Origin of the sequence: Enterobacter sp. TCD1-1, from assembly GCF_020567405.1 — a bacterium.
Taxonomy (GTDB): Bacteria; Pseudomonadota; Gammaproteobacteria; order Enterobacterales; family Enterobacteriaceae; genus Enterobacter; species Enterobacter quasiroggenkampii.
In genome coordinates this window covers 1-57,671 of sequence record NZ_JAJCXF010000009.1, presented here as the reverse complement: position 1 = coordinate 57,671, position 57,671 = coordinate 1, and the positions used below count along the sequence as shown (strand labels likewise).

General features: G+C 55.5%; 51 protein-coding genes and 1 riboswitch (1 of these 52 running past the window's edge). Of the genes, 26 read left to right on the top strand and 25 right to left on the bottom strand.

Features of this window, described 5'->3' with window-relative positions; translation table 11 throughout:
- Both rhaS and rhaR read left to right on the top strand, forming a co-directional pair.
- Positions 1-390: the 3' end of an HTH-type transcriptional activator RhaS gene (gene rhaS, locus LJA86_RS21365; RefSeq protein ID WP_048226845.1), read on the top strand. It extends 447 nt beyond the left edge of the window; the window shows 390 of its 837 coding nt (coding positions 448-837); its start codon lies beyond the left edge, outside the window; the stop codon is at positions 388-390.
- Positions 391-463: 73 nt separating this feature from the next.
- The gene (gene rhaR / locus LJA86_RS21360; protein WP_045909109.1) at positions 464-1,312 is read left to right on the top strand and encodes an HTH-type transcriptional activator RhaR; all 849 of its coding nucleotides are present in this window, start codon (positions 464-466) and stop codon (positions 1,310-1,312) included.
- Here rhaR and rhaT read toward each other — a convergent pair whose 3' ends face one another.
- The gene (gene rhaT, locus LJA86_RS21355; RefSeq protein WP_229226698.1) at positions 1,313-2,347 is read right to left on the bottom strand and encodes an L-rhamnose/proton symporter RhaT; all 1,035 of its coding nucleotides are present in this window, start codon (positions 2,345-2,347) and stop codon (positions 1,313-1,315) included.
- A 288-nt stretch (positions 2,348-2,635) separates the two neighbouring features.
- Here rhaT and sodA point away from each other — a divergent pair, with 288 nt between their 5' ends.
- Together sodA and yiiM are read left to right on the top strand one after the other, a co-directional pair.
- Positions 2,636-3,256, top strand: coding sequence for a superoxide dismutase [Mn] (sodA, locus tag LJA86_RS21350; protein ID WP_003861999.1), 621 nt, complete (start codon positions 2,636-2,638; stop codon positions 3,254-3,256).
- 71 nt (positions 3,257-3,327) lie between these two features.
- Positions 3,328-4,002, top strand: coding sequence for a 6-hydroxyaminopurine reductase (gene yiiM / locus LJA86_RS21345; protein WP_229226711.1), 675 nt, complete (start codon positions 3,328-3,330; stop codon positions 4,000-4,002).
- Positions 4,003-4,055: 53 nt separating this feature from the next.
- Here yiiM and cpxA read toward each other — a convergent pair whose 3' ends face one another.
- Together cpxA and cpxR are read right to left on the bottom strand one after the other, a co-directional pair.
- On the bottom strand, positions 4,056-5,429 hold the full coding sequence (cpxA, locus tag LJA86_RS21340; RefSeq protein WP_014885717.1) for an envelope stress sensor histidine kinase CpxA: 1,374 nt from the start codon (positions 5,427-5,429) through the stop codon (positions 4,056-4,058).
- Positions 5,426-6,124 (bottom strand): envelope stress response regulator transcription factor CpxR, encoded by a 699-nt coding sequence (cpxR, locus tag LJA86_RS21335; protein WP_006179159.1) that lies wholly within the window; start codon positions 6,122-6,124, stop codon positions 5,426-5,428. The genes cpxA and cpxR overlap by 4 nt, the downstream gene beginning before the upstream one ends.
- Before the next feature lie 150 nt (positions 6,125-6,274).
- Here cpxR and cpxP point away from each other — a divergent pair, with 150 nt between their 5' ends.
- Positions 6,275-6,781, top strand: a complete 507-nt coding sequence (gene cpxP / locus LJA86_RS21330; RefSeq protein WP_045909112.1) for a cell-envelope stress modulator CpxP — start codon at positions 6,275-6,277, stop codon at positions 6,779-6,781.
- 145 nt (positions 6,782-6,926) lie between these two features.
- Here the strand turns inward: cpxP and LJA86_RS21325 are convergent, their stop codons facing one another.
- Positions 6,927-8,435 (bottom strand): polysaccharide pyruvyl transferase family protein, encoded by a 1,509-nt coding sequence (locus tag LJA86_RS21325; protein ID WP_229226697.1) that lies wholly within the window; start codon positions 8,433-8,435, stop codon positions 6,927-6,929.
- A gap of 480 nt (positions 8,436-8,915) precedes the next feature.
- On the opposite strand from LJA86_RS21325, the gene fieF reads away from it, so the two are divergent.
- The 5 genes from fieF (at position 8,916) to LJA86_RS21300 (ending at position 14,373) form a co-directional block, all read left to right on the top strand.
- On the top strand, positions 8,916-9,809 hold the full coding sequence (fieF, locus tag LJA86_RS21320) for a CDF family cation-efflux transporter FieF (protein ID WP_196365671.1): 894 nt from the start codon (positions 8,916-8,918) through the stop codon (positions 9,807-9,809).
- 174 nt (positions 9,810-9,983) lie between these two features.
- A complete protein-coding gene (pfkA, locus tag LJA86_RS21315) occupies positions 9,984-10,946 on the top strand; it encodes a 6-phosphofructokinase (RefSeq protein WP_008501816.1) in 963 nt (320 codons plus the stop codon).
- A 208-nt stretch (positions 10,947-11,154) separates the two neighbouring features.
- On the top strand, positions 11,155-12,144 hold the full coding sequence (locus tag LJA86_RS21310; protein WP_024909198.1) for a sulfate ABC transporter substrate-binding protein: 990 nt from the start codon (positions 11,155-11,157) through the stop codon (positions 12,142-12,144).
- A 107-nt stretch (positions 12,145-12,251) separates the two neighbouring features.
- Positions 12,252-12,995, top strand: a complete 744-nt coding sequence (locus LJA86_RS21305; RefSeq protein WP_223539701.1) for a CDP-diacylglycerol diphosphatase — start codon at positions 12,252-12,254, stop codon at positions 12,993-12,995.
- Between the two features lie 73 nt (positions 12,996-13,068).
- Positions 13,069-14,373 carry an SLC13 family permease gene (locus tag LJA86_RS21300; RefSeq protein WP_126535055.1) on the top strand — a complete coding sequence of 435 codons (1,305 nt, stop codon included), beginning with the start codon at positions 13,069-13,071 and terminating at the stop codon, positions 14,371-14,373.
- Positions 14,374-14,455: 82 nt separating this feature from the next.
- Here the strand turns inward: LJA86_RS21300 and tpiA are convergent, their stop codons facing one another.
- Entirely contained in the window at positions 14,456-15,223 is a 768-nt protein-coding gene (gene tpiA / locus LJA86_RS21295) for a triose-phosphate isomerase (RefSeq protein WP_003862019.1), read from the bottom strand.
- Between the two features lie 111 nt (positions 15,224-15,334).
- Positions 15,335-15,931: a DUF1454 family protein gene (locus tag LJA86_RS21290; protein ID WP_045909117.1), complete on the bottom strand. Its 597-nt coding sequence runs from the start codon at positions 15,929-15,931 to the stop codon at positions 15,335-15,337.
- Positions 15,932-16,043: 112 nt separating this feature from the next.
- Here LJA86_RS21290 and LJA86_RS21285 point away from each other — a divergent pair, with 112 nt between their 5' ends.
- A complete protein-coding gene (locus LJA86_RS21285; RefSeq protein WP_229226696.1) occupies positions 16,044-16,463 on the top strand; it encodes a DUF805 domain-containing protein in 420 nt (139 codons plus the stop codon).
- Here LJA86_RS21285 and fpr read toward each other — a convergent pair whose 3' ends face one another.
- From fpr to LJA86_RS21265, 4 genes are all read right to left on the bottom strand, one after another.
- Positions 16,464-17,210, bottom strand: coding sequence for a ferredoxin--NADP(+) reductase (gene fpr / locus LJA86_RS21280; protein WP_045909118.1), 747 nt, complete (start codon positions 17,208-17,210; stop codon positions 16,464-16,466).
- 96 nt (positions 17,211-17,306) lie between these two features.
- The gene (glpX, locus tag LJA86_RS21275) at positions 17,307-18,317 is read right to left on the bottom strand and encodes a class II fructose-bisphosphatase (RefSeq protein WP_167215576.1); all 1,011 of its coding nucleotides are present in this window, start codon (positions 18,315-18,317) and stop codon (positions 17,307-17,309) included.
- 102 nt (positions 18,318-18,419) lie between these two features.
- Positions 18,420-19,928 carry a glycerol kinase GlpK gene (glpK, locus tag LJA86_RS21270; protein ID WP_014885706.1) on the bottom strand — a complete coding sequence of 503 codons (1,509 nt, stop codon included), beginning with the start codon at positions 19,926-19,928 and terminating at the stop codon, positions 18,420-18,422.
- A 21-nt stretch (positions 19,929-19,949) separates the two neighbouring features.
- Positions 19,950-20,795 (bottom strand): MIP/aquaporin family protein, encoded by an 846-nt coding sequence (locus tag LJA86_RS21265; RefSeq protein WP_014885705.1) that lies wholly within the window; start codon positions 20,793-20,795, stop codon positions 19,950-19,952.
- A 410-nt stretch (positions 20,796-21,205) separates the two neighbouring features.
- Here LJA86_RS21265 and zapB point away from each other — a divergent pair, with 410 nt between their 5' ends.
- Entirely contained in the window at positions 21,206-21,445 is a 240-nt protein-coding gene (gene zapB, locus LJA86_RS21260; RefSeq protein ID WP_010436935.1) for a septal ring assembly protein ZapB, read from the top strand.
- A 568-nt stretch (positions 21,446-22,013) separates the two neighbouring features.
- On the opposite strand, the gene rraA is transcribed toward zapB, so the two are convergent.
- The 7 genes from rraA to priA form a co-directional block, all read right to left on the bottom strand.
- Entirely contained in the window at positions 22,014-22,499 is a 486-nt protein-coding gene (gene rraA / locus LJA86_RS21255) for a ribonuclease E activity regulator RraA (protein ID WP_023309687.1), read from the bottom strand.
- 92 nt (positions 22,500-22,591) lie between these two features.
- Positions 22,592-23,512 (bottom strand): 1,4-dihydroxy-2-naphthoate polyprenyltransferase, encoded by a 921-nt coding sequence (menA, locus tag LJA86_RS21250; RefSeq protein WP_008501804.1) that lies wholly within the window; start codon positions 23,510-23,512, stop codon positions 22,592-22,594.
- 68 nt (positions 23,513-23,580) lie between these two features.
- Positions 23,581-24,915 (bottom strand): HslU--HslV peptidase ATPase subunit, encoded by a 1,335-nt coding sequence (gene hslU, locus LJA86_RS21245; RefSeq protein ID WP_023309685.1) that lies wholly within the window; start codon positions 24,913-24,915, stop codon positions 23,581-23,583.
- A gap of 9 nt (positions 24,916-24,924) precedes the next feature.
- Positions 24,925-25,455, bottom strand: coding sequence for an ATP-dependent protease subunit HslV (gene hslV / locus LJA86_RS21240; protein ID WP_008501802.1), 531 nt, complete (start codon positions 25,453-25,455; stop codon positions 24,925-24,927).
- 94 nt (positions 25,456-25,549) lie between these two features.
- The gene (ftsN, locus tag LJA86_RS21235; RefSeq protein WP_032635441.1) at positions 25,550-26,539 is read right to left on the bottom strand and encodes a cell division protein FtsN; all 990 of its coding nucleotides are present in this window, start codon (positions 26,537-26,539) and stop codon (positions 25,550-25,552) included.
- A gap of 93 nt (positions 26,540-26,632) precedes the next feature.
- The gene (gene cytR, locus LJA86_RS21230) at positions 26,633-27,658 is read right to left on the bottom strand and encodes a DNA-binding transcriptional regulator CytR (RefSeq protein ID WP_021242811.1); all 1,026 of its coding nucleotides are present in this window, start codon (positions 27,656-27,658) and stop codon (positions 26,633-26,635) included.
- Positions 27,659-27,777: 119 nt separating this feature from the next.
- Positions 27,778-29,973, bottom strand: a complete 2,196-nt coding sequence (priA, locus tag LJA86_RS21225) for a primosomal protein N' (RefSeq protein ID WP_167215582.1) — start codon at positions 29,971-29,973, stop codon at positions 27,778-27,780.
- A gap of 200 nt (positions 29,974-30,173) precedes the next feature.
- Here priA and rpmE point away from each other — a divergent pair, with 200 nt between their 5' ends.
- Positions 30,174-30,386: a 50S ribosomal protein L31 gene (gene rpmE, locus LJA86_RS21220; RefSeq protein ID WP_003862040.1), complete on the top strand. Its 213-nt coding sequence runs from the start codon at positions 30,174-30,176 to the stop codon at positions 30,384-30,386.
- A 312-nt stretch (positions 30,387-30,698) separates the two neighbouring features.
- Positions 30,699-31,379: an oligogalacturonate-specific porin KdgM family protein gene (locus LJA86_RS21215; protein WP_028015662.1), complete on the top strand. Its 681-nt coding sequence runs from the start codon at positions 30,699-30,701 to the stop codon at positions 31,377-31,379.
- Between the two features lie 40 nt (positions 31,380-31,419).
- Here the strand turns inward: LJA86_RS21215 and metJ are convergent, their stop codons facing one another.
- Positions 31,420-31,737 carry a met regulon transcriptional regulator MetJ gene (gene metJ, locus LJA86_RS21210; protein WP_003862042.1) on the bottom strand — a complete coding sequence of 106 codons (318 nt, stop codon included), beginning with the start codon at positions 31,735-31,737 and terminating at the stop codon, positions 31,420-31,422.
- A 276-nt stretch (positions 31,738-32,013) separates the two neighbouring features.
- Here metJ and metB point away from each other — a divergent pair, with 276 nt between their 5' ends.
- From metB to katG, 4 genes are all read left to right on the top strand, one after another.
- Positions 32,014-33,174 carry a cystathionine gamma-synthase gene (gene metB, locus LJA86_RS21205; protein ID WP_045909121.1) on the top strand — a complete coding sequence of 387 codons (1,161 nt, stop codon included), beginning with the start codon at positions 32,014-32,016 and terminating at the stop codon, positions 33,172-33,174.
- A 2-nt stretch (positions 33,175-33,176) separates the two neighbouring features.
- Positions 33,177-35,609 (top strand): bifunctional aspartate kinase/homoserine dehydrogenase II, encoded by a 2,433-nt coding sequence (locus tag LJA86_RS21200; protein ID WP_229226695.1) that lies wholly within the window; start codon positions 33,177-33,179, stop codon positions 35,607-35,609.
- Positions 35,610-35,835: 226 nt separating this feature from the next.
- Positions 35,836-36,726 carry a methylenetetrahydrofolate reductase gene (metF, locus tag LJA86_RS21195; RefSeq protein WP_024909186.1) on the top strand — a complete coding sequence of 297 codons (891 nt, stop codon included), beginning with the start codon at positions 35,836-35,838 and terminating at the stop codon, positions 36,724-36,726.
- A 209-nt stretch (positions 36,727-36,935) separates the two neighbouring features.
- Positions 36,936-39,116, top strand: coding sequence for a catalase/peroxidase HPI (gene katG / locus LJA86_RS21190; protein ID WP_229226694.1), 2,181 nt, complete (start codon positions 36,936-36,938; stop codon positions 39,114-39,116).
- Between the two features lie 91 nt (positions 39,117-39,207).
- On the opposite strand, the gene gldA is transcribed toward katG, so the two are convergent.
- The 5 genes from gldA to argE all read right to left on the bottom strand — a co-directional run bounded on the left by gldA (position 39,208) and on the right by argE (position 46,084).
- The gene (gene gldA, locus LJA86_RS21185; protein ID WP_045909123.1) at positions 39,208-40,311 is read right to left on the bottom strand and encodes a bifunctional L-1,2-propanediol dehydrogenase/glycerol dehydrogenase; all 1,104 of its coding nucleotides are present in this window, start codon (positions 40,309-40,311) and stop codon (positions 39,208-39,210) included.
- Between the two features lie 12 nt (positions 40,312-40,323).
- Positions 40,324-40,986, bottom strand: a complete 663-nt coding sequence (gene fsa, locus LJA86_RS21180; protein WP_229226693.1) for a fructose-6-phosphate aldolase — start codon at positions 40,984-40,986, stop codon at positions 40,324-40,326.
- Positions 40,987-41,114: 128 nt separating this feature from the next.
- On the bottom strand, positions 41,115-41,879 hold the full coding sequence (locus LJA86_RS21175) for a helix-turn-helix transcriptional regulator (RefSeq protein WP_229226692.1): 765 nt from the start codon (positions 41,877-41,879) through the stop codon (positions 41,115-41,117).
- Between the two features lie 94 nt (positions 41,880-41,973).
- Positions 41,974-44,625 carry a phosphoenolpyruvate carboxylase gene (gene ppc / locus LJA86_RS21170; protein ID WP_008501791.1) on the bottom strand — a complete coding sequence of 884 codons (2,652 nt, stop codon included), beginning with the start codon at positions 44,623-44,625 and terminating at the stop codon, positions 41,974-41,976.
- Positions 44,626-44,932: 307 nt separating this feature from the next.
- The gene (argE, locus tag LJA86_RS21165) at positions 44,933-46,084 is read right to left on the bottom strand and encodes an acetylornithine deacetylase (protein WP_063622934.1); all 1,152 of its coding nucleotides are present in this window, start codon (positions 46,082-46,084) and stop codon (positions 44,933-44,935) included.
- 88 nt (positions 46,085-46,172) lie between these two features.
- Here argE and argC point away from each other — a divergent pair, with 88 nt between their 5' ends.
- The 4 genes from argC to oxyR all read left to right on the top strand — a co-directional run bounded on the left by argC (position 46,173) and on the right by oxyR (position 50,632).
- Positions 46,173-47,177, top strand: coding sequence for an N-acetyl-gamma-glutamyl-phosphate reductase (argC, locus tag LJA86_RS21160; RefSeq protein WP_048028410.1), 1,005 nt, complete (start codon positions 46,173-46,175; stop codon positions 47,175-47,177).
- 6 nt (positions 47,178-47,183) lie between these two features.
- On the top strand, positions 47,184-47,960 hold the full coding sequence (gene argB, locus LJA86_RS21155) for an acetylglutamate kinase (protein ID WP_086374972.1): 777 nt from the start codon (positions 47,184-47,186) through the stop codon (positions 47,958-47,960).
- A 77-nt stretch (positions 47,961-48,037) separates the two neighbouring features.
- On the top strand, positions 48,038-49,411 hold the full coding sequence (argH, locus tag LJA86_RS21150) for an argininosuccinate lyase (RefSeq protein WP_045909130.1): 1,374 nt from the start codon (positions 48,038-48,040) through the stop codon (positions 49,409-49,411).
- Positions 49,412-49,705: 294 nt separating this feature from the next.
- Complete coding sequence (oxyR, locus tag LJA86_RS21145; protein ID WP_044597477.1) at positions 49,706-50,632, top strand: DNA-binding transcriptional regulator OxyR; 927 nt, start codon at positions 49,706-49,708, stop codon at positions 50,630-50,632.
- On the opposite strand, the gene sthA is transcribed toward oxyR, so the two are convergent.
- A complete protein-coding gene (sthA, locus tag LJA86_RS21140) occupies positions 50,606-52,006 on the bottom strand; it encodes a Si-specific NAD(P)(+) transhydrogenase (RefSeq protein WP_008501785.1) in 1,401 nt (466 codons plus the stop codon). The genes oxyR and sthA overlap by 27 nt on opposite strands.
- 196 nt (positions 52,007-52,202) lie before the next feature.
- Here sthA and fabR point away from each other — a divergent pair, with 196 nt between their 5' ends.
- Positions 52,203-52,841, top strand: a complete 639-nt coding sequence (fabR, locus tag LJA86_RS21135) for an HTH-type transcriptional repressor FabR (protein ID WP_008501784.1) — start codon at positions 52,203-52,205, stop codon at positions 52,839-52,841.
- 9 nt (positions 52,842-52,850) lie between these two features.
- Positions 52,851-53,210 carry a YijD family membrane protein gene (locus LJA86_RS21130; protein ID WP_008501783.1) on the top strand — a complete coding sequence of 120 codons (360 nt, stop codon included), beginning with the start codon at positions 52,851-52,853 and terminating at the stop codon, positions 53,208-53,210.
- Positions 53,211-53,299: 89 nt separating this feature from the next.
- Here LJA86_RS21130 and trmA read toward each other — a convergent pair whose 3' ends face one another.
- Positions 53,300-54,400: a tRNA (uridine(54)-C5)-methyltransferase TrmA gene (trmA, locus tag LJA86_RS21125; protein ID WP_023333837.1), complete on the bottom strand. Its 1,101-nt coding sequence runs from the start codon at positions 54,398-54,400 to the stop codon at positions 53,300-53,302.
- A gap of 104 nt (positions 54,401-54,504) precedes the next feature.
- Positions 54,505-54,681: riboswitch (cobalamin riboswitch) on the top strand.
- A gap of 65 nt (positions 54,682-54,746) precedes the next feature.
- On the opposite strand from trmA, the gene btuB reads away from it, so the two are divergent.
- Complete coding sequence (gene btuB, locus LJA86_RS21120; RefSeq protein ID WP_229226691.1) at positions 54,747-56,594, top strand: TonB-dependent vitamin B12 receptor BtuB; 1,848 nt, start codon at positions 54,747-54,749, stop codon at positions 56,592-56,594.
- A complete protein-coding gene (murI, locus tag LJA86_RS21115; RefSeq protein ID WP_048028420.1) occupies positions 56,539-57,390 on the top strand; it encodes a glutamate racemase in 852 nt (283 codons plus the stop codon). The genes btuB and murI overlap by 56 nt, the downstream gene beginning before the upstream one ends.
- Positions 57,391-57,671: the final 281 nt, after the last annotated feature.

The following is a 57,671-nucleotide window of genomic DNA, read 5'->3' as shown; positions in this document are numbered from 1 at the left end:
TTTATGCAGCTTCTGGTGCTGCTGCGCCGCAGCAGCCTGGTGGAAGGGCTGGAAGATAACAACGCGCGCCTGAACCATCTGATGGCCTGGCTGGAAGATCATTTCGCTGAGGATGTCTGCTGGGAAACGCTTGCGGATGATTTTTCACTGTCGCTGCGCACCCTGCATCGCCAGCTTAAACAGCATACCGGTATGACGCCGCAGCGATATCTCAACCGTCTGCGCCTGATCAAAGCGCGTCATCTTTTACGTCATACCGACGAAAGCGTTACGGATATCGCCTATTGCTGCGGTTTTGGCGACAGCAATCACTTTTCAACGCTGTTTCGCCGGGAATTTAACTGGTCGCCGCGTGATATTCGTCAGGGGAAAGACGCGATGCTTCAGTAACGCGAGGGCAGTCACCGTTTTATTTCCGCAAAAAAGCTAATAGTGTCAGGTTATTCGGCGTAGAGGTCGTGGTGTGGCTGCTCAGTTAATCCTTCGCAAAGATGATTTTTATGCCTCCGCGAGCCAGGCCGTGACGGTGGCCGACCGCTACCCGCAAGATGTCTTTGCCGAACATACCCACGAGTTTTGCGAACTGGTGCTGGTATGGCGCGGTAACGGCCTGCACATCCTCAACGACCGTCCCTACCGCATCACGCGCGGAGATCTGTTCTACATTCGCGCGGAGGATAAACACTCCTACGCCTCGGTTAATGACCTGGTCCTGCAGAACGTTATTTACTGTCCGGACAGGCTCAGGCTTAACGTAGACTGGGCCGCAAGCATTCCGGGTTTTCTTGATGCTAAGGGTTCTCCGCACTGGCGCTTAAGCAGTAACGGCATGGCTCAGGTACGGCAGGTTATTTCTCAACTGGAGCAGGAGAGCCAGAAGAACGACCCCGTTTCTAACCAGCTAGCGGAGTTGCTTTTCGCTCAGCTGGTGGTGACGTTAAAGCGCCATCGTTACGCCACTGATAACCCCTCTGCCACGACGCAGGAAGCGCTGCTGGATAAGCTCATCACCACGCTTGCGGGCAGCCTGAATAAAAACTTTATACTGGAGAAATTCTGCGAGCAGGAGCAGTGCAGCGAGCGCGCGTTGCGCCAGCAGTTCCGCACCCTGACCGGGATGACGGTCAACCACTATCTGCGCCAGCTACGCATCTGCCATGCACAATATCTCCTGCAGCATACGGAGTGGATGGTCAGTGATGTGGCGATGTGCTGCGGCTTTGAAGACAGTAACTACTTTTCAGTGGTGTTTAATCGTGAGGTGGGGATGACGCCGGTACAGTGGCGTCATCGCAGTCGAAAGGGGTCGTGATCAGTTTGCCATGCCGAGCCCAACGATATTGGCAGCGATAATGATCACCACGCAGCCGAGGCTCAGTACGCCAACCGGACGATGTCCGGCGTTCTTCCACTCTTTCAGCACCAGACCGACCAGCCCGCCACACAGTACGTAGAAACTCATGTGCAGCATCCAGCTGACGTAGTCGTATTGCACCGGAATGCTGGCATGGCCCCAGGCGTAGAAGAAAAACTGTAAATACCACATCAGCCCGCCGAGCGCGGAGAGTAACACGTTGGTGATGATAAGCGATTTTGCCAGCGAGAAGTCGGTTTTTATCGACAGGTTTTTTACTTTTGCGAGACGAATGAAGCAGAAGCCCAGGTTAACCATCGCGCCGCCACCCATAATCACGACATAGCTTGGCAGCGCAACATACAGCGGATCGACGCCCAGCGCGGCGGCGGCTTCATGCATAGGCCTGGCAGCATTCATCGCGAACGACATACCGGCCGAGAAGATGCCGCACATCACCGCCAGCAGCAGACCTTTCTTCAGGTTAAAATCTTCGGCTTTAATGCCCATCTTGCGCTCTTTCAGCTGCCCCGCGCGAGTCACAATTCCTACGCCAACGACCGCCACCAGCACGCCCAGGAGCGTCATCCGCCCACCCTGAGTATTAATAAGCACCTCGACGTTGCCGTTGAGAACTGGCGTCATCAGGGTTCCGACGATCAGCGTAATGCCAATCGCGATACCAATGCCCATCGACATGCCGAGATAGCGCATGGTGAGGCCATAGTTGATGTTACCGACGCCCCACATCGCGCCGAACAGGAACACCGGCAGCAGGGTGGAGGCGCTGAAGGAGGAGAAGTAGCTCCAGAAATCGGGCAGCAGCATGGCGCTAATGGTCCAGGGCAAAATCAGCCAGGACACGACCCCGCCAACGGACCACATGGTTTCCCATGACCAGCCTCTCACCTTTTTAAACGGAGCATAGAAACAGGCTGCACTGGCAGCGCCTATCAAATGCCAGAAGATACCCATCGTAATCGCATGATTCATTTTTACACCCTCATCGTTTTTATCGTCAGTGGCTTCTCTTCGACTTGAGGAGTGTAAAAATTAGGCAGTCCGGGAACCTTCAGAAGGTTGCCGCACAGATGTTCTGGATGGCAATCAGCACGTTAACCGCGTGAGCAGACTCACATTTCCGCTATTAATCGAAAACTGAATAACCTTATAAAAACTACGGCATTGATAATCATTTTCAATATCATTTAATTAACTATAATGAACCAACTGCTTACGCGGCATTAACAGCTGTGCCGCCCGACAATAATGGAGAGGATTATGAGTTATACACTGCCATCCCTGCCGTATGCCTACGACGCACTGGAACCGCATTTCGACAAGCAGACGATGGAAATCCATCACACTAAACACCACCAGACCTACGTGAATAACGCGAACGCCGCGCTGGAAAGCCTGCCAGAGTTCGCTAACCTGCCTGTTGAAGAGCTGATCACCAAGCTGGACCAGCTGCCAGCGGACAAGAAAACCGTGCTGCGTAACAACGCGGGCGGCCACGCAAACCACAGCCTGTTCTGGAAAGGCCTGAAGACCGGTACCACCCTGCAGGGCGACCTGAAAGCGGCTATCGAGCGCGACTTCGGTTCTGTTGACAACTTCAAAGCGGAATTCGAAAAAGCCGCTGCAACCCGCTTCGGCTCCGGCTGGGCGTGGCTGGTTCTGAAAGGTGACAAACTGGCGGTGGTTTCTACCGCGAACCAGGACTCCCCGCTGATGGGTGAAGCGATCTCTGGCGCATCCGGCTTCCCAATCCTGGGTCTGGACGTGTGGGAACACGCTTACTACCTGAAATTCCAGAACCGTCGCCCGGACTACATCAAAGCGTTCTGGGACGTGGTGAACTGGGACGAAGCAGCAGCGCGTTTCGCCGCTAAAAAATAAGGTTGCATTGACGCCTGTGAGAAGCGAGTCTGATGGCTCGCTTTTTTTGTATCTGCGTAATGGAGGCAGCGATGCATTACCCGGTGAATGTATTTACAGGCAAGGTAAGGGAGTACGACGGCAGCCGCCCGAGCGCCATCGCCAAAATTCAGGTCGACGGTGAGCTGACGTTAACCGACCTTGGGCTTGCGGGCGACGAGCAGGCCGAAAAGAAGATCCACGGTGGGCCCGAGCGCGCACTGTGCCACTACCCGCGCGAGCACTATCAGCACTGGAAAACCGAGTTCCCCGAGCAGGCGGACCTCTTCGTCGCCCCCGCGTTTGGCGAGAATCTCTCCACCGAAGGGCTCACCGAAAAGAACGTGTTTATAGGTGATATCTACCGCTGGGGCGATGCCCTGATTCAGGTGACGCAGCCGCGCTCGCCGTGCTTCAAGCTCAACTTCCATTTCGGTATTCATGACATGTCGGCTCAGATGCAAAGCGCGGGTAAAACCGGCTGGCTGTACCGTGTAGTGCTGGCTGGGCAGGTGTCAGCGGATGCGCCGCTTGAGCTGGCATCACGCCTGAGTGAAGTGTCTGTTTACGACGCCTGCGCCATTGCCTGGCATATGCCGTTTGATGACGAGCAGTATCATCACCTGCTGTCGGCAGCGGGGCTATCGACCAGCTGGACAAGAACGATGCAGAAGCGGCGTTTAAGCAGCAAGATCGAGGATAATTCGCGGAGGTTGTGGGGTAAATAGAACTCCGTAAAGCGTAGGCCGGGTAAGGCGAAGCCGCCACCCGGCACTAACAGCTACGAACGCTTATACAACGGTAGCCACAGCGTTAACCGCAGCCCACCCAGCGGGCTGTCATCGGCTTTCACCCAGCCGCGGTGCTGCTGCATGGCGGTTTCCACAATCGCAAGCCCCAGCCCCGTACCGCCCGATTCCCGGTCGCGCGCTTCGTCGGTGCGGTAGAACGGACGGAAAATCTGCTCGCGGTCTTCCGGGCTGACGCCTGGACCGTCGTCGTCGACAATGACGGTGATCCCGTCTTTATCCACCGAGAACGCCACCTCAATCTTCGTGTGCGAGTAGCGCAGGGCGTTACGCACGATATTCTCCAGCGCGCTTTCCAGCGTGTTGGGGTTACCGTACAGCGGCCACGGACCCGGCGGGAAGTTGACGGTGAAGGATTTGCCCATCTGCTCCGCTTCGAACGCCGCGTTATCCAGCACTTCATGCCACAGATGATTGGCTTTCACCGTTTCGCTCACCAGCGCGTTTTTCTGCTGATTGCGCGACATGACCAGCAGATCGTTGATCATGCTGTCCAGACGATGCGCTTCGGTTTCGATACGCTCCAGCTCTTTGCTCTCCCCGCTGCGGCGGCGCAGCAGCGCGGTGCCAAGCTGTAAGCGCGTAAGCGGGGTGCGCAGTTCGTGCGAGATATCCGACAGCAGACGCTGTTGTGCCGTCATCATGCGATCGAGAGCGCTCACCATCTGGTTAAAACTGGTCCCGGCGGCAAGGAACTCCTGCGGTCCGGCTTCCAGTTCAGGGTGTTGTCGCAGGTTACCCTGTGCCACTTCATCAGCCGCATTTTTCAGCTTACGGGCCGGTTTTGCCAGGCTCCACGCCAGCCATAACAGCAGCGGCGAGCTGACCAGCATAGTAACAATCAGCAGCAGGAGAGGGCGGTCAAACAGCAGGTTGATGAAGTCGGACTGGGAGCTGCTCGCGGGGCGAATCAGGTAGAGCTGATAGTTATCCTCGCCATCTCTGACGGAGAACGGCCCCACCATTTCTACGCGGCCATATTTTTTCTTCTGGGGGTGATCGGCGTTATCTGCCTGGCCAATGAAGTTGCGGATAATCTGCATTTCATTGCGATCGGCGCCAATCACGCGGCCTTCGCTGGTCACCAGCAGCAGGCGTTGTCCGGGCGGCGCCCACTTGTCGATAGCGCGAAATAGCCTGCGCCACCACATTAAATCGTTTGGCGGATCGTTTGCCAGCTCGGCTTCCACGTGCTGCTCGATCATCACGCCCTGACGTTGCTCGCTGTCGAGAAGCTCCGTCATCTGGCGTGAGTCGAGTTTTGGCAACATCAGTACGAGCATTAAAACCAGTGCCAGCGTCAGCCAGAAGATGGCGAAGATGCGGGCGGTTAAGCTTCCTATCATGAAGCGGAAACCATCAGATAACCGCGACCACGCAGGGTTTTAAACCATGGGTGACCGTCTTTACGCTCCGGCAGCTTACGGCGCAGGTTAGAGATGTGCATGTCGATGGCGCGGTCAAACGGGGTCAGACGTTTGCCCAGCACTTCCTGGCTTAAATGTTCACGCGAAACCACCTGGCCGAGGTGCTGCGCCAGAAGATACAGCAGGGTGAACTCCGTGCCGGTCAGTTCCAGCGTCTGGCCATCAAAGCTCGCTTCCTGACGGCCCGGGTTCAGGCTCAGGGAGTCGACTTCAAGGGTAGGTGAGCTGTTGTCGGTATTCTGCTGCTGCTCGCTCCAGTGGGAACGACGCAGGATCGCGCGAATACGGGCGACCAGTTCGCGGTCGTTAAACGGCTTCGGTAAATAGTCATCCGCGCCCAGCTCAAGGCCGAGTACGCGATCGAGTTCGCTGCCGCGAGCGGTCAGCATGATTACGGGAGTCTGGTGTGTCTGGCGAAGTTCTTTCAACGTATCAATACCGTTTTTCTTCGGCATCATCACGTCGAGCAAAAGTAAATCGATGCTGTCGTCAAGGAGACTCAGCGCCTGCTCGCCATCATGGGCAACCAGGACGTTGAAACCTTCCATGTCGAGCAACTCCTTTAAAAGGGATGTGAGCTCTCGGTCATCATCAACTAACAGGATTTTATTCATTGTTTAAATACCTCCGAGGCAGAAATTACGACATCAAGGCTGTCTAATCCATGACTTTACGTTGTTTTACACCCCCTGACGCATGTTTGCAGCCTGAATCGTAGACTGTCTCTCGTTGAATCGCGACACGAAAGATTTTGGGAGCAAGTGATGCGCAAAGTTACCGCTGCCGTCATGGCCTCAACGCTGGCGTTCAGTGCGTTTAGCCAGGCTGCTGTAGCTATCATCAGCGATAACGGTTCCTCACAAGAGGACACAACGCAGCACAGTAGCCAAAGCCATATGTTTGACGGCATAAGTTTAACCGAACATCAGCGTCAACAGATGCGAGATCTGATGCAGAGGGCGAGACACGACCAGCCCCCTGTTAATGTTAGCGAAATGGAGACAATGCATCGCCTTGTCACCGCAGAAAATTTTGACGAAAGCGCTGTGCGCGCTCAGGCCGAAAAAATGGCACAGGAACAGGTTGCTCGCCAGGTTGAAATGGCGAAGGTCCGCAACCAGATGTTCCACCTGCTAACGCCCGAGCAGCAAGCGGTTTTGAACACCAGACATCAGCAGCGTATGGATCAGCTGCGTGAGGTTGCACGGATGCAGCGAAGCTCAGAAACGACGTTTTTCAGTAGCAATAGCAGTACCCGTAGTAACCAGTAAACCCTGTTTTCCTTGCCATAGACACCATCCCTGTCTTCCCCCACATGATGTGGGGGTTTTTTTTGCCTGTTGATTCTTCACATCATGAGAAAATGGTATTGAGCGTTCCTCGTTGCTATTACCAGGGAGTTTTCATGTCCCTGTATTATTTTATGAGTACATCTTTGATTTTTAATTTTATGTTATTAATGGTTTTAATAAAATTATAGGTCCTTGATTTTTTCATTTCATCAATCCATTTTTCAGCATCGGTTTTTTGTTTTAATAATTCTTTGTTTTGCAGTTGAAGGGCGTCGAATGTATCCTGCAATTCATTGTTGGCGCTACTAAAGGTATTGATATTATCCTTCAGTTCAATATTCAACTTACATAATTCGGCGTGTTTATCCTGTAGCTCTACATACTTTATGTGGGTGTCTCTACTGAGATTATCCAGTTGTCTGAACTCGGATTGTAATGTACTGAAAGATTTGTTTATATTGGATATGGTATTAGAAAAGTTAATAAGGAAATTATCACTTCCTTTTTCTCTCGTTTTAGTTGATACGAGTAATTCAATAATAGTGTCAAAGTGCTGATGCAGAGATGCTATTTTATCATCTAAAATAACTGGAGACATGTTTTTGTGACATTGTACTGTACGCTCGTATAGGGAATTAGAATCAGTTACGTAATAATCCTGAAGATCTAACATCTTGAAGAGATCTTTAGTTTTCCCGTTCAGCATATAATCAAAGGCCACAACTTTTTTCCCATGACAGGCTGCGGTAATTGCGCCATGGAAACTCACACCAATATAAGCGTGGCAACCTGCCAGCATGCTCATAATTTCGTACATATTGAGTTCTTTTTCATAAAGAGTATATCGGGAATCTGCATTTTGATTTATCTCTCTAAGAATGCTTTCATCATCATGAGTATACGCCAGTGGTAACAGTATGATTTCAAAACCTAAATTGTAAAAATAGTCTAATGACTTTACAACATCAGGGATTGCACTTTTAGGTAGGAATCTATTCGCGTGATAAACAATGTATTCTTTATCGCTGTTTCTTAAATTTTTTAACGATTTTTCAATAATTTCATGAGAAATACATTCTGTCATCATAAATGCAGAATCAGGAAATACGTTAATTAATGTATCCTCTATGCCACTATCTGTCAGGATTTTTTTAGTATAGTTGTCCCGGACTGATATATAGTCAATTGGGTCGCATAAGGCCTGAGTAAGTTTCTGATAAAATGGTGAGAAATCATGGTAGCCGCCAAGTAGATTCCAGATTAGTTTTATGTTGTGTTTGTATGCAACTATCGAAGGAATAACCCATGTTTCAAACACCGGGTAGTCTACGAACTCGTCCGAGTCTCTTTTTATTTTTTGTTGCCCGCTTGCATAGTGGAATATTCCACCACCACCAACAATAATTGCATCGAATTTATGTTTTAGATGCAATGATTCCATCTCATTTAATGGGTAGACAATCTCATTTAATGATAGGCTTTGTGTTCCCCCCACCGGTGAGAAAAGATAAAGCTTGATATTCAGACCTTTCATTTTCATGATTTTATCGAAAATAATCGGAAATAAATGATCTCCATAATTTGCGATATCATAAACGCCAGTAAACGCAATTTTTAGTGGTTCATTAGACATATATATTCTCTTAAGATAAATTTTTCCAGTACAACATGTATAGCATCAAGTGTACTATATCGCTGAAATTAAACAATATTAACTTATCCTATAAATCTAATAAAGAACAATGAGTTAGATGGTGTGGTGGTTTTTCAGAGTAGTGGTAGGTTTTTATTGTTTGACACAATGCAATAGCATCTGTTGAGCGATTGGATACGGAAGCAACTTATCCATTCAGTATTTTCTAAGTCGCAGTGACAGTGTCGTCGATGATGCATATCAACGTAACAATCAAACCGGATGTGTAGTCTGGATGTAACGGGTTGGTGAAATAAAATTCTTTTAATACAAGTGGTTATTGTTTTTCTTTCTTCTCTGTTCCTGTCTTTTCCCACATAAGGGGGGCTCTGCACCATATTCTGATTTGTTAACCGTTTATTCATCCTTCGACTCCACATGCTTCCGTTATACTAGCGGCATGACATGACAGGAGCGTTTATGAATCAATCCTATGGAAGACTGGTAAGCCGGGCCGCCATTGCGGCGACCGTCATGGCCTCCAGCCTGTTACTGATTAAAATCTTTGCTTGGTGGTATACCGGCTCGGTCAGTATTCTGGCGGCGCTGGTGGACTCGCTGATGGATATTGCCGCCTCGCTGACCAATCTGCTGGTGGTGCGTTACTCGCTGCAGCCAGCGGATGAAGAGCACACGTTTGGGCACGGCAAAGCGGAGTCGCTGGCCGCGCTGGCGCAGAGCATGTTTATATCCGGTTCTGCGCTGTTCCTGTTTCTCACCGGCATTCAGCATCTCGTCTCGCCGACACCGATGAACGATCCCGGCGTTGGCGTCGTTGTGACGATTGTCGCGCTTATATGCACACTTGTTCTGGTAACGTTCCAGCGCTGGGTCGTTCGCAAAACGCAAAGTCAGGCCGTACGGGCGGATATGCTTCATTATCAATCTGATGTTATGATGAATGGGGCTATTCTTATTGCGCTCGGTCTGGCCTGGTATGGCTGGCATCGGGCCGATGCGTTGTTTGCGTTAGGGATTGGTATCTATATTTTATATAGCGCCCTGCGGATGGGGTATGAAGCGGTGCAATCACTGCTTGACCGCGCCCTCCCGGACTCAGAACGCAATGAAATTTTTTCTATCGTGACCGCCTGGCCCGGCGTCAGCGGTGCGCACGATCTTCGAACGCGGCAGTCAGGGCCGACCCGCTTTATTCAGATTCATATTGAAATGGAAGACAACCTGCCACTGGTTCAGGCTCACGTGATTGCTGAGCAGGTTGAGCAGGCGATTTTGCAGCGTTTTCCTGGTTCAGACGTCATCATTCACCAGGATCCCTGCTCGGTTGTACCCGGACATGTTGGGCTTTCGTAATTCGTTGTAAAAAAGTGAGCCAGGCCAGCATTTTGTGTATAAATTACCGCCATTTGGTCTGACCTGAATCAATTCAGCTGGAAGGGATTGATATACTATTTGCAGTATTCGTTGGTCGATAAGTTTCTTCCGGCAACAGATTTCAATTTTGCATTCCTAAGTTCAGAGGTAGTCATGATTAAGAAAATCGGTGTGTTGACAAGCGGCGGTGATGCGCCGGGCATGAACGCGGCAATTCGTGGGGTTGTTCGCGCGGCGCTGACGGAAGGTCTGGAAGTTTTTGGTATCTATGATGGTTACCTGGGTCTGTATGAAGACCGTATGGTTCAGCTCGACCGTTACAGCGTGTCTGACATGATCAACCGTGGCGGTACCTTCCTTGGGTCTGCACGCTTCCCGGAATTCCGTGATGAACACGTTCGTGAAGTGGCTATCGAGAACATGAAAAAACGTGGCCTGGACGCCCTGGTGGTTATCGGTGGTGACGGCTCGTACATGGGTGCAAAACGTCTGACAGAAATGGGCTTCCCGTGCATCGGTCTGCCAGGCACTATCGACAACGATATCAAAGGCACCGACTACACCATCGGCTACTTCACCGCGCTGGGAACCGTTGTTGAAGCGATTGACCGCCTGCGTGACACCTCTTCTTCTCACCAGCGTATCTCTATCGTTGAAGTGATGGGGCGTTACTGCGGTGACTTGACCCTGGCTGCGGCGATTGCGGGTGGCTGTGAGTTTGTCGTGGTTCCGGAAGTGGAATTCAGCCGTGAAGATCTGGTAGCTGAAATCAAAGCGGGCATCGCGAAAGGCAAGAAACACGCGATCGTAGCTATCACCGAGCACATCTGTGACGTTGACGAGCTGGCCAAGTACATCGAAACCGAAACCAAGCGTGAAACCCGTGCCACCGTACTGGGGCACATCCAGCGTGGCGGTTCCCCTGGCCCGTATGACCGTATTCTGGCGTCCCGTATGGGCGCGTACGCAATCGAACTGCTGCTGCAGGGCCACGGCGGACGCTGCGTCGGTATTCAGAACGAAAAACTGGTTCACCATGACATCATCGACGCGATTGAAAACATGAAGCGTCCGTTCAAAGGTGACTGGCTGGACTGCGCGAAAAAACTGTACTGATTGGCTCTGTTGCCCGGTGGCGCTGCGCTTACCGGGCCTACAAAAGCACGACTCGTAGGCCGGGTAAGGCGTAGCCGCCACCCGGCTTTTTTATGCGTGCACGCTTTTTATTCCACTACGTTATAGCCAATCTTTTTTTATTCTTTAATCCTCGATTCGCTTTCTGGCACGCTGCATTCATCAAAACACTACACAAGAGAGCTGGGCGATGAATAAATGGGGCGTGGGTTTAACATTATTGCTGGCATCGACCAGCGTTCTGGCTAAGGACATCCAGTTACTGAACGTGTCATACGACCCGACGCGTGAACTGTACGAGCAATACAACAAAGCGTTTGCGGCACACTGGAAACAGGAAACCGGCGACAATGTCGTGGTTCGCCAGTCTCACGGCGGTTCTGGCAAGCAGGCGACCTCCGTCATCAACGGTATCGAAGCTGACGTGGTGACCCTGGCGCTCGCCTACGATGTTGACGCGATCGCCGAGCGTGGCCGTATCGACAAAAACTGGATCAAACGCCTGCCGGATAACTCCGCGCCATACACCTCGACCATCGTTTTCCTGGTCCGTAAAGGCAACCCGAAACAGATCCATGACTGGAATGACCTGATTAAGCCAGGCGTGTCCGTCATCACCCCTAACCCGAAAAGCTCTGGCGGTGCTCGCTGGAACTACCTGGGCGCGTGGGGCTACGCGCTGCACCACAACAACGGTGACCAGGCTAAAGCCCAGGAATTCGTGAAAGCGCTGTATAAAAACGTTGAGGTGCTGGACTCCGGCGCGCGTGGCGCCACCAACACCTTCGTCGAGCGCGGGATTGGCGACGTGCTGATCGCATGGGAAAACGAAGCCCTGCTGGCCACTAACGAGCTGGGTAAAGACAAGTTCGAAATCGTGACCCCAAGCGAATCGATTCTGGCTGAGCCGACCGTCTCTGTTGTCGATAAAGTGGTTGAGAAGAAAGATACCAAAGCGGTGGCAGAAGCCTACCTGAAGTATCTCTACTCGCCAGAAGGCCAGGAAATTGCGGCGAAAAACTTCTATCGCCCACGCGATCCGGCGGTGGCGAAGAAATACGAAAGCGTCTTCCCTAAACTGAAACTCTTCACCATTGATGACGAGTTCGGCGGCTGGACGAAAGCGCAGAAAGAGCACTTCTCTAACGGCGGCACGTTCGACCAGATCAGCCAGCGCTAACCATTAGCCAATGACACGGTAACCCGGCGTGAGAAATCCGCCGGGTTTTTTATTTGGTCATCATTTTGCGTTACTCTTTTGCCTCTATTGAAAACAGGGAACGCGTTGTGAAAAAAATTATCTTATTGATCCTCATTGTCATCGCCCTTGCCGCTGGCGGCGTGTACTGGATGAAAGCGGGTAATCCGAATGCGTTGCGACATATCGTTCTCGACCAGTGTGTGCCGAATCAGATCCAGAATCGTAACCCGGCACCGTGTGCGCAGGTGAAAACGGATGCAGGCTATGTGGTCTTTAAAGACCGCAACGGGCCGCTGCAATATCTGCTGATGCCGACATATCGCATCAACGGCACCGAGAGCCCGCTATTGACCGAAGCGCACACGCCGAACTTTTTCTGGCTGGCCTGGCAGTCGCGCAGCTTTATGACCCTGAAGCGCGGATCCGAGGTGCCCGACAGCGCCATTTCGCTGACGATTAACTCGCCGACAGGGCGCACGCAGAACCATTTACATATTCATATCTCCTGTCTGCGCCCGGACGTGCGCGAGAAACTCAACGCCGCGCAGGGAGAAATCAGCACCCAGTGGCTGCCGCTTCCCGGCGGGCTGGAAGGGCATGAGTATCTTGCTCGTCGTGTGACGGAGAATGAACTGGTGCAGCGCAGCCCGTTCATAATGCTGGCTGAAGAGCTGCCGGAAGCGCGCGACCATATGGGGCGCTTTGCCCTGGCGATGGCGCAGCAGTCCGATGGTTCGTTTGTGTTGCTGGCAACCGAACGTAACTTGCTGATGCTTAACCGCGCGTCAGCTGAGGAACTGCAGGATCATCAATGCGCTATTCTAAATTGACCCCACCATAAATAGCGTTTACTCGCCCTGCCTGTCGCCGTAGACTTGCTGAAAAATTCTACAGGAGACAGGTATGTCGCTCTGGTCAACGTATCCTCTGCTGGTACCCTCACTGATCGTTGGCGTCACTATCGTGCTATGGGCGACGTCGCTGTTGCCGGAATTTATCACCGCGCTGCTGTTCTTTACGGCGGCAATGACCGCGAAGATCGCCCCGCCGGAGGTGATTTTCGGCGGTTTTGCTTCCTCGGCCTTCTGGCTGGTCTTCAGCGGATTCGTGCTCGGCGTGGCGATCCGTAAAACCGGTCTGGCAGACCGGGCCGCCCGGGCGCTGTCGGCAAAGCTCACCGACTCCTGGGTATTAATGGTAGCGAGCGTGGTGCTGCTGAGCTATGCGCTGGCGTTTGTGATGCCGTCGAATATGGGACGTATTGCGCTGCTGATGCCGATTGTCGCCGCAATGGCGAAACGCGCCGGTATCGCCGACGGCTCCCGCGCCTGGTTTGGTCTGGCGCTGGCGGTAGGGTTTGGGACGTTCCAGCTTTCGGCAACGATTCTGCCCGCTAACGTGCCTAACCTGGTGATGAGCGGTGCGGCGGAAGGCTCGTACGGCATCCATCTGAACTATGTCCCGTATCTGCTGCTGCACACGCCGGTGCTGGGCGTTCTCAAAGGCCTGATTCTGATTGGCCTGATCTGCTGGCTTTTTCCCGGCAGCCCAAAACCGCCGAAGGAACAGGCGCCGTCTGAGCCTATGGGGCGGGACGAAAAGCGTCTTGCCTGGCTGCTGGCGGTGGTGCTGGGGATGTGGGTGACGGAGAGCTGGCACGGTGTTGGGCCCGCCTGGACCGGGCTGGCGGCGTCGGTCATCGTTATGCTGCCGCGTATCGGTTTTATCACCGGGGAGGAGTTTTCTGCGGGGGTGAATATGCGTACCTGCATTTACGTCGCGGGCATTCTTGGGCTGGCGATCGTCGTGACGCAAACCGGTATCGGAACGGCGGTGGGCGAGGCGTTGCTCCGCATTATGCCGCTCGATGCAGACCAACCGTTCACCAGTTTCCTGGCGTTGACCGGGATCACCACCGCACTCAACTTCATTATGACCGCCAACGGCGTTCCTGCGCTGTATACCACCCTGGCGCAAAGCTTCTCGGATGCGACCGGCTTCCCGCTGCTGTCGGTGATCATGATTCAGGTGCTCGGCTATTCCACGCCGCTGCTGCCGTATCAGGCGTCGCCGATCGTGGTGGCGATGGGGCTAGGAAAGGTGCCTGCCAGGGCGGGGATGGTGCTCTGTCTGGCGCTGGCGATAGCGACCTATCTGGTGCTGCTGCCGCTGGATTATCTGTGGTTTAGCCTGCTGGGACGGCTGTAAAAAAGCCCGGTGGCGCTGACGCTTACCGGGCCTACAGAACTGTAGGACGGGTTAGCGCAAGCGCCACCCGCCACAAAGGCAATTACGCCTGTTTAGCCGCTTCTGCCGCTTTAACGATCACCGCGAAAGCGTCCGCTTTCAGGGATGCACCGCCAACCAGCGCGCCATCGATGTCTGGCTGGGTGAACAGCTCAGCAGCGTTGGAGGCGTTAACGGAACCGCCGTACTGGATGATCACTTGCTCAGCCACTTTGGCGTCAGCTTTCGCAATGTGGTCACGGATGAATTTGTGAACCGCCTGAGCCTGCGCAGGGGTTGCTGATTTGCCGGTACCGATCGCCCAGACTGGCTCGTAAGCGATTACCGCGCCTTCGAACGCTGCCGCGCCCTGGGTTTTCAGCACTGCGTCGATCTGACGTGCGCACACTTCTTCGGTTTTGCCCGCTTCGTTTTCTGCTTCAGTTTCACCGATGCACAGAACCGGGATCAGACCCTGCTCTTTCAGCACGGCGAATTTCTTCGCGATGAACTCGTCGGATTCTTTGTGGTAGGTGCGACGCTCGGAGTGGCCGATGATGATGTATTTCGCGCCGATATCTTTCAGCATTTCAGCGGATGTTTCACCGGTGAACGCGCCAGACAGGTTAACGTCAACGTTCTGCGCGCCCAGAATGATGTGGCTGCCGTCTGCGGCACGTTTAGCCAGATCCAGGTACATATCCGGCGGAGCGATAGCAACCGCGCAGCCGGTCACGCCAGCCAGCTCTTTACGCAGGTTCGCAACCAGTTCGTTTACCATGTGGCGGCTGCCGTTCAGTTTCCAGTTACCCATCACTAAAGGATGTCGCATTTCAATTCTCCACGCTCAATAAGCGAATTAAGGAATATGGCCACCCTGTCGGGCAGCATGGTCTGTGAATCAGTATAGAGATTTTCCCTCGAAAGGCTTTGCTTTTTGTCATTAATTCGCCCCGCCAAGGGTGTCAGATAGTGCCAGCTTAATCGGTTCAACAGCGAAGGTCAGTCCTTTTTCGCCGTTGTCCGCCACAACATAGCGGATCGCACCTTCGGTATCGGCGTAGTAACGCTTGTTTTTACCGGCGGTGAGGAGTTTTTGCAGCTTTTGCTGGCTTTGCTTTTTCGTCAGCGCAGGGGTAAACGCCTGCAAGACCGCGCTCATGTACTCCAGGGCTTTTGCCTTCGCGGCTTTCTGCTCTGGCCCCTGTATTGGCAGCCAGGTGATTTGCATGCTTTTGATTTTTAACGTCCCGCGTTCCAGCGCCGTGGAAGCATACAAATTCTCGTTAATCTTGCTTGCCGCACGGGTCAGGGTAGGCGTGTCGCGGGGGCCATCAATGGCTCGAAACTCATCCAGCGGCAGCGTGGGGTTGGCCTGATTGAAGGCTTCACGAAACTGGCTGATGGACTGATCGAACGACGGTGCGCCCGCCAGCAGATACGGTGCGGTGGTCGGGGCTGTGGTTTCGGCGGCGTGCAGGGTAAAGCCCGCGCTGAGCAGCGCTAAACACAGGAAAAGAGAATGTGTCGAACTTTTCATCAATATTGCCCCTGGCCGTAAGTGCTCATGATTAAAACGATATCTGGTCGGCTTGTCAAAAGGTCACAACTCCAGGGTAAAATGCGCGCGATATGATAATAAGGAACCTTACATGACCATACAGCAGTGGCTGTTTTCATTCAAAGGGCGTATTGGACGCCGTGATTTCTGGATCTGGATGGTGACGTGGGTTGTCGCCATGCTGCTTCTGTTTTTCGTTGCCTATAACGCATGGCTAAGCACGCAAACGGCGGCCTTCGCGCTGGTCTGCCTGCTCTGGCCAACGGCGGCTGTCGTCGTGAAACGCCTGCACGATCGCGGACGTTCCGGCGCGTGGGCATTTCTGGTTATTCTGGCGTGGATGCTGGTGGCGGGAAACTGGGCGATGCTGCCGTCCATCCTGCCGTGGGTTGTGGGCAGGCTGCTGCCGTCGGTCATCTTCGTGATGATGATTGTCGATCTGGGCGCGTTTATTGGCACCCAGAGCGAAAACAAATACGGTAAAGACACCGTTGAGGTGAAATACCGCTGATCACCAGTAGTGTTCGGCGGTCATATGGCCTGGCCGGCGGCGAAGATGTTTCGTCATCTGCCGGGTATCCTTCAGAAGCTGCTGCGTGTCCCGTACCATCTGCGGGTTGCCACATAGCATGACGTGGCTGGTTTCAGCGTTCAGCGGCAAACCCACCGCCTCTTCCAGGGCACCACTCTCAATAAGCGCCGGCACGCGGCCGGTCAGCGTTCCTGCTACGGTTTCACGGCTGACCACCGTCTGAATCTTTAACTTTCCGCCGTACTGTTGTTCCAGCGCCTGCATCTGCGGCAGGTAGCTCAGATCTGCAGCGTAGCGCGCGGCGTGCACCAGCACGATGTTTTTAAAGCGCTCGAGGTCTTTGCCGTACTGCAAAATAGAGAGATAAGGACCGATGGCCGTGCCGGTTGCCAGCATCCAGAGCGTGTCACAATCCGGGATCTCTTCGAGCACAAAGAAGCCTGCTGCTTCACTCACGATCTGCACTTCGTCGCCGGGCTTAAGGGCGGCAAGGCGCGGGCTGAGTTTACCGTCAGGAACGGTGACCAGATAGAACTCGAGATCCGGGTTATCAGGCGCGTTAACGTAAGAGTAGGCGCGCTGCACGCGCTCGCCGTCGACATCCAGCCCCAGCTTCGCAAATTGCCCGGCTTTAAACGGGTGTACGGGAGCATGCACGGTGAGACTAAATAGCGCATCGGTCCAGAACTGTACCTTTGTGACTTTACCTGTTACCCAGTCCGCCATGATCTTCTCCTGTGCTGTTTCTCTGTTCTATCTTCCGTACTTAACGGGGAGATTTCCAGCCCATTTGGGCCGGAAAGCTCTATCGATCAAACGGTTTTACAGAATGTGCGTCTGTACGTCCGGGTCTTTGCGGTCGAGATAGTGGATAGACTGGATGCGGCGAATGGTGCGCGATTTGCCGCGGATCAGCAGCGTTTCGGTGGTCGCCATATTGCCCTTGCGGGTGATGCCGTCCAGTAGATCGCCTTTGGTGATACCGGTCGCCGAGAAGACCACGTTATCGCTTCGGGCCATATCATGTAGCGCCAGCACTTTGTTGGCCTCGATACCCATCGCTTCGCAGCGTGCCAGCTCGTTTTCCCCGATACGGCGGTTCTCTTCGCTGTCGCCTTTCACCTCGTGGCGGGGCAGCAGACGAGCCTGCATATCGCCGTCCAGCGCGCGGATCACTGCCGCAGAGACTACGCCTTCCGGTGCGCCGCCGATGCCGTACAGCACGTCCACTTCGCTGTCCGGCATGCAGGTCAGGATCGAGGCGGCAACGTCACCATCCGGAATGGCAAACACGCGCACGCCGAGCTTTTGCATCTGCGCGATGGCGGCGTCGTGGCGCGGTTTGGCCAGAATGGTGACGGTGAGTTCGCTCAGCGGTTTGTTCAGCGCGCTGGCGACGTTACGCAGGTTCTCTTCCAGCGGCAGGCTGAGGTCGATTGCGCCTTTTGCGCCAGGACCGACAATCAGCTTTTCCATGTACATATCCGGCGCGTTAAGGAAGCAGCCCTTATCGCCTACGGCCAGCACCGCCAGGGCGTTGGCCTGACCCATCGCCGTCATGCGCGTACCTTCGATCGGGTCGACGGCGATATCCACAGCATCACCTTTGCCGGTACCGACTTTTTCACCGATATAGAGCATTGGCGCTTCGTCGATCTCGCCTTCGCCGATCACGATAGTGCCGTCGATGTTGACCTGGTTAAGCACAATGCGCATGGCATGGACGGCTGCGCCGTCGGCGGTATTTTTGTCACCACGACCCAGCCATTTATAGCCTGCAAGGGCGGCCGCTTCGGTGACGCGGGAAAACTCGATAGCAAGTTCACGTTTCATGAGGTACTCGTGCAATCAAAAGGAATTGCACGAAGTTTATCACAGAGTGGGGAGGGGGGTTTTAAGTCCCCTCTCCCCAAAGGGGAGAGGGATACGTTTGTCTTACTCGTCGTGCTCTTCCCACGCAAGGGCGCGTTTGACCGCTTTCTTCCAGCCGCTGTAGCGGAAGTTACGCTCGGTGGTTTCGATGCCCGGACGGAATTCGCGTTCGATCACCGCTTTTTCCTGCAGCTCGTCCAGGTTCTGCCAGAAGCCTACCGCCAGACCGGCAAGGTACGCCGCGCCCAGCGCCGTCACTTCACGCACTTCAGGACGCTCAACGCGGGTGCCCAGAATGTCGGACTGGAACTGCATCAGGAAGTTATTCGCGACCGCACCGCCGTCCACGCGCAGGGCGTGCAGACGAATACCGGAGTCCGCCTGCATCGCTTCCAGCACGTCGCGCGTCTGGTAGGCGATGGATTCCAGGGTGGCGCGAATAATGTGGTTAGAATTCACGCCACGCGTCAGACCGAAAATCGCGCCGCGTGCATACGGGTCCCAGTACGGTGCGCCCAGACCGGTGAACGCAGGTACCACGTACACGCCGTTGGTGTCTTTCACTTTGGTCGCGAAGTACTCGGAGTCGAACGCATCGCTGATCAGCTTCATCTCGTCACGCAGCCACTGGATAGACGCGCCGGCCATGAACACCGCACCTTCCAGGGCATAGTTCACTTCGCCGCGCGGGCCGCAGGCGATGGTGGTCAGCAGGCCGTTTTCTGATTTCACCGCTTTCTCGCCGGTGTTCATCAGCATAAAGCAGCCGGTGCCGTAGGTGTTCTTCGCCATCCCTTCCTTGACGCACAGCTGGCCGAACAGCGCCGCCTGCTGGTCACCGGCGATACCGGCGATAGGAATACGGGTGCCGCCTTTACCGCCGATGTTGGTCTGGCCATATACCTCAGAAGACTTGCGCACTTCAGGCAGCATCGCGCGTGGGATATCCAGCGCGTCCAGCATCTTGTCATCCCACTCCAGGGTGTTGATGTTGAACAGCATGGTACGCGAGGCGTTGGTGTAGTCGGTGACGTGAACGCGTCCCTGGGTCATCTTCCAGATAAGCCAGGTGTCAACGGTACCGAACAGCAGCTCGCCGCGCTTTGCACGCTCACGTGAACCTTCCACATGGTCGAGGATCCATTTCACTTTGGTGCCGGAGAAATACGGGTCAACCACCAGGCCGGTGGCGCTGCGCACGTACTCTTCCATGCCGTCGCGCTTCAGCTGTTCGCAAATCTCAGAGGTACGGCGGCACTGCCAGACGATGGCGTTGTAAATAGGCTTACCGGTTTCACGTTCCCAGACAATCGTCGTTTCACGCTGGTTAGTGATACCAATCGCGGCAATCTCGTCGGAACTGATATCGGCTTTCGCCAGCACTTCGACCAGCGTGGAGCTTTGTGACGCCCAGATCTCCATTGGGTCGTGTTCGACCCAGCCTGGACGAGGGTAAATTTGCTCAAATTCGCGCTGTGACACGCTGACGATGTTCGCGTCATGATCCATTACGACAGCGCGGGAGCTGGTAGTGCCCTGGTCGAGCGCAACGATATATTTTTTTTCGGTCATGGTATGTGTCCCGTAGTCAGATTACAGCGAAGCTTTTTGTTGTGCGGTAGAAGTCGTTTCCTTCTCCTCTTCCACACAGGTGTCGCACGGTAAATGGCGACCAATTAATTTGCGGTAGCTGAACGCACCCAGCGCAGCCCCGACAACTGGCGCAAACAGCGGTACCAGGAAGTAAGGAATGTCTTTGCCGCCGGTGAAGGCGACGTCGCCCCAGCCTGCGATAAAGGCGAACGCTTTAGGTCCGATATCACGTGCCGGGTTCATCGCGAAGCCGGTCAGCGGGCCCATGGAAGCGCCAATCACCGCGATCAGCAGGCCAATCAGCAGAGGGGCCAGCGGGCCGCGCGGAATGCCGTTTCCGTCGTCGGTCAGCGCCAGGATAACGCCCATCAGAATAGCGGTAATCACCATTTCAACTGCGAACGCCTGCACAAAATTGATATGCGGGTTTGGATAGGTTGAGAAGATGCCTGCCAGATCCAGACTTTCGACACTGCCGCGCACCATATGATGCGTCTGTTCGAAGTCGATGAAAAGATTGTAATAAAGCCCGTAAACTAACGCCGCTGCGCAAAACGCGCCGGCAAACTGAGAAAGAATGAAAGGAACTACTTTGCGTCCGTCGAAGCACGCGAACAGCCACAGTGCGATAGTCACCGCCGGGTTAAGATGTGCACCAGAAACCCCTGCAGTCAGGTAGATGGCCATCGCCACGCCCAGACCCCAGATGATACTGATTTCCCACTGACCAAAACTGGCACCTGCCACTTTCAGTGCAGCGACACAGCCCACTCCGAAGAATATCAACAACCCGGTACCAAGGAACTCGGCAATGCACTGGCCTTTTAAGGTTGATGTCTGACTCATAATCGGAATCCTGAAGAAATTGATGTTTATTGTTAGCATGGCCGCCCGTGACAGCCACGATGCCCTGTAGACATAGTGTTAATTTATCGTTAACGAGCAAAAACGAGAAATATCGAAATCAAAATGTGTGGTCTGTGTCAATAAAATGAGCGTTTTCGCGCCATAAAGCACATTTTTACAGCAGTACAGGATCGGTACAGGAATGAGAGCTGAATCATTTCATTAACGAATGAGTTAACAATTTAGGGGGATATGACGCGAACGCACCAGGACCAGACCTAAAAGTGTTGCAAACCGCGATCTGCGCGGTGTGTCGCTGGACACAGAGCGCCGCGCTCCATACAATCGACGGTATATGTCATGCGCGTTTATGTTAAAGCGTCGCCTTGCAATTCAGGAGAGGTAGCATCATGTCTTTAGAAGTGTTTGAGAAACTGGAATCGAAAGTACAGCAGGCGATTGACACCATCACCCTGCTGCAGATGGAAATTGAAGAGCTGAAAGAGAAGAACAACAGCCTGGCGCAGGAAGTACAGAACGCGCAGCACGGCCGCGAAGAACTGGAGCGCGAAAACAACCAGCTGCGCGAACAGCAGAACGGCTGGCAGGATCGCCTGCAGGCGCTGCTGGGACGTATGGAAGAAGTCTGATTCCCATTGGGATGAACTGAACAGGCCGGGTAAGGCGATGCCGCTACCCGGCTTTTTTTATGCCAGTTATAAAAAAGGCCGCCAGAGGCGGCCTTAACGCTACTTGTCCTGCGCTGTCATAGCAAAAGCAACGAACATATTCGGTTCATCACTCTTTACAACGAGTACGCTGGCGACAATGAACGCGATACATAAATAGCGTTTCATTATGCGGTCCCTGCTGCTAACCGCTCCACCGTTCACCACCGGTGATAAGTCGGTGGACACAAGCCCGGTTAAAGGTTGCTTAACGGTTGTGAATACACCTTTCCCTGGACCGATGCCCATGTGCGAGATGGCGGAAAGGGACGATGCATCATAATGAGCAGCAGCAGCGTAGTTAAGGTTTTAATAGTTAATTAGGAATTTATAAAGGGTCGATGGGGTTACCTGAGATTTGAACCAGGGTAAGATAAAAATCCTGGTTAAAGGTTGCAAACCTTCCCAACGGACCGCGAATCCCGAGGGACAAAAAAACCGCCACATTGCTGTTGGCGGTTTTTTTTATGGTCCACGCTTACGGTTTTTATTACTCGATATCCAGCGGATCTTCGGAAAGGATAATGCCGGTATTATCGGCGTAGAGATGGTCGCCGGAGAAGAAGGTCACGCCGCCGAAGTTAACGCGCACGTCGCTTTCGCCGATACCGTCACCCGCCGCCCCTACCGGTATGGCCGCGATGGCCTGAATCCCGATATCGAGGTCTTCCAGATCGTCCACCTGACGCACGGAACCGTACACCACAAGGCCTTCCCACTCGTTCTGCACGGCAATACCGGCCAGCTCAGCATCAATCAATGCGCGCCGCACGGAACCGCCGCCATCGACCACCAGTACGCGGCCGCGGCCGTTCTGTTCGAGCAGATCGTACAACAACCCGTTATCCTCGAAACATTTCACCGTGACGATCTGTCCGCCAAACGACGACCGCCCACCAAAGTTGGAGAACAGCGGTTCAACGACGTTGACATCTTCCTGGTAGATGTCACAAAGCTCGGAGGTATCGTATTTCATAGGTTTAACGCTCAGTTGCTGCGAATGTGTTCAGTATATCGTGCGAAATGCGTTGTTGGCAAAATCATCAATTGTTAATTGATATTTGTCAGCTAACTGAGCGTCTGGCTTAAGACAATCCCGATGACGAACAACAGGTTAGTCAGCAGCGCGCCTTTTACGGTGCGCTCCAGCATCGGCGGCATGGCGGCCGGGCTACGTTCACGCATCACAAAACGGGCCTGCTTAATCAGCAGCGGCGCGGCAAGCACAAACAGCCAGCCCCACAGACTGTGCAGGGAAATCAGGTTAAACAACGCCAGGCAGACCAGGGCCCCCATCAGCAGGCAGGCATGGTAGCGACGCGCATTCACTGGCCCCAGACGGACCGCCAGGGTGTTTTTACCGTTCTCGCGATCGCTGTCGATGTCGCGCAGGTTGTTGATGTTGAGCACCGCTGTCGCCAGCAGGCCGCAGGCGGTCGCAGGCAGGAACAGGGCAGGGATCACCGTATGCGCCTGTAAGTACCAGCTTCCCATGACGCTCAGCCAGCCGAAGAAAACCAGGACGGAGATATCACCGAGCCCAATATAACCGTAAGGTCGCGTGCCGACGGTGTAGGTGATGGCCGCGATAATGGCCAATAAGCCCAGCACCAGAAAACCAATGAAATCGCTGGGAGTCTTAGACGCCACCGTCACCAGCGCCAGACCCGATAAACAGATCAGCACCACGGTGATGATTAACGCGCGCTTCATCTGCGCCTGGGTAATCACCCCTTTTTGCATTCCACGCAGCGGCCCGATACGGTCAGGTTTGTCGCTGCCTTTCACCGCGTCGCCGTAGTCGTTGGCGAGGTTGGAGAGGATTTGCAGCAGGCCGGCGGTAATCAATGCCAGCGCGGCGACCAGCGGATCGAAATAACCCTGCCACCAGGCAAGCGCCGTACCAACGATAATCGCGGCGAAGGCCAGAGGAAGTGTTTTAGGGCGCAGACTTTCGAGCCACGCCTGCGTACGGCTGATGTCAGTCATAAGTATTTAGCCAATAAAAATGGGGGCATTAGCCCCCATTAAACGTGATGAGAATCCAGTAACCGCGATTATAGGATAAAACGGCTCAGATCTTCATCTGCCACTAACGCATCCAGATGTTTACTCACATATTCTGCGTCAATGGTAACGGTTTGACCGTTCAGGTCGCTCGCGTCGTAAGAGATATCTTCCACCAGGCGTTCCAGTACGGTATGCAGACGACGCGCACCGATGTTTTCGGTGGTTTCGTTCACCTGCCATGCAGCCTGGGCAATACGTTTGATACCGTCTTCGGTGAACTCGAGGTTCACGCCTTCGGTCGCCATCAGCGCTTTGTACTGTACGGTGGCAGAGGCGTTTGGCTCGGTCAGGATACGTTCGAAATCTTCGGTGGTCAGCGCCTGCAGCTCAACGCGGATAGGCAGACGGCCCTGCAGTTCCGGGATCAGATCCGACGGGCTGGCAACCTGGAAGGCACCTGATGCGATAAACAGGATGTGGTCCGTTTTCACCATGCCGTGCTTGGTGGAGACGGTGCAGCCTTCAACCAGCGGCAGCAGGTCGCGCTGAACGCCTTCGCGGGACACGTCCGGGCCGGAGCTGTTGCCGCCGCGCTTACAAATTTTGTCGATTTCGTCGATAAACACGATACCGTGCTGCTCAACCGCGTCGATAGCGTCCTGCTTCAGCTCTTCCGGGTTCACCAGCTTCGCCGCTTCTTCTTCAATCAGCAGCTTCATCGCGTCTTTGATTTTCAGCTTACGCGCTTTTTGCTTCTGACCGCCCAGGTTCTGGAACATGGACTGCAGCTGGCTGGTCATCTCTTCCATGCCCGGAGGCGCCATGATTTCCACACCCATTGGCGCGGCAGCGAGATCGATCTCAATCTCTTTGTCATCCAGCTGGCCTTCACGCAGTTTTTTGCGGAACGCCTGACGTGCAGCAGACGGTTCCGCCTGCTGTTCAGCCTGACCCCAGTTGTTTTTTGCTGGCGGGATCAGCACGTCGAGAATGCGCTCTTCGGCCATCTCTTCCGCGCGATAGCGGTTTTTCTCAATCGCCTGGACGCGCACCATTTTGATCGCCGAGTCGGTCAGATCGCGGATGATGGAGTCCACTTCTTTACCCACATAGCCCACTTCGGTGAACTTGGTGGCTTCAACTTTGATGAACGGCGCGTTAGCCAGCTTCGCCAGACGACGGGCGATTTCGGTTTTACCGACGCCGGTCGGGCCGATCATCAGAATGTTTTTCGGCGTAACTTCGTGGCGCAGCTCTTCGTCAAGCTGCATACGACGCCAGCGGTTACGCAGGGCGATAGCCACGGAGCGCTTGGCGTTATCCTGGCCGATAATGTGTTTGTTCAGTTCGCTGACAATTTCGCGTGGGGTCATTTCAGACATGGGAGATCCTTACGCTTTGGAGGTCAATTCTTCGATGGTGTGGTTGTGGTTGGTATAGATGCAGATATCACCTGCAATATCCAACGCCTTCACCGCGATATCACGCGCGTTCATGTCGGTATTTTCCAACAGCGCGCGGGCAGCAGCCTGGGCATAAGGGCCGCCAGAGCCGATAGCAATCAGGTCATTTTCCGGCTGAATCACGTCACCGTTACCGGTGATGATAAGCGATGCGGTCTCATCGGCGACCGCCAGCAGCGCTTCGAGCTTGCGCAGCATGCGGTCGGTACGCCAGTCTTTCGCCAGCTCAACGGCGGCTTTCACCAGATGACCCTGGTGCATTTCCAGTTTACGTTCAAACAGTTCAAACAGCGTGAAGGCATCCGCCGTGCCGCCTGCAAAGCCGGCGATCACTTTGTCGTTGTAGAGACGACGCACTTTCTTCACGTTGCCTTTCATGACGGTATTACCCAGCGTGGCCTGGCCATCACCGGCGATTACCACATGGCCGTTACGGCGTACACTTACTATTGTTGTCACGAGCAGACCCCCTGGTTACAGAATCGGGAAACAGAAGCCCTGAGCCTGTGCTCAGGGCTGAATTAAATGATAGATGGGGGGGAATTTGGGGGTTTCAACCCCCGGAGGCGAGTCGAATGCAGTTTGTGTGACCGGCGATTTTCAAACGAGAAAGGGTGCCATCGGCATTTTCTTTGCCTTTGACCGGACCAATCACCACGCGATTCCAGCCGTTATTGGTGGTAATACGCGAATCAAACCCTTCAAAGGCCAGCTGCGCGCGCACCGTTTCCGCCTGCTCCGCACCTTTGAACGAACCGCACTGTACCATCCAGCGACGTTCGTCTTTTTTCTCCGCCGTCTGCTTCGGCGCTTCGGTCTCTTTCGTTACCGGCGCGGCCTGCTGCGTTTTCGGCTGCTGGGCGGTGGTATGCGCTGGCGTCTGGAGCAGATCCTGATACGGCTGAGCCGCCTGCTTCTGCGGCTGCGTTTTAGGCTGCTGCTGGACAGGTTGAGACTGCACCGTACGCGTCGGCTGCTGATACGGCTGTTCCGTGACCCGCGGCTGTGCCTTAGGCTGCTGTACCGGCTGAGTTTGCGCCCACTGCTGTTGCTGCTGAATCTGCTGTTGTGCCTGGCGACGCTGCAGCGTTTGCTGACGCTGTTCCGGCGTCTGCTCATTCCACGGCACTTCGTTCAGCTGCGTAGGCTGCTGGCGCATATCGGCCTGCATTTGTGCCAGCAGCTGACGCTGTTCATCCGTCAGCTGATTCGCATTCTGCACTTCACCACCCGCAGAAGGTTCGGTTGGCGCACGCACCCCAGGCTGACGGCTCTCCAGCTCTTTGATATAGCGCCAGCGCTCTTCAGGCTTCGGAGGGAGGCCATTTCCGGCGACTTTACTGGCCTGAAGCGCCTCGGACTCTTCTTTTTTATGGTGCGTGATAAAGTACAGGCCACCAATAAAGGCGACGACTACAGCCGCAGCAATAGCGACCATTGCTGGCGAGACAGCAGGCAGGTTACGTTGCTTTTTTCTTGAGCTACTCTTTTTGCGTCGCGAAGGTGCCGGCTGGCCGCGACGTACATAATCTCGTTGTGCCACTATCGTTTCGCTGTATTTATTCGTTCGTCAGTCCGCCATGTTACTTAAGCGGCGGGGCTTTGACCAGATAAGGGTATCCGAAAGACGTTTACTTTAAGTCAATGCCTGGGTCGTGCCGCGGACGATCAGTTCGCAGTCCAGCAACCGTGATCCGCTGCTAACTGTTTGACCGTGAAGCTGATCCAGCAGAAGCAGCATCGCTTCGCGGCCGATTTGGTAGCGCGGCTGAGCGACCGTTGAGAGCGGCGGATCGCAAAATTCCGAAAGCGAAATATTATCGAATCCGATGATGGATAAATCTTTCGGTATGCGCAGACCGCGGCGTTTGGCATACGATAATGCGCCCAGCGCCATCACGTCGCTGTGACAAAATACGGCGGTTGGCGGCTCAGGCAGGTCCAGAAGTTTCTCCAGCGCCTGTCCACCCGCAGCGAAGGTAAAATCACCTCGTGCAATGTAGTGCGGATCGACGGTGACGCCGGTCCGGCGCAGCGCCTGAACGTAGCCCTGCAAACGGTAGTGACACAGCGGCATCTCTTCCGGCCCGGCGATGCAGCCAATACGCTTATGCCCCAGCTCCTGGAGATAGTTTACGGCGTTGAACGCGGCGGTAAGGTTATCGATATGGACCGTCGGCAGCTCCAGCTCTGGCGCAAACTCGTTGGCCATGACCATCGGCGGTAAATTACGCTGCTCTTCGATGCTGGCATCAAACGGCAGGCGAGAGCCAAGCAGCAGCATGCCGTCGATCTGCTTGGTGATAATGAGGTCGATGAAGGTTTTTTCCTGCTGGTTCTGGTGGGCGCAGTCGCCAATCAGCACCAGGTACCCCTGTTCCGCCGCGGTGACTTCAATACCGCGGATAATCTCGCTAAAGAAAGGGTCACAGATGTCCGGCACAATCACCAGGATGGTGCGCGACTCGTTGCGTTTGACGTTACGCCCCATTGCCTGCGGAAAATAGCCCACTTCAAGCGCAGCCTGCTCCACCCGGTTACGGGTCGCCTGGGAGACTTTATCCGGGTTCATTAATGCGCGGGATACTGTTGCCGTAGAGACCTGTGCTTTCTGGGCAACGTCTTTCATGGTCGCAGTCGCAACCTCTTTCCTGGACTTCAACGTCTTCTCCTCGCCTGAACACCGAACTTCTGACATCACCATTTTTACAGATAGTTAATGGAATCGGTTACAGAATTTTCATAAAAAGTGTGAGGAGCGTTAAATTTTTCGATCCAGCTTCAGCCTTCGATGGGGTCGACGTCCAGGACCCACTTCACTTTTCGCGCTTCTGGCAGGGTGTTAATCAGCACCAGCGCGCCGCTGACGATATGCTGAAGACGAATACGCGAGGGGTGCTGGAGCAAGATCTGCCAGCGGAAACGACCGCCGCGTTTTGGCGCGAGGGCAGGCACCGGGCCCAAAATCCACAGCTGGTTATCCACCAGCGGGCTGGCCTGCAGGAGGTTTCTCAACTGCTGCAGGAAAAGTGGCGCCTGCTGGTTGTTATGATCTTCCGCGCGGATGATGACGTGGCTGGTCCACGGCGGCAGTTGCATGGTCTGGCGTTCGGCCAGCGCCTGCTCGGCAAAGGCGTCATAGCCTTTGTGCAGCAGGGTTTGCAGCAGCGGGTGCTCCGGGTGGTGTGTTTGCAGCACCACTTCGCCCTGTTTACCGGCGCGTCCTGCACGTCCGGCAACCTGGGTGTAAAGCTGGGCGAAGCGCTCGGCGGAGCGGAAATCTGCCGAGAACAGCGCGCCGTCCACGTCCAGCAGAGCGACCAGCGTCACGTCGGGGAAGTGGTGGCCCTTGGCCAGCATCTGGGTGCCAATCAGGATGCGCGCGCCACCGCGATGCACTTCCGCCAGCTGCTGTTCCAGCGCGCCTTTGCGGCTGGTGGTGTCCCGGTCGATACGCGAAATCGGCACGTCCGGGAAGAAGGGCCCAAGCGCCTGTTCCAGCTGTTCCGTCCCCAGACCGACCGGCACAATATGCGTTGAACCACATGACGGGCACTGGCGCGGCACCGGACGCTGGCTGTCGCAGTGGTGGCAGCGCAAATGCCGCTGGGCCTGATGGAAGGTGTAGTAGTGATCACAGCGCGGGCACTCGGCAATCCAGCCGCAGTCGTGGCACAGCAGGGCGGGGGCAAATCCACGACGGTTGAGGAACAGAATGACCTGATTCCCCGCCTGCAAATGCTGGCGCATGCGGGTAATCAGTGCAGGCGCTAGCCCCGCCTGAACCTGCTGACCTTTCAGATCCAGCACGTGCTGAATGGCCGGACGGGCATTCCCCGCCCGGCGCGTCAGGCGCAGCATGTGGTATTTACGCTGGCGCACGTTGTGCAGCGTTTCGAGCGCAGGCGTGGCGGATCCCAAAACAATAGGAATTTGCTCGCTGTGCGCGCGGTAGACGGCCAGATCGCGGGCGTGATAGCGCCAGCCTTCCTGCTGTTTATAGGAGCTGTCGTGCTCTTCGTCGATCACGATTACGCCAAGATTTTTAAACGGCGTGAACAGTGACGAACGGGTGCCAATCACAATCGCCGCTTCGCCGTTTTTCGCTTTCAACCAGGCACTGAGGCGCTCGCTGTCGTTCAGGCCGGAGTGCAGAACCTCAACCGGCGCGTTAAAGCGCTCGCGGAATCGGGCGATGGTTTGCGGCGTCAGGCCAATTTCCGGCACCATCACCAGCGCCTGTTTGCCCTGCGCGAGCACGTTTTCCAGCACGCTCAGGTAAACCTCGGTCTTGCCGGAACCGGTGACCCCCGCCAGCAGCCAGGCAGAGAAATGATCGGAGGCGCTATGAATCGCGCCTACCGCGGTGGCCTGCTCGGTATTCAAACGCAGGCGATCCCCTGAAACGGAGAAATTTTCCCGCCAGTCGTAAAGGGCAGGCGCTTCGCTTGCCAGGTCGCTCAGCCCTTTCTTTCTCAATGCCTGTAGCGCCGTTTCGCTGACCTCAAGCTCGTCGACCTGATGCCGCCAGATTTTCCCCTGACGCAGCGCCGCCAGCGCCTGCTGCTGTTTCTGCGAACGCTTCAGGCTGTTGATGTCGACGGCCTGGCCTTCCTCCGTGGCAAACCAGTACCACATCGGCGCGTGGCTGGCGCTTTTGCCCTGACGCAGCATCATTGGCAGGGCGTGGAACAGGACGTCGCCAATCGGGTGATGATAATAATCTGCCGCCCACAGCAGCAGTCGCCAGGTGCTGGTGGAGTAAACAGGCTCGCTGTCCAGCGCCTCAACGACCGATTTCAGTTCGTTAAGCGGCAGTTCGCTTTTATCGCTGACGGAGACAACGATCCCCACGCGCTGCTGTTTGCCAAACGGCACGGTCACGCGGCAGCCCGCTTTGGCGTTCATGCTGTCGGGCAGCAGATAGTCAAAGGTGCGGGGAAGCGGAACGGGCAGGGCAACGTGAGCGACGGGCATCGAATCTTCCTGACTTGAAAAGTGGCGCGTTAGTATACACATTAGTAAAAGCGGCGTGCGGATCAGTTTGCATACGTTGGTCAAATTCTGTATGATTCGCCGCCTTTGGTGTACTTTACGCCAAAGAACTTACAATCAACATCGCGTGGTGTCTGGCGTTAGGGCTGGAAGAGCGACGCGGCCTTAACTGAGGTTCTCCCATGAAAAAAGATATTCACCCGAAATACGAAATGATTACTGCAAACTGTTCTTGCGGTAACTCTATCCAGATCCGCTCTACCGTGGGTCACGATCTGAACCTGGACGTGTGCGGCAAATGCCACCCGTTCTACACTGGTAAGCAGCGTGATGTTGCAACCGGTGGCCGTGTTGACCGCTTCAACAAGCGTTTCAGCATCCCGGGCGCTAAATAAGCATCCAGAAAAAACCGCCTACGGGCGGTTTTTTTGTGCCTGTTATATCCCTTCTGAATAAATCACACCTGGATATTTCTATCTAAAATAATTAATTACGCATCATTGTATTAAAATATTTGTCTGATGTATTCTTTAACGGATAGTGAACTGCATCTCTCATTTCTTTAATTCTTTGCCACCTTTTAATGAGTGTGTCAAAAATTAAAAGGTTTCTCTCGTTTCGTAAAATTACACTTCGCCCGTCATACATTCTTATTCGCCATTACGACAAGGTGGCTTTCAGGGCGCATTTACTTCGAGGGAACTGTTATGAAATTGAAGCAAGTCTTATTTGTGCTTCCGTTAATATCGTGCGCGGCGCAGGCGGGATATGTGGATTACCGACACGAGTATTACGACGATGGGCGTAACTATGACCGTGTATACATGTCACACCGCTTTGGCACCGGCTTTGGCGTAGCGGTTGAGGCGGTATCGCGCTCCGATAACAAGCAGTCTAACGACGCGCTTAATAATATGGAAAGTAACAGCAACGAATATACCGCAAGCTATCAATTTACCTGGCAAGGTTTTATATGGCAGCCGGGCGTCGCCGTTGAAATGGGTGATGACATGGCCATCTATAAGCCTTATCTGCGCGTACAGTATAATATTAATGACAGCTGGTGGACGGCGTTTCGTTATCGTACGGAGTACACTCGCCGTAATGCTGACGGTAAAGATGACCGTATGGTTTATCGTCCGGAAGTGTGGCTGGGTTATAATATTGATAGCTGGATGTTCGAGTTAAACGGCATTTATAAATTCGCTGATAACGAAGACCTGTATAACAATAAAAAAGAAGATTACGAATATAACTTCCGCGTGGCGTATAACATCGACTCGTGGATCCCGTTTATCGAAGTGGGCAATGTCTCTTCCGGCTATAACACCGCCACCAGCGACGATCGCCAGACGCGTCTGCGCGTGGGTTTAGGCTACAACTTCTAAAACTATCCCGCTGAGTCACCTCAGCGGGATCACACCGCAGTTAGTATTCCCACGTCTCCGGGTCAATACCCAGTTCACGCATGATTACTTTCGCCTCTTCCGGGATTTCGTCACTACGCTCTTTGCGCAGATCGTCATCGTTCGGCAACGGTTGACCGGTAAACGCATGCAGAAACGCTTCGCACAGCAGTTCGCTGTTGGTTGCGTGGCGCAGGTTATTCACCTGACGACGCGTACGTTCATCGGTGAGGATCTTCAACACCTTCAGAGGAATGGAAACCGTAATTTTCTTTACTTGCTCACTCTTCTTACCGTGCTCAGCGTATGGGCTGATATATTCGCCGCTCCATTCAGCCATGAGATACCTTTAATCCTCTCAGTCATTTATTTAAAGGTGCAAAACCGGTAACCACCCGTTTTGAACCGCAATCTTGCCTAGTTTACCGTAGAGACGATACCGTGGCACGGATATTGCCGCTGCAGCGTGCACTAAAGCATATAATTTTAACGGCTATTTGCGCATTGCTCAATCTATACGCAAAGAAGTTTAGATGTCCAGATGTATTGACGTCCATACTTTCAGTGTTTACTCTGGTGCCTGACTTTTCACCTCATTCGCCAGGAAGCCCTCACCATGACGCGTAAACAGGCCACTATCGCAGTGCGTAGCGGATTAAATGATGACGAGCAGTACGGCTGCGTTGTCCCGCCCATTCATCTTTCCAGTACTTACAACTTCACCGGATTTAATGAACCCCGCGCGCATGATTACTCGCGTCGTGGCAACCCTACGCGTGACGTGACCCAGCGCGCGCTGGCCGAACTGGAAGGTGGCGCAGGTGCTGTGTTAACCAACACGGGGATGTCCGCCATTCACCTGGTGACCACCGTGTTCCTGAAACCAGGTGACCTGCTGGTTGCGCCGCACGATTGCTACGGCGGCAGCTATCGCCTGTTTGATAGCCTGGCGAAACGCGGCTGTTATCGCGTATTGTTTGTCGATCAAAACGACGAACAGGCGTTGAAACAGGCGCTGGCAGAGAAACCGAAGCTGGTTCTGGTAGAAAGTCCAAGCAATCCATTGTTGCGCGTTGTCGATATTGCGAAAATTTGTCAGCTCGCAAGGGATGCGGGAGCGATAAGTGTAGTGGATAATACGTTCCTCAGTCCGGCCCTTCAGAACCCACTCGCACTGGGTGCCGATCTGGTATTGCATTCATGCACTAAATATCTGAACGGCCATTCTGACGTGGTAGCAGGCGTGGTGATTGCCAAAGATCCGGATGTTGTCACCGAACTGGCATGGTGGGCCAATAATATTGGCGTCACCGCAGGCGCCTTCGACAGCTACCTGCTGTTGCGCGGCATCCGCACGCTGTCGCCGCGCATGGACGTGGCGCAGCGCAATGCTCAGGCGATTGTCGATTTCCTGAAAACCCAGCCGCTGGTGAAGAAGCTGTATCACCCGTCGCTGCCGGAAAATCAGGGGCACGAGATTGCCGCGCGCCAGCAGAAAGGGTTTGGCGCGATGTTAAGTTTTGAACTGGACGGTGACGAGCAAACGCTGCGTCGCTTCCTGAGCGGGCTGTCATTGTTTACGCTGGCGGAATCCTTAGGTGGGGTTGAAAGCTTGATCTCCCACGCCGCGACCATGACGCACGCAGGAATGGCACCCGAAGCACGTGCCGCCGCCGGTATTTCTGAGACGCTGCTGCGGATCTCAACCGGTATTGAAGATTCTGAAGATTTAATTGCCGATCTGGAAAATGGCTTCCGGATCGCAGCCAAGGGGTAATCATGAGTGTGATAGCGCAGGCAGGGGCGAAGGGTCGTCAACTGCACAAGTTTGGTGGTAGTAGTCTTGCTGATGTGAAATGTTACCTGCGTGTCGCAGGGATCATGACGGAATATTCACAGCCGGGTGACATGATGGTTGTCTCGGCGGCGGGCAGCACCACCAACCAGTTGATTAGCTGGCTGAAACTGAGCCAGACAGATCGCCTTTCTGCGCATCAGGTGCAACAGTCCTTACGTCGTTACCAGAGCGAGCTGATTGCTGGCTTGCTGCCTGCGGACGTAGCGGACGGGCTGATCAGCGCCTTCACGCATGACCTTGAGCATCTGGCCGCCCTGCTGGATAGCGGCATTACCGATGCGGTGTATGCCGAAATGGTGGGGCACGGTGAAGTGTGGTCCGCGCGCCTGATGGCTGCGGTTCTGCAACACCTGGGTGTGGACGCCGCCTGGCTCGACGCGCGTGATTTCCTGCGCGCCGAACGCGCCGCGCAGCCACAGGTGGATGAAGGCCTGTCCTACCCGCTGCTGCAACAGCTGCTGGTGCAGCATCCGGGCAAACGTATTGTGGTTACCGGCTTTATCAGCCGCAGCAACGCGGGTGAAACCGTGCTGCTGGGCCGTAACGGCTCCGACTACTCGGCAACGCAAATCGGTGCGCTGGCGGGCGTGTCCCGCGTCACCATCTGGAGCGACGTGGCCGGTGTTTACAGCGCGGATCCGCGCAAAGTAAAAGATGCCTGCCTGCTGCCGCTGCTGCGCCTGGATGAAGCCAGCGAACTGGCGCGTCTGGCCGCACCGGTGCTGCACGCGCGCACCCTGCAGCCGGTTTCCGGCAGCGATATCGACCTCCAGCTGCGCTGCAGCTACACCCCGGATCAAGGCTCCACGCGCATTGAGCGCGTGCTGGCGTCCGGTACCGGGGCGCGTATTGTTACCAGCCACGACGACATCTGCCTGATTGAATTCCAGGTTCCTGCGGGCCAGGACTTCAGGCTGGCGCATAAAGAGATCGACACGATCCTGAAACGCGCCCAGGTGCGTCCGCTGGCCGTGGGTGTTCACAATGACCGTCAGCTGCTGCAGTTCTGCTATACCGCAGAAGTGGCGGACAGCGCCCTGAAAATTCTGGATGAAGCCGGTCTGCCGGGCGAGCTTCGCCTGCGTCAGGGGCTGGCGCTGGTGGCGATGGTGGGCGCGGGCGTCACCCGTAACCCGCTGCACTGCCACCGCTTCTGGCAGCAGCTGAAAGGCCAGCCGGTGGAATTTACCTGGCAATCGGAAGAGGGCATTAGCCTGGTGGCCGTTCTGCGCAAAGGGCCAACCGAAAGCCTGATTCAAGGTCTGCATACCTCCCTGTTCCGCGCGGAAAAACGCATCGGCCTGGTGTTGTTTGGTAAAGGCAACATCGGTTCCCGCTGGCTGGAGCTGTTTGCCCGCGAACAGGTCACGCTTTCGGCGCGTACCGGGTTCGAATTCATTCTCGCAGGCGTGGTGGACAGCCGCCGCAGCCTGCTGAACTACGAAGGGCTGGATGCCAGCCGCGCGCTTGCCTTCTTTAATGATGAAGCCGTCGAGCAGGATGAAGAGTCGCTGTTCCTGTGGATGCGTGCGCACCCGTATGACGATCTGGTGGTGCTGGACGTTACCGCCAGCGAACAGCTTGCCGATCAGTATCTTGATTTCGCCAGCCACGGTTTCCACGTCATCAGCGCCAACAAGCTGGCGGGGGCAAGCAGCACCGACAAATACCGCCAGATCCACGACGCGTTTGAAAAAACCGGTCGTCACTGGCTGTATAACGCCACCGTGGGTGCGGGCCTGCCGGTAAACCACACCGTGCGCGACCTGATTGAAAGCGGCGACAGCATTCTGGCGCTGAGCGGTATCTTCTCCGGCACGCTCTCCTGGCTGTTCTTGCAGTTTGACGGCACCGTACCGTTCACCGACCTGGTGGATCAGGCGTGGCAGCAGGGCTTAACGGAACCCGATCCGCGCGTTGACCTCTCCGGTAAAGACGTGATGCGCAAGCTGGTGATCCTGGCGCGGGAAGCGGGTTATGACATCGAACCGGATTCCGTCCGCGTCGAGTCACTGGTGCCTGCCGGCTGTGAAGAAGGTTCTGTGGACCATTTCTTTGAAAATGGCGAAGAACTTAACGAGCAGATGGTGCAGCGTCTGGAAGCCGCGAACGAGATGGGGCTGGTGCTGCGCTACGTGGCGCGTTTCGAGGCCAACGGAAAAGCGCGAGTCGGTGTCGAGGCGGTGCGTCCTGAACATCCGCTGGCGGCGCTGCTGCCGTGCGATAACGTCTTCGCCATCGAAAGCCGCTGGTACCGCGATAACCCGCTGGTGATCCGCGGCCCGGGCGCCGGGCGCGACGTTACTGCCGGGGCCATCCAGTCCGACATCAACCGTCTGGCTAAGCTGCTGTAAAAACTCAATTTCCCTTTCCCTGTGGGAGAGGGTTAGGGTGAGTGCAGTCTGATGCACTCACCCCCATCATGAATTTCCCTCATCTTCCCTGAGCAAACCTCACCGTTATTGTTGATTATTTCTATTGACGTCCCTCCGCTTTTCCGTCATTTTTACATCTGGACGTCTAAACGTATAGAAGTTCACAACACAACAGATAATGACACGCGATTGATAGGGGTAGGGTATGAGCTTTTTTCACGCCAACCAGCGGGAAGCACTGAACCAGAGCCTGGCCGAAGTAAACGGCCAGATTAACGTCTCTTTTGAATTTTTCCCGCCGCGCACCAGTGAAATGGAGCAAACCCTGTGGAGCTCTATCGATCGTCTCAGCAGCCTGAAACCGAAGTTTGTCTCCGTGACCTACGGTGCGAACTCCGGCGAGCGTGACCGTACCCACAGCATCATTAAAGGCATCAAAGATCGTACCGGTCTGGAAGCGGCGCCGCATCTCACCTGTATCGACGCCACCCGCGACGAGCTGCGTGCCATCGCCCAGGATTACTGGAATAACGGCATTCGGCATATTGTTGCGCTGCGCGGCGATCTGCCGCCTGGCAGCGGTAAGCCGGACATGTATGCCGCCGATCTGGTCGGGCTGTTGAAGGGCGTGGCTGACTTTGATATCTCCGTTGCCGCCTATCCTGAGGTTCATCCGGAAGCGAAAAGCGCCCAGGCGGATCTGCTTAACCTCAAGCGTAAGGTGGATGCCGGCGCGAACCGCGCCATTACCCAGTTCTTCTTTGATGTCGAAAGCTATCTGCGTTTCCGTGACCGCTGCGTCTCCGCGGGCATCGACGTTGAAATTATCCCGGGTATTCTGCCGGTCTCTAACTTCAAACAGGCGAAGAAATTTGCTGATATGACCAATGTGCGTATTCCGCTCTGGATGTCTAAAATGTACGAGGGGCTGGACGATGACCCGGAAACACGCAAGCTGGTGGGCGCAAACATCGCGATGGACATGGTGAAGATATTAAGTCGTGAAGGGGTGAAGGATTTCCACTTCTACACGCTGAACCGTGCTGAGATGAGTTACGCCATATGCCACACGCTCGGCGTTAGACCAGGCGTGTAACAAAAAAGAGCCCTCTTCGGAGGGTTTTTTGATTTATAAGGGTTTTATTTTCCTGCCATATCAGCAATGCTGCCTTTGACGTACAAAACTCATGTATTTTCCATGGGAAATTAAACGGATTTAACTATCGAATCTGTGGGTTATCTCAACTATACCTTATCAACAAGGGCGTATATCGTAACGGTAACACTGTAAAAGGGAGCATAGCGATGAGCACGTCAGACGAGACCAATAAAGCGGCATCAGTCGGCAAATGCCCGTTCCATCAGGGCGGCGTCGATCACAGCGCGGGCGCAGGTACAGGCAGCCGCGACTGGTGGCCAAAACAACTCCGCATCGATCTTCTTAACCAACATTCCAATCGTTCGAACCCGCTGGGTGAAGACTTCGACTACCGCAAAGAATTCAGCAAACTTGATTACTCTGCCCTTAAAGGCGACCTTAAAGCACTCTTAACCGACTCTCAGCCGTGGTGGCCAGCCGATTGGGGCAGCTACGCGGGCCTGTTTATCCGCATGGCATGGCACGGCGCGGGTACCTATCGCTCCGTTGACGGGCGCGGTGGGGCAGGACGCGGTCAACAGCGCTTTGCGCCGCTGAACTCCTGGCCGGATAACGTGAGCCTGGATAAAGCGCGCCGTCTGCTGTGGCCCATCAAGAAAAAATACGGACAAAAAATCTCCTGGGCTGACCTGTTTATTCTCGCGGGTAACGTGGCGCTGGAGAATTCGGGCTTCCGCACCTTTGGTTTCGGTGCCGGACGTGAAGACGTCTGGGAACCGGATCTGGACGTGAACTGGGGTGATGAAAAAGCCTGGCTGACCCACCGCGATCCGGAAGCGCTGGCGAAGCGTCCTCTGGCTGCCACCGAAATGGGTCTGATCTACGTGAACCCGGAAGGGCCAAACGCCAGCGGTGAACCGCTGTCAGCGGCGGCAGCGATTCGCGCGACCTTCGGCAACATGGGCATGAACGATGAAGAGACCGTGGCGCTGATTGCAGGCGGCCACACCCTCGGCAAGACCCACGGCGCGGGTGAAGCCACCCACGTGGGCACCGACCCGGAAGCCTCACCAATTGAAGCGCAGGGCCTGGGCTGGGCGAGCACGCTTGGCACGGGCGTGGGCGCTGATGCCATTACTTCCGGTCTGGAAGTCATCTGGTCACAAACCCCGACGCAGTGGAGCAACTACTTCTTCGAGAACCTGTTCAAATACGAATGGGTGCAGACCCGCAGCCCGGCAGGGGCGATTCAGTTTGAAGCCGTTGATGCGCCGGAAATCATGCCCGATCCGTTCGACCCGTCGAAAAAACGCAAGCCGACCATGCTGGTCACCGACCTGACGCTGCGTTTTGACCCGGAATTCGAAAAGATTTCCCGCCGTTTCCTGAACGATCCGCAGGCCTTCAACGAAGCCTTCGCGCGCGCGTGGTTCAAACTGACCCACCGTGATATGGGGCCAAAATCGCGTTACCTTGGCCCGGAAGTGCCGAAAGAAGATCTGATTTGGCAGGACCCGCTGCCGCAGGCGGTATTCAATCCGACCAAAGAGGACATTGAAAGCCTGAAGGCGGAAATTGCGGCGTCCGGTCTGTCCGTCAGCGAACTGGTTTCTGTGGCCTGGGCGTCGGCATCGACCTTCCGCGGCGGCGATAAACGTGGCGGTGCCAACGGCGCGCGTCTGGCGCTGGCGCCTCAGCGTGACTGGGATGTGAACGCCGCGGCGGTTCGCGCGTTACCGGCGCTCGAAGCTATCCAGCGCACCACCAACAAAGCCTCTCTGGCCGATATCATCGTGCTGGCGGGCGTGGTAGGCGTTGAGCAGGCCGCAAAAGCGGCGGGCGTGTACGTCACCGTGCCGTTCACGCCGGGCCGCGTTGATGCGCGTCAGGATCAGACGGATATCGAGATGTTTAACCTGCTCGAACCGATTGCCGATGGCTTCCGCAACTACCGTGCGCAGGTGGATGTGTCCACCACGGAGTCGCTGCTGGTTGATAAAGCCCAGCAGCTGACGCTGACCGCGCCGGAGCTGACGGTGCTGATTGGTGGCCTGCGCGTGCTGGGTGCCAACTTTGATGGCAGCAAGAACGGCGTGTTCACCAACCGTGAAGGCGTGCTGAGCTCTGATTTCTTCGTGAATCTGCTGGATATGAACACCCAGTGGAAGGCGACCGACGAATCCAATGAGCTGTTTGCCGGAAGCGATCGCGCCAGCGGTGAAGTAAAATATACCGCCACCCGCGCCGATCTGGTCTTCGGTTCTAACGCCGTCCTGCGCGCGCTGGCAGAGGTTTATGCCAGCGATGATGCGCATGAGAAGTTCGTTCGCGACTTCGTTGCCGCATGGGCGAAGGTAATGGATTTGGATCGGTTTGACGTGAAGTAACCTTTGTGCCGGGTGGCGGCTACGCCTTACCCGGCCTGGAAATTCAAGTGCCATGTAGGCCGGGTAAGCGCAGCGCCACCCGGCTTTTTTATTACTCCCACTCCTGCAGGAATCGCTGTCCATACTGGTCGGCCACCAGCAGTGCCGCATAGACCTGATCCGGCGTGACGCCGCCGGGCATGTTGTGGATGGTTTCTCCTTCCGCACAGGACGCTTCGGCGATCAGACGCATTTTGGCCGGAATATCCTCTTTGATGTTCAGCTGTGCCAGCGTGATTGGCAGCCCAACGCTGTGGCAAAGCGCCGCGACGGTTTCAATTTCTTCTACCGGCGCATTTTCCAGCACCAGCTGCGTCAGGGTACCAAACGCCACTTTCTCCCCATGATAGAAGTGATGCGCGTCCGGTACCGCCGTCATACCGTTATGAATAGCGTGTGCCGCCGCCAGCCCGCCGCTTTCAAAGCCGACGCCGCTGAGATAGGTGTTGGCTTCGATAATGCGTTCCAGCGCAGGCGTCACCACATGCTGTTCCGCCGCCAGCATCGCTTTTTCACCCTCTTCAACCAGCGTGTTGTAGCACAGCTCCGCGAGCGCCAGTGCCGCCTGGGTGCATTTACCCCCGGCCATGGTGGTCGCACCGCTGCGCGAGCAGGCGCGTGCTTCAAACCAGGTCGCCAGCGCGTCGCCAATCCCGGCGGCTAGCAGACGTGCAGGCGCACCTGCTACCACTTTCGTATCCACAATGACCATGTTCGGGTTGTGTGGCAGCATCAGGTAGCGATCGAACTCGCCGCTGTCGGTGTAAATAACGGAAAGGGCGCTGCACGGCGCGTCGGTGGAGGCAATAGTCGGCGCAATGGCGACCGGCACGTTCATAAAGTGGGCCAGCGCTTTGGCGGTATCCAGCGTTTTCCCGCCCCCAATACCCAGCACCGCCAGGCAGTCGGCGCTATCGGCCAGTCTTTTCAGCCGATCGATTTCATTTTGTGAACACTCGCCGCCAAACGGCGCGATTTCGGCATGCAGTTCAGCTTTTTTAAAACTTTGTCGTAGGGTTTCTTCGGCAAAACCCAGCACAAATTTATCGCCGACGACCAGCCAGCGGTTGGCCAGCGGTTTCAGATAGTCGCCGAGACGGGTCAGTACGTCAGCGCCCTGGATATATTTCCCCGGCGATTGAATGATACGGTCCATAACAGTTCTCCCTTAGAGGTTGAGGTTACCAAACGCGTTTTTCCAGTCCTGCTCGAACTTCTCTATGGCTGACTCTACCGCCGGTGTGCCGAGCATATGTTGCGCTACGTCTAAGGGAAGCGTGATTGCTTCACATCTTGCCAACAGGCAGTCCAGCGCCTGGCGCGGCGTTTTGAAGCTGGCGGCCAGCACCTTGCTTTCCGGCGCGTGCAGTTCCAGCAGGGACTGCAGTTCCTGAACCATGCGAATGCCGTCACCGCCCTGCGCGTCGACGCGGTTTACATACGGCGCGACATATTTCGCCCCTGCGAGTGCGGCGAGCAGGCCCTGCGCCGCGCTGTAAACGGCGGTGCCCAGTGTGGTTATCCCCTCTTTTTTCAACGCTTTAATTGCGATAAGCCCCTGAGCCGTCACCGGGATTTTCACCACAATGCCCGGAATGGCGTTACTCAGACGTTTGGCTTCTGCCACCATGCCTTCGGCATCGCGGCTCATGGTTTGAGCAAACAGCGTGCCTTCCGGCCCGATGGCTTGTTGCAGGCGCGGCAGCACGTCCCAGATGGATTCACGGCTGGCGGCAATGATGCTCGGGTTGGTGGTGACGCCCGCGATGGGAAAGATGCGCGCCAGGCGTTCTACTTCCGCCACGTTGGCGGTATCCAGGTACAGTTCCATTATTTTTCCTTAAGTCAGAAAGGTTGAATAAAGGATACGGCGCACCCAGGCGCGGCGAATACAGGTCAATTTTGCCAAATACTGGACAAATGTAATGTCCTTAGCGAAGTGAGAGAGCGATCACAATGCTACTTTTTGGCGATCAGCTGGCTATGGTACTGGCGTCGATATTCGGAAGGGGAACGTTCGGTGTGCTTGCGAAAGAGACGGCAAAAGTAGTTGCTGTCCGTAAATCCGCAGCGTGTGGCGATATCTTTAATTTTGAGATCGTAGCCTTTCAGCAGCTGACGCGCATGTTCCAGGCGCGTTTTTGTTAAATATTCATTGAATCCGACGCTGCCGACTTTCTGGAATAGATGGGAAAGGTAGTTTGGTGAGATGTAGAACGCCTGTGCCACGGATTCGCGAGTTAACAAAGAGGCGTAATTTTCTTCGATATAGCTCCGAACGGCTTCGAACAGTGCCCGGCTGCGGCTGTCGGTGTGAATTTCACTGCCAAGCAGATCCCGGCAGTGGCTGAGCAGGCTTAAAACTACCAGCCTTGCTGTGTCTTGTTCCTCAGGCTGCATCTGTAATTCGGTGAGCGTTTGCAGAAGAAAAGCCCCCGTTCGCGGACCACGTCGGGCAACCTGGAGTTGTTTTAAGAGCACATTGTCACGCTGTAACTCGATTGTAAGCTGCTGCTTCCCGAAATGTATGCTCAGGACGTGAGGCGCAGGATGCGTGATTTGTCCAAAAAAAGAAAAAAACGCCTCGCAGGGAGTGCCAAGGGTAATACCTAGGCAGGGAGAGGTTCGGGGATGCTGTTCAGTCAGCGCTGAGAAACGAATCTGACCCAGCGGTAACGTGCGGTTCACCAGGTCAGTCAAAATCTGGGTGATATCGGAATGCATAAGGAGACTACCGAAATTTGCCGGGTGGCGCTAACGCTTACCCGGCCTACTTATCGTAGGCCTTTGCAAGCGCAGCGCCGCCGGGCGTATAGCATTAGCCGGTGTTACGCATACCCGCCGCAACGCCCGCAATCGTCACCATCAGCGCCTGTTCAACGCGTGGATCTGGCTCTTTCCCTTCTTCTTCCGCCAGACGCGAACGGTGCAGCAATTCTGCCTGCAGGACGTTCAGCGGGTCGGTGTAGATGTTACGCAGCTGGATAGACTCGGCAATCCACGGCAGGTCCGCCATCAGGTGTGAGTCGTTGGCGATATCCAGCACCACTTTGATGTCGCCTTCCAGCAGTTCGCGCAGCTCTTTACCCAGCGCCCACAGCTCTGGCTTCACCAGGCGCTGATCGTAGTATTCCGCCAGCCAGAGGTCAGCTTTCGAGAAGACCATCTCCAGCATTCCCAGACGGGTAGAGAAGAACGGCCAGTCGCGACACATGGTCTCCAGCTCGCTCTGTTTACCGTCTTCCACCACTTTTTGCAGTGCGGCACCGGCACCCAGCCAGGCGGGCAGCATCAGACGGTTCTGCGTCCAGGCAAAGATCCACGGGATTGCACGCAGAGACTCTACGCCGCCGGTCGGTCGACGTTTTGCAGGACGTGAGCCCAGCGGCAGTTTACCCAGCTCCTGTTCAGGCGTGGCTGAACGGAAGTAAGGCACGAAATCTTTGTTTTCACGCACGTAGCCGCGGTACAGATCGCAGGAGATAGCCGACAGCTCGTCCATGATGTGGCACCAGGAGGCTTTCGGCTCCGGCGGTGGCAGCAGGTTGGCTTCCAGGATCGCGCTGGTATAAAGCGACAGGCTGCTGATGGTCACTTCCGGCAGGCCGTACTTGAAGCGGATCATCTCACCCTGCTCGGTCACGCGCAGGCCGCCTTTCAGGCTTCCCGGCGGCTGTGACAGCAGTGCCGCGTGTGCTGGCGCGCCGCCACGGCCAATTGAGCCACCGCGTCCGTGGAACAGGGTCAGCTCGATACCGGCTTTTTCGCAGGTTTTGATCAGTGCATCCTGCGCCTGATACTGCGCCCAGGATGCCGCCATCACGCCCGCATCTTTCGCGGAGTCGGAATAGCCGATCATTACCATCTGTTTGCCCTGAATAAAGCCGCGATACCAGTCGATGTTCAGCAGCTGGCTCATTACGTCGTTGGCGTTGTTCAGGTCGTCGAGAGTTTCAAACAGCGGGGCGACCGGCAGAGCGTAGTCGATTCCCGCTTCTTTCAGCAGGAGGTGAACGCCCAGCACGTCGGATGGGGTTTTCGCCATGGAGATCACATAGGCGGCGACCGATCCTTTCGGTGCGTCCACGATCGCTTTACAGGTGTTGAGCACTTCGCGGGTATCGTTGCTTGGCTCCCAGTTGCGCGGCAGCAGAGGGCGCTTGGAGTTCAGCTCGCGGATCAGGAACGCCTGCTTGTCAGCTTCGGACCAGCTTTCATAGTCACCGATGCCGAGATAGCGGGTCAGCTCGCCCAGCGCTTCGGTATGACGGGTACTTTCCTGACGCACGTCGATACGCACCAGCGGCACGCCAAAACACTTCACGCGACGCAGGGTGTCGAGCAGTTCGCCGTTGGCGATGATGCCCATCCCGCAGGCCTGCAGCGATTTATAACAGGCGTAAAGCGGCTCCCAGAGCTGTTCGTTCTGGCTGAGCAGGCCTTCTGGTTTTGGCAGGCGCTGGCCTTTCAGGCGCGCTTCCAGCCAGGCCTGAGTGGCCATCAGCTGACCACGCAGCTTTTTCATCAGGAAACGGTACGGCTCGCTGGCGCCTTCTTCACCGGCCAGCGCGCGCAGTTCCGGCGTCGCTTCAACCATCGACAGCTCAGAGATCAGCACCTGAATGTCTTTCAGGAACAGGTCGGTCGCTTTCCAGCGGCTCAGCAGCAGGACGTGGCGGGTGATTTCCGCGGTAACGTTCGGGTTGCCGTCGCGGTCGCCGCCCATCCAGGAGGTGAAGCGAACCGGCACGAAATCGACCGGCAGACGGTAGCCCAGGTTCGCTTCCAGCTGTTCGTTCAGCTCGCGCAGGTAGTTTGGTACCCCTTCCCACAGGCTGTTTTCCACCACCGCAAAGCCCCATTTGGCTTCGTCGACCGGGCTTGGGCGATGCTTACGAATTTCATCGGTGTGCCAGGACTGGGCAATCAGCTGGCGCAGACGGCGCATCAGCTGGTTGCGTTCATAGTCGGCAATGTCTTTGTTATCCAGCTGCTTCAGGCAGTTGTTCACTTCCACCATTTTGTGGATCAGGGTGCGACGGGTGATCTCGGTTGGGTGAGCGGTCAGTACCAGCTCCAGCGAAAGCGACTCCACCGCTTTTTTGATGGTGGCTTCGTTGAGGTCGGGCTGGTCTTTCAGTTTACGAAGGGTGCGGGCAATGACTTCCGGGTTGCTGGCCGCTTCGCCGTTTGGCGAAATGCTGTGGTATTGCTCAGCGGTGTTGGCCAGGTTCAGGAACTGGCTGAAGGCGCGCGCAACGGGCAGCAGCTCATCGTTAGAGAGGTTCTGCAAGGTGGTGAGCAGCTCCTGACGACTGGCCTCGTTACCGGCACGGGAAGATTTAGACAGCTTGCGGATGGTTTCAACGCGGTCAAGGATATTCTCCCCCAACGCATCTTTGATGGTATCTCCAAGCACTTTGCCGAGCATACTGACATTACTACGCAACGCGGAATATTGTTCGTTCATAAAAACCCAGTCACCCCATCATTTTTGTTTATGCCCAGGCGAAAATCTTCTGGACATTATTTTGTCATCTCCCTTTATAAAGCCACGTAAAACCCCCGTCGTCAATTGCTGCGAAAACGGTTCAGCAAACGAATAAATGTGGGCAATTTACGAAATTTAATTCGCATTGCGTCAGATAAGAGATGCTTATGGAAATGTGACGGAGGTCGCGGGATTTACTCCCCTCACCCTGCCCTCTCCCCAAAGGGGAGAGGGTGTTCAAATTCCCTCTCCCCTTTGGGGAGAGGGTTAGGGTGAGGGGCAGTTTTTAATGCCAGCAGAAGTGATGCACAACCTGGGTAATCAGTTCGCGGGTGGGTTTGATAAAGCGGGTTTCCAGATATTCATCCGGCTGGTGCGCCTGGTTGATGGAGCCTGGGCCAAGAACCAGCGTCGGGCAAAGCGTCTGAATAAACGGCGCTTCGGTGCAGTAGTTCACCACGTCGGTTTTCTGGCCGAGCAGCTTTTCTACCACATCGACCAGTTGATGGTCCGGCGGGCATTCGTAACCCGGGATGGGCGGATGCAGTTCGGAGACCGTCAGGCGACCCGGCCAGCGTTCGCTCACCGGGGCCAGCGCCTCATTCAGCAGGCCGTCGAGATCGCTCAGGGTCATGCCCGGCAGCGGGCGAATATCCATGTGCAGTTCGCAGCAGGCGCAGATGCGGTTGGAGGCATCGCCGCCGTGCAGGCTGCCGAGGTTCAGCGTCGGGTACGGCACGGTGAACGCGTCGTAGTGATAGCGAGCCTTCAGGTCGTCGCGCAGGGCCATGATGCGGCCGATGGCGTCATGCATCAGCTCAATGGCGTTCACGCCGCGTGCCGGATCGCTGGAGTGGCCGGACTGCCCGAGCACGCGCACGGCGGTAGAGATATGGCCTTTATGCGCGCGAATCGGCTGCAGAGACGTCGGCTCGCCGATGATCGCGCAATCCGGGCGAATCGCCGTGTTTTCAGAGAAGTAGCGCGCGCCCGCCATGCTGGTCTCTTCATCAGCGGTCGCCAGAATGTAGAGCGGTTTTTTCAGCTTCGTCACGTCCACGTCACGCAGCGCGTCGAGGATAAAGGCGAAGAAGCCTTTCATGTCGGCGGTGCCCAGACCGTAGAGCTTGTTGTCGTGCTCGGTCAGGGTGAACGGATCGCGCGTCCAGCGGCCATCGTCGAACGGCACGGTGTCGGTATGACCGGCCAGCAGCAGGCCGCCCGCACCGGTTCCGGTACTGGCGAGCAGGTTAAATTTGTGGCGCGTGCCGGGGACGGGCTGAACCTCAACGTCAAACCCAAGATCGCTAAACCAACCCGCCAGCAGATTGATTAAAGACTCATTGCTCTGATCCAGCGCTTCTTCCGTTGCGCTGATGGACGGTGTGGCAATCAGGGCGCGGTAGATCTCGATAAATGGCGGTAAGTTCATTTTCATTGTTGACACACCTTAGGTCGTGATAGTATCAATATTCATGCAATAAATGTGAATAAAAATACATTAACGTTGAGCATAAAGGAACCCGATGTTGAATACGCTGATTGTAGGCGCTAGCGGTTATGCGGGCGCAGAGCTTGTAAGCTACGTGAATCGCCATCCACATATGACCATAACCGCTTTGACCGTGTCAGCGCAAAGCAATGATGCAGGAAAGTTAATTTCCGATTTGCATCCGCAGCTTAAGGGCCTGGTCGATCTGCCGCTGCAGCCCATGTCTGACATCAGCGAGTTTACTGACGGCGTCGACGTGGTGTTTTTAGCCACCGCACACGAGGTCAGCCACGACCTGGCGCCGCAGTTCCTGGCGGCTGGCTGCGTGGTCTTCGACCTCTCCGGCGCGTTTCGCGTTAACGACGGCGCGTTCTACGAAAAATATTACGGTTTCACCCATCAGCATCCGGATCTGCTTGAAAAAGCGGTGTACGGCCTGGCGGAGTGGAGCGCAGATAAACTGAAAGAAGCGGATCTGATTGCCGTTCCGGGCTGCTACCCGACGGCGGCGCAGCTTGCCCTGAAGCCGCTGATCGACGCGGGTCTGCTGGATCTGAACCAGTGGCCGGTGATCAACGCCACCAGCGGCGTGAGCGGTGCAGGACGCAAGGCGGCGATCTCTAACAGCTTCTGCGAAGTGAGCCTTCAGCCGTATGGCGTGTTTAATCACCGCCATCACCCTGAGATCACGACGCATCTGGGCGCGGACGTCATTTTCACCCCGCACCTGGGCAGCTTCCCGCGTGGGATCCTCGAAACCATTACCTGCCGCCTGAAGCCTGGCGTGACCAAGGAGCAGGTGAGCGAGGTCTTCACGCAGGCGTATGCGGACAAACCGCTGGTACGTCTGTACGACAAAGGCGTGCCGGCGCTGAAAAACGTGGTCGGTCTGCCGTTCTGCGATATCGGCTTTGCCGTTCAGGGTGAGCATCTCATCGTGGTGGCCGCAGAAGATAACTTACTGAAAGGCGCTGCCGCACAGGCAATGCAGTGTGCAAATATTCGTTTCGGTTTCCCTGAAACGCAGGCTCTTATTTAAGGTGTGATGATGAACCCATTAATTATCAAACTCGGTGGTGTACTGCTGGACAGCGAAGAAGCGCTGGAGCGTCTGTTTACCGCGCTGGTGAACTATCGCGAATCACACCAACGTCCACTGGTGATTGTGCACGGCGGCGGCTGCGTGGTGGATGAGCTGATGAAAGGGCTCAACCTGCCGGTGATCAAGAAAAACGGCCTGCGCGTGACGCCTGCGGATCAGATTGACATTATCACCGGTGCGCTGGCGGGTACGGCGAACAAAACCCTGCTGTCCTGGGCGAAGAAACACCACATTGCCTCCGTTGGCCTCTATCTGGGCGATGGCGACAGCGTAAAAGTGACCCAGCTCGACGAAGCGCTCGGTCATGTTGGACTGGCGCAGCCGGGTTCGCCTAAGCTGATTAACACGCTGCTGGAAGGCGGTTTCCTGCCGGTGGTGAGCTCTATCGGCGTGACCGAAGAGGGTGAGCTGATGAACGTTAACGCTGACCAGGCGGCAACCGCACTGGCGGCAACGCTGGGTGCGGACCTGATCCTGCTCTCCGACGTGAGCGGCATTCTGGACGGAAAAGGCCAGCGCATCGCAGAAATGACGGCAGAGAAAGCCGAGCAGCTGATTGCGCAGGGCATCATCACCGACGGCATGATCGTCAAAGTGAACGCCGCGCTGGATGCGGCACGCACGCTGGGTCGCCCGGTAGATATCGCCTCCTGGCGTCACGCGGAGCAGCTCCCGGCGCTGTTTAACGGCACGCCGATTGGCACGCGTATTTTAGCGTAATCGATTTAATGTTTTGTAGGCCCGGTAAGCGCAGCGCCACCGGGCAATGAAATTCAAAGATATTAAGGAAGCATGTTATGGCACTTTGGGGTGGGCGTTTTACACAGGCAGCGGATCAGCGGTTCAAACAGTTCAACGACTCTTTGCGCTTCGACTACCGCCTGGCCGAACAGGATATTGTCGGCTCTGTGGCCTGGTCCAAAGCGCTGGTGACGGTGGGCGTGCTGACCCCAGAGGAACAGTTGCAGCTGGAAGAGGCGCTGAACAATCTGCTGGAAGAAGTGCGTCTGGATCCGCAGCAAATTCTGCAGAGCGATGCCGAAGATATTCACAGCTGGGTGGAAGGTAAACTGATCGACAAGGTCGGCCAGCTGGGTAAAAAGCTGCATACCGGCCGGAGCCGTAACGACCAGGTCGCCACCGATCTGAAGCTGTGGTGTAAGGATACCGTTGGCGAACTGCTGGCGGCTAACCGTCAGCTGCAGACCGCGCTGGTGGAGACCGCACAAAATAATCAGGACGCGGTGATGCCGGGTTATACCCACCTGCAGCGCGCGCAGCCGGTGACCTTTGCGCACTGGTGTCTGGCCTATGTAGAGATGCTGGCGCGTGACGAAAGCCGTCTGCAGGATACCCTGAAGCGTCTGGACGTCAGCCCGCTGGGCAGCGGCGCGCTGGCGGGTACCGCTTACGAAATCGACCGTGAACAGCTGGCAGGCTGGCTGGGCTTTGCCTCCGCTACCCGTAACAGCCTGGATAGCGTCTCCGATCGTGACCACGTGCTGGAACTGCTCTCTAACGCGTCTATCGGTATGGTGCACCTGTCGCGCTTTGCCGAAGACTTGATCTTCTTTAACTCCGGCGAAGCGGGCTTTGTTGAGCTGTCCGACCGCGTGACCTCAGGTTCATCCCTGATGCCGCAGAAGAAAAACCCGGACGCGCTGGAGCTGATCCGCGGGAAATGTGGCCGCGTGCAAGGCGCGCTGACCGGCATGATGATGACCCTGAAAGGGCTGCCGCTGGCGTACAACAAAGATATGCAGGAAGACAAAGAAGGGCTGTTCGACGCGCTCGACACCTGGCTGGACTGTCTGCATATGGGCGCGCTGGTGCTGGATGGCATTCAGGTGAAGCGTCCGCGCTGTCAGGAAGCGGCGCAGCAGGGCTATGCGAACGCGACCGAGCTGGCGGATTACCTGGTGGCGAAGGGCGTACCGTTCCGTGAAGCGCACCATATTGTCGGTGAAGCGGTAGTGGAAGCCATTCGTCAGGGTAAACCGCTGGAAGATCTGGCGCTGGCCGATCTACAGAAATTCAGCGCGGTTATCGGGGATGATGTGTATCCAATACTGGCGCTGCAGTCCTGCCTGGATAAGCGTGCGGCGAAAGGCGGCGTGTCGCCTAAGCAGGTGACGCAGGCGATTGCGGATGCGAAAAACCGCCTGATTTGATGCCTGAAACGTCGGGTGGCGGCTTCGCCTTACCCGACCTACAAAACCCCAGCCCAACCCTGAGTTGGGCTTTTTTACGCAAAAAAAAGCGGACCACGGGGTCCGCAAAAGTTCACGTTGGCTTTAGTTGTTCGAGTTTTGAGAGAAACTCGCTGACGGTGCGGGGACGTCAAGGGTCAAACACGTGCCGCCTCGTCTATGTGGTGTATTATTCAACAGAATGCTTGATAGGGATAATCGTTCGTTGCTATGCTATCTATCGCCATGAACTATCGTGGCGACGGAGGATGAATAATGAATATTCGTGATCTTGAATACCTGGTAGCGTTAGCCGAGCATCGTCACTTTCGCCGCGCGGCAGATTCCTGCCACGTCAGCCAGCCCACGCTGAGCGGCCAGATCCGCAAGCTGGAAGACGAGTTGGGCGTGATGCTGCTGGAGCGCACCAGTCGTAAGGTTCTGTTCACACAGGCAGGTCTTCTGCTGGTGGATCAGGCGCGCACCGTGCTGCGCGAGGTCAAAGTGCTCAAGGAAATGGCAAGCCAGCAGGGGGAGGCCATGTCCGGCCCGCTGCATATTGGCCTGATCCCAACCGTTGGCCCGTACCTGTTACCGCACATCATTCCGATGCTGCACCAGACGTTCCCGAAACTCGAAATGTACCTGCACGAAGCGCAAACCCATCAGCTGTTGGCACAACTGGACAGCGGCAAGCTCGACTGCGCCATTCTGGCACTGGTAAAAGAGAGTGAAGCCTTTATTGAAGTGCCGCTGTTCGATGAGCCAATGATGCTGGCGATCTATGAAGATCACCCGTGGGCGAACCGCGATCGCGTGCCGATGGCCGATCTGGCGGGTGAAAAGCTGCTGATGCTGGAAGATGGCCACTGCCTGCGTGATCAGGCGATGGGCTTCTGCTTCGAAGCGGGTGCGGATGAGGATACCCATTTCCGCGCAACCAGCCTGGAAACGCTGCGTAATATGGTCGCGGCGGGAAGCGGTATTACGCTGCTGCCTGCGCTGGCGGTACCGCACGAGCGTAAACGTGATGGCGTGGTCTACTTGCCATGCATTAAACCAGAGCCGCGTCGTACGATTGGCCTGGTCTATCGCCCTGGGTCACCGCTGCGCAGCCGATATGAGCAGCTGGCAGAGGCCATCCGTGGTGCGATGGATGGCCATTTTGACAGCGCGTTAAAACAGGCGGTTCAGGCCGTTTAGTGCCGCGACCCGATAGGCTTCCGCCATGGTCGGGTAGTTAAAGGTGGTGTTAACGAAGTACTCAATGGTGTTACCACCACCTTTCTGCTCCATGATGGCCTGGCCGATATGAATGATTTCCGCGGCGCGTTCACCAAAGCAGTGAATCCCGAGGATCTCTTTCGTCTCGCGATGGAACAGAATCTTCAGCGTACCCACGCTCATCCCCACGATTTGCGCCCGCGCCAGATGTTTAAACTGCGCACGACCCACCTCGTAAGGCACCTTCATTGACGTCAGCTGCTGCTCGGTTTTCCCTACGGAACTGATTTCCGGGATGGTGTAGATGCCCGTCGGGATATCTTCAATCAGATGCGCCGTCGCTTCGCCTTTCACCAGCGCCTGCGCCGCAATGCGTCCCTGGTCGTAAGCGGCTGAGGCCAGGCTTGGATAGCCAATGACGTCGCCGACCGCGTAAACGTGCGGCAGGGCGGTCTGATACATGCTGTTGACCTTCAGCTGACCGCGGCTGTCGGTTTCAAGCCCGATATTTTCCAGCTGCAGGGAATCGGTGTTGCCGGTACGGCCGTTGGCGTACAGGAGGCAGTCCGCTTTCAGCTTCTTGCCGGACTTGAGGTGCATGATCACCCCGTCGTCGCAGCCTTCGATCTTCTCGTACTCTTCGTTGTGACGAATGACCACGCCGCTGTTCCAGAAGTGGTAGGAGAGGGAGTCCGACATCTCCTGATCGAGGAAAGCCAGCAGGCGATCGCGAGTGTTGATCAGGTCAACTTTGACGTCCATTCCGCGGAAGATCGACGCATATTCGCAACCAATGACCCCTGCGCCATAGATAATGACGTGGCGGGGTTCATGGTGCAGGCTCAGAATCGAGTCGCTGTCGTAGACGCGCGGGTGCGAGAAGTCCACGTCGGCCGGATGGTATGGGCGTGAACCGCAGGCAATCACAAATTTTTCAGCGGTGATGGTTTCAACCGACCCGTCGTGGCATTCGAGTGCCAGGGTGTGTTCATCCACAAAATGCGCGTTGCCCTGCAAAATTTCACAGTGGTTACGCTCATAAAACCCCTGACGCATGCGCGTCTGCTGGTTAATGACGGTATCCGCGTGGTTCAGGATGTCGGCAAAGGAGGAACGAAGAAGTCGGGAGTGGTCGCTGTAAAGAGGGTTCTGGTTGAATTCGATAATGCGGCTAACGGCGTGGCGGAGGGCTTTCGAAGGGATGGTGCCCCAGTGGGTGCAACCGCCGCCGACATTATGGTAGCGCTCAATGACCGCTACTCTGGCTCCCTGTTTCACCAGACCCATAGCAGCGCCTTCGCCGCCGGGGCCGGAACCAATAACTATTGCGTCGTAATCGTAGGAATGTGGCATGGCAAGGCTTACCTGTTCTTATACATAAAAGCAACAGAATCATAACATCATTGCCAGAGTAACCCAATTATCGTTGTGCTTTTTTCCGGCAGTGGAGCACAAACCGCACGTAAACAATCATTCACAAAGCCAGGCAAACAGATTAATTTTATTCTCTGGTATAGTGCCATCAGGCCTTTGGAAGGATTCAACTATCGTGATGGGCGTAAGAGCACAACAAAAAGAGAAAACCCGGCGTTCGCTGGTGGAAGCCGCATTCAGTCAACTGAGTGCTGAGCGAAGTTTTGCCAGTTTGAGCCTGCGCGAAGTCGCACGTGAGGCCGGGATTGCGCCAACGTCCTTCTATCGTCACTTCCGTGATGTGGATGAACTGGGCCTGACCATGGTCGACGAGAGCGGTTTGATGCTGCGCCAGCTGATGCGCCAGGCGCGTCAGCGTATCGCCAAAGGGGGCAGCGTGATCCGTACCTCCGTGTCGACCTTTATGGAATTTATCGGCAATAACCCCAACGCGTTTCGTCTGCTTCTGCGCGAGCGTTCGGGCACGTCGGCGGCGTTTCGTGCCGCCGTCGCGCGCGAAATTCAGCACTTCATCGCGGAACTTGCCGACTATCTTGAACTCGAAAACCATATGCCGCGTGCGTTTACCGAAGCACAGGCCGAGGCGATGGTGACGATTGTTTTCAGCGCAGGTGCCGAAGCGCTGGATGTCAGCATTGAACAACGCAAGCAGCTTGAAGAGCGACTGGTATTGCAGCTCAGGATGATCTCCAAAGGCGCGTACTACTGGTATCGCCGTGAACAAGAGAAACTGGCACATCAAACCGAAGAGTGAAGGTGAGTAATGAAACAGTCAGGTCAGGATAAAGGGACGTTGTTGCTGGCATTGATCGCTGGCTTATCCATTAATGGTACGTTCGCCGCTATTTTTAGCTCCATCGTGCCGTTTTCGATTTTCCCGCTGATTGCGCTGGTGCTGACGGTGTACTGCCTGCATCAACGCTACCTGAACCGCACCATGCCGGTGGGGTTACCGGGGCTGGCCGCCGCCTGCTTTATTCTGGGCGTATTGCTGTACAGCACGGTGGTGCGCGCGGAGTATCCGGATATCGGCTCTAACTTCTTCCCTGCGGTACTGTCTGTGGCGCTGGTGTTCTGGATTGGCTCGCGCATGCGTAGCCGTAAAAGCCAGTTACCGGAGTAAAGGTTTTTGTCATTGTAGGCCGGATAAGCGAAGCGCCATCCGGCTTTTTTGGCAGGTGGCGCTTCGCTTACCTGCCCTACAAGGCCACATTACTTCGCCGTGAGCAGTACACCGCACTCCATATGGTGCGTATACGGGAACTGATCGAACAGCGCCAGACGTTCAACCTTGTGCGTCTGGCCTAACGTTTCCAGGTTCTTGCACAGCGTCTCCGGATTACAGGAGATGTACAAAATACGCGGGTAGGCCTGCACCATCTTTTCGGTTTCGCTGTCCAGGCCACTGCGCGGCGGGTCGACAAAAATCGTCTCACACTGGTAGCTCTTCAGATCGATGCCTTCCAGACGGTTAAACTGGCGAACGCCGTTCATCGCCTGCGTGAACTCTTCTGCGGCCATACGAATGATCTGCACGTTGTCGATATGGTTGGCGGCAATGTTGTACTGCGCGGCGGCAACCGACGGTTTGGCGATTTCCGTTGCCAGGACGCGATCGAAGTTACGCGCCAGCGCCAGCGAGAAGTTGCCGTTACCGCAGTAGAGCTCAAGCAGATCGCCCGTTGATCCTTCCGTCGCCTTCAGCGCCCACTCCAGCATCTGCACGTTCATTGCAGCGTTCGGCTGGGTGAAGCTGTTCTCGACCTGACGATACACCATCTCTTTACCCGCCACCGGCAGACGCTCGTCGATGTAGTCCTGATCCAGCATGATTTTGGTTTTTGTCGCGCGGCCAATCAGGTGAACGTTGATGTTCTGCGCACGCAGCGCATCGCGCAGCGCTTCCGCCTGCTCGCGCCACTCGTCGTTCAGGGCTTTGTGGTACAGCAGGGAGACAATCGCCTGATTGCTTTGCGTGGTCAGGTAGTCAATCTGGAAAAGCTTGTTACGCAGTACCGGGTTGTTACGCACGCCGTCCATTATCAGCGTCATTAATTGGTTAATGAGCTCACTCGCTGCCGGGAAGCTGTCCACGCGGATACGGGACTTCGTCTGCTGATCGAAAATGATGTGGTACAGGTCGTCACCGTCGTGCCAGATGCGAAACTCGGCACGCATGCGGTAGTGGCTGACAGGAGAGCGGAACACCTCGGGAACGGGCGCGTTGAAAGGCGTCATCATACTTTGCAGGCGGACAACTTTCTCTGCCAGCTGCGCGTCGTACTGTTCTGTCGGGAGGTGTTCTGGGGTCATGATGCGTCCTGAGTGATAAAGAATTACGCGGCGATTGTAGGGATTGTTCAGGGGATGTCCAGATTTAATGGCCAATAGCTGTCTGGACATCCATACGTGTCTAATTGTAGCATTCTGTTTCCGGTCTCCTGAGAGTGAAAAGGGAATCCAGTGTAAATCTGGAGCTGACGCGCAGCGGTAAAGACTGGCGGGATGAGCGTTGTAGACACTGTGAAAATGGGAAGTCTTCATCCTTATATAGCCACCTAGCCCGAAGACCTGCCGGGATCACGTCGCATTTGGTTTCATCATCGCGTGCTATCGATGAGGCCTGCGGCATCCTTCTTATATTGTGGATGCTTTAACAATGATTAAAAAAGTATCGCTGTTGACGGCGTTGTCCGTCACGGCATTTTCGGGCTGGGCGCAGGATAGCGCAGACTCGTTGGTGGTGACGGCAAATCGTTTTGAACAACCTGAAAAAACTATTCTGGCTGCAAACACGGTTGTTACGCGTGCCGATATTGACCGTTGGCAGTCAACCTCGCTCCTGGATGTTATGCGCCGCCTGCCCGGCGTGGATACGGCGCAAAGTGGTGGGATGGGGCAACTCTCTTCTCTCTTTATCCGTGGCACCAACTCCAGCCACGTCTTGATCCTTGTTGATGGGATCCGCCTTAACCAGGCGGGCGTCACGGGGTCGTCCGATCTCAGCCAGTTCCCAATCTCTCTGGTGCAGCGTATCGAATATGTTCGTGGACCGCGTTCTGCGGTATACGGCTCGGACGCGATCGGCGGCGTCGTAAACATTATTACCACTCGCGCGAAGGACGGTACCACGCTGAATGCTGGCGTAGGCTCGCACGGCTACCAGAATTATGGTGGCAGTACTCAGCAAACACTGGGCGACAGCACACGCGTCACGCTTGCGGGTGATTACACCTATACCAAAGGGTTTGATGTGGTTGCGGACGGCAACAATGGTGGCCTTGCCCAGACCGATCGCGACGGCTTTATGAATAAAACGCTCTACGGCGCACTGGATCACGCATTCTCAGACCAGTGGAGCGGTTTTGTTCGCGGCTTTGGCTACAGCAACCGTACTGCCTACGACGGTTACTACAGCTCATTTACCCCTGACGTACTGGTCGATACCCGCCAGCTTTATAGTCAGACCTGGGATGCAGGATTGCGCTTCAATGATGACATCTTCCATTCACAGCTGCTCACCAGCTATAGCCACAGCAAGGACTATAACTACGACCCGAATTTAGGCCGCTACGATTCGACAGCCACGCTGGATGAAATCAAGCAGTACAATGTCCAGTGGCTCAACTCCGTTGATGTTGGCCAAGGGAACATTGGCGCGGGCGTTGACTGGCAGAAGCAGAGCACCGAGCCGGGTACAAACTACGTGACCAACGGCTACGACCTGCGTAACACCGGCGTCTACCTGACCGGGCTGCAGCAGTTTGGTGACTTCACCCTGGAAGGAGCGGTTCGCAGCGATGACAACTCTCAGTTCGGTCGTCATGGCACCTGGCAAAGCAGTGCGGCCTGGGAGTTCGTGGAGGGTTACCGCTTCGTTGCTTCTTATGGTACGGCCTATAAAGCACCGAATCTGGGTCAACTCTATGGTTTCTATGGCAATGACCATCTTGATCCAGAAGAGAGCAAACAGTGGGAAGGTGCGTTTGAAGGCCTGACGGCAGGCGTGAGCTGGCGCGTATCCGGCTACCGTAATGACGTTGATAATCTCATCGACTTCGATAATAACCTCCAGCAATATTACAACGTCGGTAAAGCGCGCATTAAAGGTGTGGAAGCGACAGCATCGTTTGACACGGGGCCGTTGACGCACACCGTTGGCTACGACTACGTGGATGCCCGCAATGCTGCAACCAACGAACTTCTGGACCGTCGTGCTAAGCAGCAGGTGAAATATCAGCTCGACACGCAGATCTATGATTTCGACTGGAGCCTGACTTATCACTATCTCGGTACGCGTTACGACACTGACTTTGGTACTTACCCGTCTGAGAAAGTAAAAATGGGCGGTGTAAGCCTGTGGGATGTCGCAGTTTCGTATCCTGTCACCTCACACCTTACAGTTCGTGGTAAAATAGCCAACCTGTTCGATAAAGATTACGAGACAGTTTATGGCTACCAAACTGCAGGACGGGAATACACCTTGTCTGGCAGCTACACCTTCTAATCCGCGTCCCACCGTGCTGGTGTTTGATTCCGGCGTCGGTGGGCTTTCGGTCTATGATGAGATTCGGCATCTCCTGCCGGATCTCCATTACATCTACGCTTTCGATAACGTCGCTTTCCCGTACGGGGAAAAGAGCGAAGATTTTATTGTCGAGCGCGTGGTGGAAATCGTCACTGCGGTACAAAAGCGCTATCCCCTTGCGCTGGCTGTCATCGCGTGTAACACGGCGAGCACCGTTTCTCTTCCCGCCCTGCGTGAAAAATTCCAGTTCCCGGTTGTGGGCGTCGTCCCTGCAATAAAGCCTGCCGCGCGTCTGACAGCGAACGGCATTGTGGGCTTGCTGGCCACGCGAGGTACGGTAAAGCGTCCTTATACCCGCGAGCTGATCGACCGTTTCGCTAATGAATGCCAGATTGCGATGCTCGGTTCGGCTGAGCTGGTGGAGATGGCGGAAGCGAAGCTGCATGGCAAGTCGGTATCACTCGACGAGCTGCGTCGTATTCTTCGTCCGTGGCTGAGGATGCCCGAACCCCCGGATACTGTTGTGCTGGGCTGTACCCACTTCCCGCTACTCCAGGAAGAGCTATTAGAGGTACTGCCGGAGGGGACGCGTCTGGTGGATTCCGGAGCGGCTATTGCCCGTCGTACGGCATGGTTGCTGGAGCATGAAGCCCCGGATGCGAAATCTACCGATGCGAATATCGCGTTTTGTATGGCGTTAACAAAAGAAACTGAACAACTTTTACCCGTTTTACGCCGTTATGGCTTTGAAACGCTCGAAAAACTGGCGCTATAGCACGGTTTTGAGCAAAAAAGAGACGGTTGAAAGTTTTTTTTAAAAGAGGGGTTGTCAACGTCTGAGAACTCCCTATAATGCGCCTCCACTGACACGGAACAACGGCTTACAGGCCGCCGGGTTAGCGGGGTTCAGAGATGAACGCCAACAGAGAAAAGCGAAAATAATCACTTGACTCTGAATGAGGAAAACGTAATATACGGGACCTCGCAACGGTGAGCGAAAGCCGCGTTGCACTGCTCTTTAACAATTTATCAGACAATCTGTGTGGGCACTCAAAG

Coding starts and splice junctions, on each gene's coding strand:
- btuB (WP_229226691.1), top strand. CDS start 54,747: ATGATTAAAAAAGTATCGCTGTTGACGGCGTTGTCCGTCACGGCATTT.
- fieF (WP_196365671.1), top strand. CDS start 8,916: ATGAATCAATCCTATGGAAGACTGGTAAGCCGGGCCGCCATTGCGGCG.
- LJA86_RS21285 (WP_229226696.1), top strand. CDS start 16,044: ATGACCATACAGCAGTGGCTGTTTTCATTCAAAGGGCGTATTGGACGC.
- LJA86_RS21175 (WP_229226692.1), bottom strand. CDS start 41,879: ATGCATTCCGATATCACCCAGATTTTGACTGACCTGGTGAACCGCACG.
- cpxA (WP_014885717.1), bottom strand. CDS start 5,429: ATGATAGGAAGCTTAACCGCCCGCATCTTCGCCATCTTCTGGCTGACG.
- LJA86_RS21325 (WP_229226697.1), bottom strand. CDS start 8,435: ATGTCTAATGAACCACTAAAAATTGCGTTTACTGGCGTTTATGATATC.
- LJA86_RS21215 (WP_028015662.1), top strand. CDS start 30,699: ATGAAATTGAAGCAAGTCTTATTTGTGCTTCCGTTAATATCGTGCGCG.
- katG (WP_229226694.1), top strand. CDS start 36,936: ATGAGCACGTCAGACGAGACCAATAAAGCGGCATCAGTCGGCAAATGC.
- LJA86_RS21130 (WP_008501783.1), top strand. CDS start 52,851: ATGAAACAGTCAGGTCAGGATAAAGGGACGTTGTTGCTGGCATTGATC.
- zapB (WP_010436935.1), top strand. CDS start 21,206: ATGTCTTTAGAAGTGTTTGAGAAACTGGAATCGAAAGTACAGCAGGCG.
- gldA (WP_045909123.1), bottom strand. CDS start 40,311: ATGGACCGTATCATTCAATCGCCGGGGAAATATATCCAGGGCGCTGAC.
- rhaT (WP_229226698.1), bottom strand. CDS start 2,347: ATGAATCATGCGATTACGATGGGTATCTTCTGGCATTTGATAGGCGCT.
- hslU (WP_023309685.1), bottom strand. CDS start 24,915: ATGTCTGAAATGACCCCACGCGAAATTGTCAGCGAACTGAACAAACAC.
- argH (WP_045909130.1), top strand. CDS start 48,038: ATGGCACTTTGGGGTGGGCGTTTTACACAGGCAGCGGATCAGCGGTTC.
- murI (WP_048028420.1), top strand. CDS start 56,539: ATGGCTACCAAACTGCAGGACGGGAATACACCTTGTCTGGCAGCTACA.
- tpiA (WP_003862019.1), bottom strand. CDS start 15,223: ATGCGACATCCTTTAGTGATGGGTAACTGGAAACTGAACGGCAGCCGC.
- menA (WP_008501804.1), bottom strand. CDS start 23,512: ATGACTGACATCAGCCGTACGCAGGCGTGGCTCGAAAGTCTGCGCCCT.
- glpK (WP_014885706.1), bottom strand. CDS start 19,928: ATGACCGAAAAAAAATATATCGTTGCGCTCGACCAGGGCACTACCAGC.
- argC (WP_048028410.1), top strand. CDS start 46,173: ATGTTGAATACGCTGATTGTAGGCGCTAGCGGTTATGCGGGCGCAGAG.
- cpxP (WP_045909112.1), top strand. CDS start 6,275: ATGCGCAAAGTTACCGCTGCCGTCATGGCCTCAACGCTGGCGTTCAGT.
- pfkA (WP_008501816.1), top strand. CDS start 9,984: ATGATTAAGAAAATCGGTGTGTTGACAAGCGGCGGTGATGCGCCGGGC.
- LJA86_RS21300 (WP_126535055.1), top strand. CDS start 13,069: ATGTCGCTCTGGTCAACGTATCCTCTGCTGGTACCCTCACTGATCGTT.
- cpxR (WP_006179159.1), bottom strand. CDS start 6,124: ATGAATAAAATCCTGTTAGTTGATGATGACCGAGAGCTCACATCCCTT.
- metF (WP_024909186.1), top strand. CDS start 35,836: ATGAGCTTTTTTCACGCCAACCAGCGGGAAGCACTGAACCAGAGCCTG.
- priA (WP_167215582.1), bottom strand. CDS start 29,973: ATGCCCGTCGCTCACGTTGCCCTGCCCGTTCCGCTTCCCCGCACCTTT.
- metJ (WP_003862042.1), bottom strand. CDS start 31,737: ATGGCTGAATGGAGCGGCGAATATATCAGCCCATACGCTGAGCACGGT.
- LJA86_RS21290 (WP_045909117.1), bottom strand. CDS start 15,931: ATGAAAAGTTCGACACATTCTCTTTTCCTGTGTTTAGCGCTGCTCAGC.
- rraA (WP_023309687.1), bottom strand. CDS start 22,499: ATGAAATACGATACCTCCGAGCTTTGTGACATCTACCAGGAAGATGTC.
- oxyR (WP_044597477.1), top strand. CDS start 49,706: ATGAATATTCGTGATCTTGAATACCTGGTAGCGTTAGCCGAGCATCGT.
- metB (WP_045909121.1), top strand. CDS start 32,014: ATGACGCGTAAACAGGCCACTATCGCAGTGCGTAGCGGATTAAATGAT.
- ppc (WP_008501791.1), bottom strand. CDS start 44,625: ATGAACGAACAATATTCCGCGTTGCGTAGTAATGTCAGTATGCTCGGC.
- argE (WP_063622934.1), bottom strand. CDS start 46,084: ATGAAAATGAACTTACCGCCATTTATCGAGATCTACCGCGCCCTGATT.
- fpr (WP_045909118.1), bottom strand. CDS start 17,210: ATGGCGGACTGGGTAACAGGTAAAGTCACAAAGGTACAGTTCTGGACC.
- fsa (WP_229226693.1), bottom strand. CDS start 40,986: ATGGAACTGTACCTGGATACCGCCAACGTGGCGGAAGTAGAACGCCTG.
- sthA (WP_008501785.1), bottom strand. CDS start 52,006: ATGCCACATTCCTACGATTACGACGCAATAGTTATTGGTTCCGGCCCC.
- yiiM (WP_229226711.1), top strand. CDS start 3,328: ATGCATTACCCGGTGAATGTATTTACAGGCAAGGTAAGGGAGTACGAC.
- glpX (WP_167215576.1), bottom strand. CDS start 18,317: ATGAAACGTGAACTTGCTATCGAGTTTTCCCGCGTCACCGAAGCGGCC.
- trmA (WP_023333837.1), bottom strand. CDS start 54,400: ATGACCCCAGAACACCTCCCGACAGAACAGTACGACGCGCAGCTGGCA.
- LJA86_RS21310 (WP_024909198.1), top strand. CDS start 11,155: ATGAATAAATGGGGCGTGGGTTTAACATTATTGCTGGCATCGACCAGC.
- rpmE (WP_003862040.1), top strand. CDS start 30,174: ATGAAAAAAGATATTCACCCGAAATACGAAATGATTACTGCAAACTGT.
- LJA86_RS21200 (WP_229226695.1), top strand. CDS start 33,177: ATGAGTGTGATAGCGCAGGCAGGGGCGAAGGGTCGTCAACTGCACAAG.
- argB (WP_086374972.1), top strand. CDS start 47,184: ATGATGAACCCATTAATTATCAAACTCGGTGGTGTACTGCTGGACAGC.
- LJA86_RS21265 (WP_014885705.1), bottom strand. CDS start 20,795: ATGAGTCAGACATCAACCTTAAAAGGCCAGTGCATTGCCGAGTTCCTT.
- sodA (WP_003861999.1), top strand. CDS start 2,636: ATGAGTTATACACTGCCATCCCTGCCGTATGCCTACGACGCACTGGAA.